The organism is Oceanisphaera ostreae, from assembly GCF_042676125.1.
GTDB classification, from domain to species: Bacteria; Pseudomonadota; Gammaproteobacteria; order Enterobacterales; family Aeromonadaceae; genus Oceanimonas; species Oceanimonas ostreae.
Genome location: NZ_JBHTJS010000063.1, coordinates 1 through 57,671 on the forward strand (window position 1 = coordinate 1; position 57,671 = coordinate 57,671).

A 57,671-nucleotide genomic window follows, 5' to 3' on the forward strand; every position below is an offset into this window, starting at 1 on the left:
ATATCTGATGAGGTGATGATATCACCTCTGAACAGGTGGCCACTTTAAGTGTGCCACTACACTCAGCCGACTATCACATGACAGGGATGTCATGTGCTGAGCGTTACAAGGATGTACTTGAAGCGAGTCGGAGGAGGCTACCCAGTTGCCTCTGAGCACTCATCTACCAATAAGCGCTTTTGGACCTTTTCGCACTTATCTCAGCTTAATTTTTCCGTGTTCTACCGTGGATTCCGTTGCAAAAAAATTATTGGTGTAAGGCTTTTAAGAGGTAGCAGTACCGTTACCCAGCAAAGATGGCTAGCCCAGTGGCTAGTGGTGACAGTGTTACCTCTAGAGCTCAAGCTTAAAAATAGGATAGTTATTTACTCCGCTTGGTATTACTTACTTTTTTGCTTGCGGGTGCGAACTTTGCAGGTCCTTCTGATAAACTTGCCTACTCAATTTAATTCACTGCCATACCGGAGTTTGCTGCATGACTCAGCCTGAAGATCTGCATCTTAATTTGCGCAACTTAAAACTGGATGATTACGACGAGCTGCAAGTACTAATGGACCGCGTTTATCACGATATCGGTGGAGCTTGGCCTAAAGATACGATAAAGGCGCTGATTGAACAGTTTCCGGATGGACAGATTTGTATTGAAGATAACGGTAAACTCGTTGCCGTTGCGCTTACCGTATCGGTTAAATATGAGCGGTTTAGCAACCCCCATACCTATGACGATCTGATCCTTCGTAACGAGCAGATTAGGCATAGCGCCAAAGGCGACTCTTTGTATGGCCTAGATGTATTTATTCAGCCTGAATACCGCGGTTTTCGATTGGGGCGTCGTTTGTATGAAGCTCGCAAAGAGCTGTGCCGTTCTATGAATTTGCGCGCCATTCTTGCCGGTGGGCGTATTCCCGGCTATTTCCAGCATTCGGAGCAATACTCTCCGGCTGAATATATTGATCGCGTCGACCGCAAAGAAATCTACGATCCTATTCTTAGTTTCCAGTTAGCCAATGATTTTCAGGTGACAAGGCTGATGCATAAATACCTCCCAGAGGATGAACAATCTTTGGGATATGCGACCTTGTTGGAATGGCGAAACATTCTTTATACGCCGCCTTCTTCGGTACTTAACGAAAAGAAGACTCAAGTGCGTATGGGAGCGGTACAGTGGCAAATGCGCGAATTTGCCTCGGTCGATGAGGTATTGGAGCAAGTAGAATACTTTGTAGATGCGCTGTCTGATTACAAGAGCGACTTTGCGCTGTTTCCGGAGTTTTTTAACGCGCCTTTAATGGGGTTGACCGATCAGGTTGATCAAACGCGTGCTATCCGTTTTCTGGCCGAGTATACCCCGCAGTTTCGAGATCGAATGTCGGAAATGGCGGTGAGTTACAACATCAATATTATTACCGGCTCTATGCCTATTTTGGACAACGATCGCGTTTATAACGTGTCTTATTTATGTCACCGAGATGGGCGAATAGACGAGCAACGCAAAATTCATATTACCCCCCATGAACGTCGTGATTGGGTAATAGAAGGCGGCGACAAGTTTGAAGTGTTTGAGACCGACTCCGGTCGAGTTGCTATTCTCATTTGTTACGATATTGAATTTCCTGAACTGGGGCGCATTGCTGCCAGCAAAGAGGTGGACATCATTTGTGTACCTTTTTGGACGGATACTAAAAATGGTTATCTGCGGGTTCGTCATTGTGCCCAAGCGCGTGCCATTGAAAACGAATGCTATGTGGTGATTACGGGCAGTGTCGGCAACTTGCCAAAAGTACAAAATCTTGACGTGCAGTATGCGCAGTCGTCGGTGTTTTCTCCGTCTGATTTTGCCTTCCCTCATGATGCGGTGATGGCTGAAACGACGCCCAATACCGAGATGATCATGTTCTCGGATATGGACCTAGAAAAGCTGACGCTGGTGCGTAACGAGGGGTCAGTGACCAATCTTAAAGACCGACGCACAGATTTATATGAAATTATTACCCGTTAACAGCGGCTAACCGTGCCGGCAGCGGTGCCGATTGTTGCATTGGAGTAGGCTAAGCCCTAAGCTAGCTGCCGTCCAAAATTTACATGCTATGCCCTAATTTTTAGGGCCTAATAAGGCCGCCTATCTAATGAAACAAGAAACTCTTAAACTGATTGCCGATAGCATTGTCTCTATTCCTGATTATCCGAAGCCTGGGGTTGTTTTTCGTGACATCACCAGCTTGGTAGAAAATGCTGAGGCGTTTAAAGCCACCATTGATGCCATTGTTGAGCTGTATCAGCATACGGGCATTAACAAGGTGCTGGGCACCGAAGCCCGAGGTTTTATTTTTGGTGCACCGGTGGCCGCCGCCTTGGGTGTGGGCTTTATTCCGGCGCGCAAGCCTAATAAGTTGCCGCGCGAAGTCATTGAAGTGGCTTACGACTTAGAATATGGGCAAGACAAACTGCAAATTCATGTTGACTCTATCGCCCCCGGCGAGAAAATATTGATTATTGATGATTTGTTGGCCACCGGCGGCACAGTAGAAGCTGCCGTTAAACTGGTGCGTCGCTGTGGTGGCGAAGTACAAGAGGCGGCTTTTGTTGTGGCTTTGCCGGCGTTAGGCGGCTTGCAACGTCTCAATAACATGGGTATTCGTGTGAATAGCCTTGTGCAATTTGATGGCCATTAATTAGCGATGAATTATCAGGTTCTTGCCAGAAAATGGCGTCCGCAGCGTTTCGCCGATGTAGTAGGGCAGCAACATGTGCTGACCGCGCTCATTAATGCCCTTTCGCAGGGTCGGCTGCATCATGCTTATTTATTTAGCGGCACCCGAGGCGTGGGCAAAACCTCCATTGCGCGGCTGCTGGCCAAGGCGCTTAACTGCGACAAAGGCATTACGTCCGATCCGTGTGGTGAGTGTGCCAGTTGCCAAGAAATTGAGCAGGGCCGCTTTGTTGATTTGCTTGAGATTGATGCGGCCAGTCGTACCAAGGTGGAAGACACGCGGGAATTGCTCGATAACGTGCAATATCAACCCGCCCGTGGCCGTTTTAAAGTCTATTTGATAGATGAAGTACACATGCTGTCGCGGCACAGCTTTAATGCGCTGTTAAAAACGCTAGAAGAGCCGCCGCCCCATGTGAAGTTTTTGCTGGCCACCACAGACCCGCAAAAACTGCCGATCACCATTTTATCGCGTTGCTTGCAGTTTCATCTAAAAAGCCTCGAACCCGAGCAGATAGATACTCAGTTGCAGCATATTCTGCAACAAGAGCATTTACCCTTTGAAGCGCAAGCTACGGCTGCCTTGGCTCGTGCCGCAGACGGCAGCCTGCGCGATGGCCTGAGCCTAACCGATCAGGCGCTGGCTTTTGGCAATGGTGAGGTTAAGCTGGCATTGGTTGAATCGATGCTGGGCAACCTGAATCGCAACCAATTATTGGCGTTAATTGAGGCCATTTTGGCCGGCGACGGCGAAGCCTTATTGGCACGCGTGGCAGAGCTTGCCAGTATGGGGCCAGATTACGATCAGGTGCACAAAGAGTTAATTGGTTTTTGGCATCAGCTGGCGCTAGCACAGGTGGTGGCGGCATCACCCCAGCAACCCTATGCCGGTGAGCTGAATCGGCTGGCACCGTTAGTCTCATCTGAGCAAATACAGATTTTTTATCAGATCTGTTTGCAAGGCCGTAAAGACCTGCCGTTTGCCCCCGATGGTCGCTCTGCGCTTGAGATGACGCTGTTGCGCACCTTGGCATTTCGCCCCGAGGCGCCTGTCGCTAGTGCCGCCGCGCCTAGGATAGCAACACCTGCGATAACGCCCCCCGCGGTAACTGCATCTGAGATAGCCAGAGAAGCAGCCCATCCGGTAAAAAAGCCTGAGCCGCCACCCGTTAATGAAGCGTCATTAGCGGCGGATCCCGATGAACAGATGGCGGCCACACTCGAACAAGAACAAAATGAAATATTGGCACAAGCAGGGCAGTTAGGGCACATTGCGCAACCGCAACCGCAACCGCAACCGCAACCGCAACCGCAACCGCAGCCGCAACCGCAGCCAGAACCAGAACCAGAACCAGAAAATTTTGACTCAAACGACGTCGTTCAACCAACGTTAGCACCTGCGGTAGATACACGGCCCATTACGCCGGCACCGTTACCGGTAGCAGCCCCTGCAGTGGATGATCCGGCCGCCGCGGATGTGACGCGTATTCGCCGTTTATTGCAAACACGCAATCGCTTGCGTAGCCAAGAGCCGGACAAAAATACCGCATCCAGTCAGCCTGTTGCTAAGCCAAGAACCAAACCCGTTGCGCCGGCTCCGCAGCATCACGAGCCTGAAGCCAAGACCGAGCCTGTTCAGGCTGCGGCGAGCACCGAGTTCCGTCAGCAGACAGATCCTCAGCGCCGAGCCGTGCCAGAAAGGCCGCCGGAAAAACCATCAGTAACATCAGGAACCGATGAGTTACCGCCGCTTGATGCCTATGCTGACGCCAGCTGGGATAATGACGAGGATGACTTGCCACCGTGGCAAACGGATGGCGCACCAAACCGGTCTGCGCCCAGTGCGCCGCCATTTCAGCCCCCCGTTGAGGTGACTCATTCGGCGGTAAAGCCACCGCTAAGTCAGCCTGTTCAACCGAGGCGTGCGGCGGCACCTACAATGAGTGCACCGGTGGCACCCATGGCTGGCGCGCAGCACAGTTCGATGGATCCCGAGCCTTTAAAGGCGGCGAGCTTATTATCGCAAGCAACCGATCATTGGGCTCGGTTAATGGCAGAGTTGCCATTGGGTGGTTTGTTACGCCAACTGGCCATGCACAGTAGTTTAGAAGTAAAAAGTGAACTGCAGTGGCAGTTGTGGTTACAGCCAGAGCATAAGCACTTATTGAATGAGAAGTCGCGCCATGACCTGGAGTTGGTGCTCCAACATCATCAGGCTCAGCCCGTTAGCGTGCAGGTTAATATTGGCCAGCAAGCGGGCCAACAAACCCCATTTGAAATAGAACAAGATTTGTTTCAAGCCGCCATTGCACAAGCAAAAGATGAAATTGAGCGCGATGATGCGGTACAATTTTTAATATCGCGCTTTGCGGCGGTGCTTGAATACGACAGTATCGAACCCATGGCACAGTAGCCTTGGGATTATTTCCATTAATAAAGAGTGAGCAGATATGTTTGGTAAAGGTGGAATGGGCAATATCATGAAACAGGCCCAGCAGATGCAAGAAAAAATGCAGAAGCTGCAAGAAGAGCTGGCCGAGCTAGAAGTGGTTGGCGAAGCTGGTGCTGGCTTAGTCAAAGTAACCATGGCAGGCAGCCATTCAGTGCGCCGTGTTGAACTGGACGACAGCTTGTTAGAAGACGACAAAGAGTTGTTAGAAGACTTATTAGCTGCAGCCGTTAACGATGCAGTACGTCGCGTAGAAGAGCAAAACAAGAGCCGCATGGGCGAGCTGACCGGTGGTATGAATTTACCTCCGGGCTTCAAAATGCCGTTCTAAGATAATTTTATGTATTTAAAGCCGGGAGTAAACGCCCGGCTTTGTAGTGAGTATTCCCCGCGTTTTCTGCTGTTATCTTCTGAGTGATCCCATGCGTTTTAGCCCCCTGTTGGATGAATTAATCAAGAGTTTGCAAGTGTTGCCCGGCGTAGGCCCTAAGTCGGCACAGCGCATGGCCTTTGCAATGCTAGAGCGACAGCGTGCCGGTGGTCGTCGCTTGGCTCATGTGCTGGATCAAGCGCTAGAAAAAATTGGCCACTGTCGACAGTGTCGTACTTTTACCGAAGAAGATACTTGCCCGCTGTGTGCCAATCCAAAGCGCGCGGTCAGTGGCCAGCTGTGCATTGTAGAAAGCCCAGCCGATGTGGTCGCTATTGAACAAACGGGTCAGTATCAGGGACGTTACTTCGTATTAATGGGGCACTTGTCGCCGTTAGATGGGGTAGGGCCCGAAGAGTTGGGGCTAGACAAGCTGGCCGACTGGCTGGCGAGTGAAGCATTTAAAGAGCTGATCTTGGCCACCAACCCGACGGTAGAGGGCGAAGCCACCGCCTATTATATTGCCGACATTGCCCGCAGCCACGGCGTAGGAGTGAGTCGTATTGCCCACGGCGTGCCTATTGGCGGCGAACTAGAGCTGGTAGACGGCAACACCTTAAGCCACTCATTTATGGGCCGAAAGCTATTTGCAGAATAAAAGACAGCTGGAAGCCGTAAGCTGTCAGCGATCAGCTAAAAATGGATTGCTTCGCTACGCTCGCAAAGACCGGAAAAGAAAGCGGTACGCTATACGTAAAAGACAAGCTTAACCTTCCTGCTTTGCCGCCGAAGTCCTCTTCGCTGAAGAGACGGGTGGGCTACAAAAGAGGTGTTGTTTTAACGTAAGGCGTACAGCGTAAGACTTATAGCAGCCTGTAGGCCCGTCATTGCGAGGAGCGTAGCGACGCGGCAATCTATGTTGCCCCTTGGGGGAGCGGTAAGCCATATGCTGTAAGTTAGAGACAGGCACCGTCTTTTGTAGCCGCTGCTTTAGCTGCGTAATTCTGCGCAGCAGGATGGTTTAAAATCCCGCTGAGACGGGAGTGCCAGCTAAAGCGGCACCCTACAGAAACCACCGCTCTTGGTTGGCCCTTATGCTGTCTTACCGGACTTGCTCCGGTATCTAAGCTCTTCACCCTTCACATTAGTATCGCCAAACTGCGCTGTTTCTAACTTAACGTCGCTGATTGACGCTAACAACTGCTTGGCGGCAGCGGCTTGTTGTACCTTGGCGGTGGCCTCCACAATAAAAGCACGCTCAATATCTTGGGGCTGATAACCGAGCAAAAACAGCTGGCTTAGCGCTAATTGCATCGGGCTTAGGCTGGGATTAAAGGCGGCATTTTCTAAATAACGGCCCCGACAAATTTGGCCGTCATTTAATTGCAGTGCTACGCCTGCGCGATTCTTACTATAAGGGGCGTAGCTGGCATTGGCTTCGTCTAAGGCGAGCAGCATTAATGCATCGTGGGGGTCCACTTCGGGGTTGTTAGCTGCCGCTAAGTTGCCTGCCGGACCGTTAAGCATGCCATAAGTCTGCTGTAAATCGGCTGGGCCAAAGGCATGGGGCAGTAACTCGCTCAAGGTGAAATGTTGGTCAGGCAGTACCAGCATCAGGTCGTCTTGATTAAGCTCGTGCATAAATTGGCGGCAATGACCGCAAGGGCTGACACTGACAATCACCTTTTCGATATAGCGCTCATCACACAAGGCGGCATGGCCAATGGCTGACTGCTCGGCATGCAACGCCGTGCTGAGCGGCTGGCCGGCCATTTCCATGTTCGCGCCTAAATACCAATAGCCCGAGCCACTGATGGCGATAGCCCCAACCGCAAAGCCAGAAACCGGTGTTTGGGATTTTTGTTGTGCCAACGGCAGTAAGGTGCGGGCGAGCGCTTCCTCTCCCTGTTGAGTGGCATGCGCTAAAATAGCAATTTGCTCTGGGCTAAAGCGTACCACATGAGTCAGCCGATGCTGGGCGAGTGTCTGCTTAAGTTCATCACTCATAAGATTCTGCCTCTTTGTTAAGGTTTGTGGACCTATTGCATAAACCAAAGGTAGAGATGAAATAACGGTGGTGCCAACACGGCGGTGGCAATACCAGACACCACCATGGCCAATGAAGCAAAGGCACCTTGCACCGGGCCCACCTCGGCCGCGGCACCGATACCAATGGCGTGAGCACCGGCGCCCATGGCCAAGCCTTGTGCTTCGGGGTGTACGACGCCTGCAATTTTTAGCAGCGGAAAGCCAATAATGGCTCCCATCATACCCACTATAATCACCAAACCTGCAGCAATGGCCGGAATGCCGCCCATTGTTTCGCTGACACTCATTGCCAGCGGCGTGGTAATGGATTTAGTGGCAATAGAGGCCAGTAGCTCGGGCTTGGCGTGTAGTATGCCGCCAATAATTAACGTGGTACCAACAGAAATCAGCGCCGATAAGCTGCAGCATAGTACGATGGGCCAAAGCTGTTCGCGGATCTTAGCCGCTTGCTGATATAGCGGCAAAGCAAAGGCCACCACGGCAAGTTCCAGCAGGCGGTTAAGGGGTTGGGTACCCGTTTGATAGGCGCTACTGTCTTGTCCGGTAAGCATTAACACGGCGATAATGATCAGAGCTGGTAACATGATGGTGTTAATCAGCGGACTTTTATAACGCCGCGCGAGCATTTTTACCCATAAGTAGAGTCCCGCTGTTAGCGGTAGAGCGAGCCAAACCATCATCCTTGCATCCTCTGATAAAGCCGACCGACCACCAGTAAGATAAGCACTAAACCACTAAAAGCAGAGCTAATAATGAGCCCAATGCCCTCACTAAGTACATCTACGTAACCCAATAATCCGGCGGCGACCGGAATAAACAATAATGCCATGTTGCGCAGTATGAGCTGGCCGCTGTTATACACCCAGTTTAGGGGAACCAGTTGGCTGCTGAGTAAAAAAAACAGCACAAACAGGCCAAGAATGCTGCCCGGAAAGTCGAAGGGCAGTACATAGGCAATGGCGTCGCCCATCAGCAAGCAGGCCAATAATACGACGACGCCGCGTATTAATATAAAGGCTGGAGACTTAAAGAGATTGAACATAACGCGCGACCGCATGCAGTAAGGCCAACTTGGTTTCATCTTCTTGATATTCAATCACTAATTGTTCTAATCGCTGCATATAGGGTTCCGCCAATTCTGAGAGTCGGTCTTGGCAATGCTGACGCCAGCGTTGCCATTCCTGCTCATTTAAAGTGTGTGGGTAATTGCGTGCTCGATAGCGAAATAGCAGCTCGGGTAGACGTTGGTCATTAAACTGCAACGGAAGTGCGGCGAGGGCGTCGGGGGTGCTGGTGCGGATCATGTCCATCACCGCCTTGTCTGCTGCCCCAAAAAAACCACCTTGATAGAGGGCTGCATCAACGTCAGTCACCGGTGCAAAGGTAGGCGCTAATTGATATAAGGCCACCACCTTTTCTCGGATTTCTGGGTGGCGGCGCAACATATCTAAACTCAGGCGGCACTGGGCTCTATTTATGCCTAGCTCATCGGCTCGCTGCTCAGTGAGCGCAGCGGCCTTGGCGAGTACAGGGCATTTATTAATTTGCACTAATTTTACCGGCACGGGTGCCAACTCGCCTAAGTCCGCATGCTTGGTATAGAGCCGTTGTTGTAACTGCTCTGGGGTTAGCTCTATTAAGGGGGTGAGATCCATGGCCAGATTTACACAAATCACCGCATTGGCGTTTTCTGGGTGCCATGCCAGCGGCGCAATCCAGCTGGCACAACCTTGCCAAGCAGAAAATCGGCCTGATACATGCACCAGCGGCTGGCTATTCACCACATCAATAAGAGCTTTTACCTTATGCTTGCTTCTTAGTTCAAATAAATAATCAAACAACTTAGGTTGAGATTGGCGCAGTAATTTAGCCACCGCAATGGTGGCCCTTACATCGGCCAAGGCGTCGTGGGCATTACCATGATCAATATCATTAGCTTGGGTTAACCGCTCAAGCTTAAAGCTGGGCTTGCCGTCATCGTCGGTGGGCCAGTTAATACCTTCGGGGCGCAAAGCATAGAAGGCGCGCACCACATCTAATAGATCCCATCGAGAATTCCCCTGCTGCCAACTGTATGCATAAGGGTCGTAAAAGTTTCGATATAGAGTGAAACGCGTCACTTCATCGTCAAATCGAATGTTGTTATAACCCAAAATACAGGTGTTGGGCTGGCTAAATTGGTCGTGAATACGAGCAATAAACTCTGCCTCGCACAGACCTTTTTGCTGAGCCATTTGCGGAGTAATACCGGTGATCAGGGTGGCTTCGGGCGAGGGCAAGTAGTCGGTCGGTAATTGGCAATAAAACATTACCGGCTCGCCAATTTCGTTTAACTCGGCATCGGTGCGAATGGCGGCAAACTGTACCGGCCGATCGGTTGTCGGATGAATGCCAGCGGTTTCATAGTCGTGAAACAAAAAACTCGGTGCTGCTGCAGGCTTGCTCATGATGATTGGGTCTTTAGTTACAGTGGGCCATCACTCACAGTATATAGCGGGCCAATAAAAGAGTATGGCCTAGAGTATCATTTTGAAAAAGCAGCGGTAAGAGGGAAGGGACAGCTATCAGCGGGGTTTTTTACCCTTATGACCCTTGGTAAGTCGGATATTCAAGGCAAGTTGCACCATTTATGTGTATCGCTTGTTTTCTAACCTATATTGAAAGAGTACATAAGTAATGCCGCTTAACAGGTGTGGTTCTGCCGTCATTCCCGAAGGAACGTCATCCTCGCGTAGGCGGGGACGGGAATCCAGGATTTGTGGCGCAGAGCTGTCAGCCAGAGAGCTGCCTGCAAAGGCACTGGACCCCCGCCTTCGCGAGGGTGACGGTAAAGGTAAGCTAGCCACATAGTCCATATAAATTATGCGTGATTACTTATGCAATTAATCATCGATTTATATTGCTCTTATTCTTATGTTGCCCATCCCGTTTTTTTAAAGAAAATATTGGCGAAAGAAGGATAAATCACCAGTTTGCATAACCATCAACGTAGAGAAGGATTTGACCATGAGCATGATGAAAGAATTCAAGGATTTCGCGGTGAAGGGGAATGTTGTCGACATGGCGGTGGGTATTATTATCGGTGCGGCCTTCGGTAAAATTGTGACCGCTCTGGTTTCTGGGGTGATCATGCCCCCGATAGGGTTAATGCTGGGTGGCGTCGATTTTTCCGATTTGCAGTTTGTCCTCAAAGAGGCGGTGGGCGAAGCGCCGGCTGTCGTGATCAGCTACGGCAGCTTTATTCAGACTCTGGTTGATTTCACCATTATCGCCCTTGCCATTTTCATGATGGTTAAAGGAATTAATTCACTGAAGAGAAAAGAAGAAGCTGCGCCCGAGGCACCGCCTAAGCCTACTGCAGAAGAGATTTTTCTAACGGAAATACGTGACTTGTTGAAGTCCAAATCCTGATGGGAACCTGAACCGGACTCGGCCTTTTCAGCAGAGTTATTTATAGGGTCAACAGCCTGAAGCTTTTCGAGCTTTGGCCATGCCAATCTAAGTAAGTATCTGATCTGTTTTGAAGTTGGCCGCTAGAGGTAGAAAGGTCAGCTTAAGCGCTAATATTTATCCAAGTAAAAGCACAAAACAAATGGTAAATACCAACCACCCCGAGCGTAGGGTCGCCTTATTTAGGCAAGGAGTATTCGACCTCTTTAGGCTGTGCTATGGTTTTTGGTCGATTGAAATCGACCCTACAGAAGACATGAAAATCTGATCAGTTAGTTTTCCAGATTGGTATCACATCCACTCAGACCCAGCGCCTCCAGCGAAATAATTGTGGACGTTTCATGTCAATTTACTCCCTGTAGACTCGGTTAACATCGGATGAAATACCGCTGGCATCAACGTCAGTTTAGGGCAAGGAGCAGGAGCGGGGATTGATGAGCAAAAATACACAGCGTGGAAGCAGGCTGAGCCCCATCTTTTCTCGAACGCGGGACTTTTGTGGTCGGTAGCGAACCATCGTTATACCAAGGTAAGTCTCAGCATAGCGATGGTTTGATATGAGATCTTTAGCTGACCGCTTAAAGCTGACGGCTTACCGCTATGTTTTCAGTTAATCGGCGCTGTCTTCTGCTGGCTCGTAGTCGTCGCTGTTGCCCGACGTCATGGGAGAGCACAGGCGGTGTACGCGCTTGGGGCCGATGACCTTCAAATATTTTAACCACACCTTGGCATGTTTGCTGTCTGAGGCGGTGCCTTGCTGTACTTGCTCAACAAAACGTTGCTCATCATCACAGTTAGGCGCGCGCTGCTGTGTACACAGCGCAAGCATAGCGTGACCGGATTCTTCAAGTAGCAATGCTTCAGCAACGGTAAACTCGCCACAGCGGCGTAGGCCGCGAGGAAAGTGGGCAAAATCTTGAAATGGCTTACCTGACTCAAAGCTCATATTCGTTCTCACTCTGTTTGGTGGCTCTTTGATTTGCGCAAAGTATGGCACTGGGTATCAGTATGCAAAATCAATTTTTTTCACGTGTCGTTAAATTATATTTTATGACATTTTTGTACCGTGATGATCGGCCTCGTCAGCGTTCTGATCGGTACCGTCACTCGTCAGTTCAATAAAGCGCGGATGTTGGCGTAGCGGTTCAAACTCTTCGTCCTCTGCGGCGACATCGCGCAGATGCACATTGTTTTGTACTGCGAGTTCAAGATCCGATAGGGCTTGTTCTTCGTGACCCACACCGGCATGTGCACAAGCGCGCTGGTACAAGGCATGGGCATTTTGCTGATCTACCTGCAATACCCGATTACACAAGCTTAATGCCCACTGGCGTTCGTTCATCATCAGTGCCGCATCGGCTTTGTGAGTCATTGCATCCAAATCCCCGGGTTTGATATCAAGAATTTGATCGTAAATATCAATTTTAGCCTGTGGGCTTTGTTCTTGACTGGCGCGTAGCCATAATCCATGAATCTCTTGGAATCGTTCTATTTCGCGGTAGTTTTCGGCAATAACTTTGGTTTTTCGCTGCAGTTCGCGCTCAATCTGTTTTAGCTTGTGCTCATAAGTACTGGTTATTTTCCGCATTTCTGTTTCGGCATAATCCCGCGCTGTTTTCTTAAGTTCGCGCAACGACTGCCAACCCACAATCGCGAGTACCGAGGCCGCTCCTGCGAGTAAATAGAAAAAGTAGGTGACAGTGACGCTCGCATAATTGATAGCTTTGTCAGCCACATTTAGCTCTTTTTCTACTATGTCGTTGGTGACCTTCACTTGAAATTTTGCCATTTCGGTGCGCAAAGCCTTGAGCTCATCCAGCATATAGCGCTCCATAAAGGGAGTCAGCGGGATGCGGGTTTCGACAGTGCCTTGTACCCGCTCATCTGCGGGCTTTTCTTGAGCAAGAGTAGGTAGGGAAAGGATTAATAAACAAAACGAGAGTAATAATTTGAGCATGGGATACCTAGTTGGAAGGTGATAAATGCAAAACCTGTTCCGCCGAGAGTAACCCGATGCTGCTGAGTGTACAAATTATGATAAGGCGGCACGCTAAGTGCCGCCTTGGTAAAGGTCAAGCCAGCTCCACTTCTTCTGCTTGGGGACCTTTTTGACCTTGGGTGACCACAAAAGTAACCGGCTGGCCCTCTTGTAAGGTTTTGAAACCATCACCCTGTATAGAAGAAAAATGCACAAATAGATCCGGCCCAGACGAGCGGGTGATGAATCCAAAGCCTTTTTCTTCGTTGAACCATTTAACGGTTCCTGCTTCTCGCGTACTCATAACGTGTATCCGATTTAGTGTGACAAGGTGGTGACAATACATCACCACTGTATTTATTGTAGCAGCTCCCTCGGAATGGGCTCTGCCGCCGTTTTAAACCGCCGCATAATGGTCAGTTAAGTACTGGGAAAGCGACATTAAAGTGTCACAAAAGCACGTTACAATTAGTCGTATATTAATGCAAAAATGCATGCAACTCTAATTAATAATATCGAGATAAACTTGCAATTGGCTGATAGTTTGGTAGGTTACTAGAGGAAATTTACTTAGCCCACTAACTAAATAAGGTTAGGACTATAAATGATTGATACGGATACCACGATAGATCTGCAACTGCTGTTGCGTCATCCCAAGTCGACGGATGGTTATGAAGTAAACCGCCTGATTGACCGCTGTAAACCCCTTGATACCAACTCTACCTACTGCAATTTGCTGCAGTGTTTGCACTTTGCCGATACGTGCATCTTGGCTGAAAACGAAGATGACGGCTCATTACTGGGGTTTATCTCTGCCTACCGCAAACCTGCCGAGCCAAACACCTTGTTTGTCTGGCAAGTAGCCATAGATAAACGCGCACGTGGTGAAGGCTTGGCTCGCACCTTGGTAGATACCTTGTTGGACTCAGATGCCTGCGCTGGTGTTACACACCTTGAAACCACCATAACCGCAGATAATGCGCCTTCATGGGGTTTATTTGAAAGTCTGGCTCGCAGTCAGGGAACAGGCCAAGGCGAACGCCATCTCCTGTTCGATCAGCAACGTCACTTCAATGGTGACAGCAGTAGCGAAATTCTCTTTCGCATTGCACTCAGCTAATCCCCTCTAGCTGAATACCCGCATTCTCTTTTTGTTTTTAGATTTGAACTCAAGACTTTCAAGGAGTCGAGATGAGTAATATTTTTGATGTAATGGAATCCACTGTACAAACGTATGCCCGTTCTTTTCCAGTGACTTTTAATAAGGCGCAGGGCGTTTGGTTATATGACGATAAAGGCAAGCGCTATTTAGACTTCCTTGCCGGTGCCGGTACGCTTAACTACGGCCATAACAACCCGATATTGAAAGAAGCACTCATTGAATATATTCAGCAAGATGGCATCGCCCATGGTCTGGATATGCACACTACCGCCAAGGCGGCGTTTTTAACCGCACTACAGCAAATTATTCTTAAGCCTCGCGACATGGACCACGTAGCTCAGTTTACAGGCCCAACCGGTACTAACGCAGTAGAAGCCGCCATGAAGTTGGCGCGTAAAGTGACGGGTCGTAGCAACATAGTCGCCTTTACTAATGGCTTTCACGGCGTGAGCTTAGGCGCACTGGCGGCCACTGGTAACCAGCATCACCGAGGTGGCGCTGGTACATCAATGGCCGACATTAGTCGTTTGCCGTATGACGGTTATCCAGGTGCCGGTGAAGACAGCTTATTGTTATTTGAAACCATGCTAAACGACAACTCCAGTGGCCTAGATAAGCCTGCTGCCGTGTTGTTTGAAGTAGTACAGGGTGAGGGTGGCTTAAATGCATCATCATTCAAGTGGTTACAGCGTTTAGAGAAAATCTGCCGTGCCCACGACATTTTGATGATTGCCGATGACATTCAGGCCGGTTGTGGCCGTACCGGTACGTTCTTCAGCTTTGAGCCTGCAGGCATTAAGCCCGATATTATTACTCTGTCTAAGTCACTCAGCGGCATGGGCTTGCCCTTCGCATTAGTGCTGCTGCGCCCTGAGTTAGACCAGTGGAGTCCAGGTGAGCATAACGGTACCTTCCGTGGTAATAACCACGCGTTTGTAACCGCTCGCAAGGCGTTGGAAACCTTTTGGAAAGACGATAATTTTGCCGCCGAGGTGCGTGCTAAAGGTGAGTTGCTTACTCAACGGATGCAAGCCATGGTTGACCGTTTTCCTAAGCTGTTTAGCAAGGTCAAGGGTCGCGGCATGATGCAGGGTATTGCTTGTCATGACGGTGAAATTGCCGATGCAATCACTTCTAAGTGTTTTGAGCGCGGCCTGATCATCGAAACTGCTGGCCCAAATGATGAAGTGGTGAAGTGTCTTTGCCCCTTGATCATTACCGAAGCCGAACTGACTCAAGGTTTAGACTGGTTAGAAGATTCTATTCTTGAGACGGAAGGCGAGCGTCTGCGTAAAGCGTCTTAACATTAGTACATAACAAAAAGGGGGTAATGAAAATTACCCCTTTTGCATAATAACGAATTGATCGTGTCCGCTTGGGCGGGCAAAACAGTATTAAAGAAAGGATATTTCATGATAGTACGTACTCTTGCCGAATGTGAAAAAACGGATCGCCGTGTTGAGTCTGAAACCGGTACCTGGGATAGCACTCGCATGTTGCTTAAAGACGACAACATGGGCTTTTCATTCCACATCACCACCATTTATGCCAACGGTGAAACGCACATTCATTACCAGAATCACCTTGAGTCTGTGTATTGCATGAGTGGTAACGGCGAAATTGAAGACTTGGCCGATGGCAAAATTTATCCCATCCAGCCTGGTACGCTTTATATTTTAGACAAGCACGATAACCACCTATTGCGTGGCGGCAGTGAAGATATGAAGTTGGCGTGCGTGTTTAATCCGCCGTTAACCGGTAAAGAAGTACACGACGCCGATGGCGTATATGCAGTTGATGCCGAATAAAAAGCCGAGAACGCTGTTTACGGGGGCTAAGCCCCCGCTTACGGACATTTTCACTGGGCAGGGTAATATGCCACTCGGCACCCAGGCCCAATGAAAATGTGCGATCACAGTTAAGACCTGTTTTATAGAAATTAAGGGAATTATAGTGTCACACACAGTAGAAAAGATTGGCGGTACCTCAATGAGTCAGTATGAGGCGGTACGCGATAATGTCGTGCTACATAACCGTACTCCCGAACAATATTATCAGCGTATGCTCGTGGTATCGGCCTTTGGTGGTGTTACCGATGGCCTGTTGGAATGCAAACGTACCGGTGCGCCAGGAGTATATGCCACCTATGCAGATGCCGAAGATGACAGTGCATGGGAGCAAACCCTAGATAACGTATGCAACCGCATGGCACAAATTAACGAAGATATGTTTGGCCGCACTCCTGAGCGAGCGTTGGCAGACTCATTTCTGCAAGACCGCATCGCCGGTATTCGTGATTGTTTGCATCACTTGCGCCAAGTGTGCGCTTTTGGTCAGTTTCAGTTGGCCGAACAGCTGCAAACTATCCGTGAACTGCTGGCCGCGATGGGGGAGGCCCACAGTGCCCACAACATGGTGCTGTATTTACGTCAAAGTGGCGTCAATGCGGTATTAATGGACTTAACGGGCTGGCGCACCGATGAGGCACTGCCGTTAGATGAAGTGCTAGAGCAAGCCATGGCACGCTTTGATTTATCAAGCCAGTTACCGGTAGTAACCGGTTATGCTCATTGTAAAGAAGGTCTAATGAGTCGTTTCGATCGTGGTTACAGCGAAATGACTTTTAGCCGATTAGCGGTGTTAAGTGGTGCACGCGAAGCGATTATCCACAAAGAATTTCACCTCAGTAGTGCCGATCCACGTTTAGCGGGTCAAGACCAAGTTATTCCTATTGGTCGTACTAACTACGATGTGACCGACCAACTGTCTAACTTAGGTATGGAAGCGATTCACCCTCAAGCGGCGAAGGGCTTGCGTCAGCAAGATATTCCACTGCGGGTACGTAACACCTTTGAGCCCAATCACGAAGGTACCTTGATTACGACCGATTATCGCAGCCCGTCACCTTGTGTAGAGATGGTCGCAGGGCGTCGTAATATTTTTGCGGTGGAGCTATTTGACCAAGACATGGTGGGCCGCGTGTCTCATTATGCCGAGTGCTTTACCGATGAGCTGGACGGCATGCGTTTGAACTTAGTGTCTAAAGACATGAATGCCAACACGCTGACTTATTATATTTCTGGCAACCGTAAAACCGTGCGTACCTTGGTAAGCGCCTTGCAGCGTCGCTTTGAAAATGCCGATATTAATACCCATAAAGTATCTGTGGTGTCGGCTGTGGGCAGCGACATGAGTATTCCTGGTTTGCTGGCGCGCTCTGTCGTCGCCCTCAATAAGGCTCAAGTGCCGGTACGCGCCGTGCATCAGTCATTGCGAGCAGTAGAAATGCAATTTATTGTTGATGATGAATACTATGAACAAGCCATAGTGTCGTTGCACGATGAATTAGTACAAACCAATGCCGAAACGGTCGCGCTCGCCGTCGCTTAAAAAAGCGAGGAGTGCATAAATTAACTACCGTACTCCCGCAGTATAAGGCACCGTAAGCATTTAAATCCCCCGCTATTAGCTAGCGGGGGATTTTTTATTCCCTTCACGCTTCACCCTTCACCCTTTACCCTTCACGGCTTGGTCTTTAACGTATAGCTTACTGCTTTCTCTTCTCCCTACTTTTTGGCACACTTACTGCTTGATTTCTAATAAGTGGATGTGTTTATGGCCAAGCGTGCCTGTGCCTTACATATTTTGGTAAAAACCGAAGCCGAATGTCTGGCGCTAAAAAAACAACTTGCCGATGGGGCTGACTTTCACAAGTTGGCAAAAAAGCACTCTACTTGCCCCTCAGGTAAGCGAGGCGGTGACTTGGGCGAGTTTAAGAAAGGCGATATGGTTGGATCGGTAGATAAAGCGGTGTTTTCTGGACCAGAACTGACAATTCAAGGTCCGGTTAAAAGCCGCTTTGGCTATCATTTGATTAAAGTGCTCTATCGTAATTAACAGTGAGTTAAGCACAGCGCGGTGAACGACTGGCCGTCTGTCGGCATGACAAACTTACCAAGGACTACCGATGTTTCTTGAGCATATTCAAATCCGTAACTTTATGGGCCTTAATCAGCTGTCGCTATCCCTAAACCAGAGCACGGCGCTGATGGGAGAAAATGCTTGGGGAAAAACCAGCTTATTTCGTGCCTTATGGCGTTTAATGGGGCAGGGCGGCTGTTGCTATCAGTTTGTGGACGAAGACTTTTATCGTACCGACTCAGATGAGCTGGTTGATGAACTGCAAATTGTGCTGACCTATCGCGAACATCGCCCCGGCATCAGCGAGCACTCTTCTCGATTAGCACGCCTCGAGCCGGTGTGGGTTAAGCATAAAGACGGCTTTCATCGAGTGTACTACCGGGCGCTGGCCCAGCGCCGCGGCCAAGATATTATCAGTGAGCACGGCTTTATTAATGGGGCCGGCGTACCGCTGGAGTTAGACGGTGCACAGCATTTAGTGCATCAGCTAATTGAAATGAACCCGGTGTTTCGCTTGCGTGACTCGCGAGGCACACCTCAAGATTTACCGATTGTTAATTTAAACGGCGATTATGATCAACTGTTAACCCAGCTGAGTGAACAATTAGCAGCAGAAGACGAGTTAACTAAACAAGACATTAAGGCGGGCCTTGATGCGGTACGCCAATTGCTTGAGCACTACTTTACGCCACAAGGCGCGACCAGCCGAGCCCCCAGACGCGCCCGTGATATTGCTATTCACCCCGTTACTCTAAGCCAGTTGGGTAAGTTCAATAGTTGGCAGCCCAAAGGGGAAGAAAGTGACTTGTCTGTGGCACTGTCTGCTATCGCACATACCATTTTGCAGGCGAGAGGGGGGCGACCAATAGAGAAGGGCGCGAGACCCTTGCTGCTGATAGAAGATCCCGAAAGCCGCCTGCATCCCACTATGCTGGCCATTACCTGGGGCATTTTAGACCGATTTCCGGGTCAAAAGCTGGTAACTACCAACTCGGGAGATTTACTGTCGGCGTTTCCTCTGCATCATTTACGTCGCTTAGTACGCCTAAAAGACGAGACTAAAAGCTTTCAAATCGGTAACGAAAAATACAATGGCGAAGACATGCGCCGCATCGCGTTTCATGTGCGCATTAACCGGCCCATGTCGTTGTTTGCTCGCTATTGGTTGCTGGTGGAAGGGGAAACCGAAATTTGGTTATTGAATGAACTGGCGCGAATTTGTGGTTATGTGCTGCCAGCAGAAGGGATCCGCATTATCGAGTTTGCTCAGTGTGGCCATAGCCCGTTGATTAAAGTGGCGCGCGATTTCGGTATTGGTTGGCATCTGCTAACTGACGGCGATGGCGCGGGGCAAAAATATGCGCAAGGGGTACGCAGCTTACTGCGAGGCGAGCGAGAGGAAGACCATCTTACGGTGTTGCCACGAATCGATATTGAACATTACTTATATGATAATGGCTTAGAGTCGGTGTTTCGCCAAGAAGCTCAAATTTATGACAAGCACACGCCACCCAGCCGTATTATAGAGCGCGCCCTTAGTCGACGGAGTAAACCGGGCATGGCCTTGGCGGTTATAGAAGCCATTGAGCTACAAGGTGTGAAAAGAGTGCCGATAGAGTTAAGGCGCATGTTTGCCCGCATGGTCGCTAACGCCCGCCGACAGCGCTAGGGCTTTTAATATACGCCCCCCGTGAAGAGTGAAGGGTGAGCGCTAAAGAGTGAAGAGGTCGATATAACAAAACACTTCACCCTTTACCCTTCACCGAAATCTACTTATTTTTGGAGAGAAAGAAATGACAGAACACATGGCGGCGCGACTGTTTGCGCCCCTCGTATTAACCGCAATTGCGGCCTTGGGATTATTGCTGTGGATATTACGCAATGGCGATTTATGCCCAGGTCAGCGACGACGCATTAGTGATGGCTTGATCTCGGTGTGGGCGGTATTTGGCTTGGCGTTAATGCTGTCGGTAGAAGCCAATGTGCCCAACTTTATGTTGTGGCTGGGTGGGGCGACCTTAATTGCAGGCTTAAGCGCGGCTCTATATCAGTCCCGCTTACAAGGTAAGCGCAGCCTGCCTCTAAGCTGGCATTGGCCTGCCTTGGGGCTGGCGCTGTGTTATGGCGTGGCTTTGTTGCTGCGCGAGGGTGCTGGCGCGCTATTGATGGCCGGTGCCGGAGGCTGCGTATTTACCCATTTAATTATGGTGCGTGCTAAGCATCGCCTGCAGGCGTTTAATCTCTTGTTGCCGTTGGTGGGCATTGGCTTTGCCATCGGCTGGCTGTTGCTTTTGTTGGCGCAGACGTTGTGGATACAAAGTGATCCGCACACCTTGCTTGATACGAGTCGCTTAATTACGCCGTTTGGTCAGATGTGCGCCGCCATTTTACTGGGGGGAATTATTTGGTTATTACCCCTGTTGCGAAAAGAACAAACTAAGCCGCCGGTTGTTGCCGTTGCGGCCTTGTTAATGCTGAGTGCTTTAACCGTGGGACAGGGCATTATCTGGCAGTTATCGGTTAACATTAGTTAAACAGCAAAAAAATTGCAGGCAGTGTTAAATTTTTCTCGTTGTACTTAACTCTGTCTCCTTCCTAGAATGCGCGCCTCAAAACTCGGAGGCGTCATGCACTTAATACCCCTTTATCTTCATCTAACATTGCTTACCTTGGGTAATGCTTTTTTGCTGACTCTGGTTGCCGTGTATTTGAATGCACAGGGAGCGCCTGCGGCACAAATTGGCCTGGTAGGCTCGGCTTTTTATCTGGGTATGCTGGGTGCGAGCTTTTTTGCTGATAAATTTATTCAGCGGTTAGGACATGTGCAGGCGCTGGTATTTTGCTGTCTTGCGCTAGCCCTCGCTGCTTTGGCGTTAACCTGGACCAGCCTGTTACCGGTATGGCTAGCGCTGCGGGTATTAGCGGGCATGGCGGCCGCTATTGGCTTTGTGGCAGTTGAAAGCTGGGTGTTGGGTGTGGCGCCTTTGCATCAACGTACTCGTTCAATGGCACGTTATATGCTGGTGTACTACTTCAGTTATGGCATTAGTCAGTTATTTATCGACTGGATACCGCTGTCGGGCATGCTAGGTTTTTGGTTGGCGAGCAGCTTATGTATTTTGTCTGTAGTGCCATTGCTTTGGGCCAAACGACCCGACTTGGAAAATGAAGCCGAGAGCAATGGTGCGAGCGGTAAGCCGCCTCGTTCCGAGCGGGCTTTGGGGTTGGTAGGGTGTCTGGTGGCGGGTATGTTGTTAGGTACCTTGTCTGCGTTGATGCCGATTCAACTTGAACAGTTGGCTCTGGGTGATGAAATAGGCCTTTATATGGCGTGGCTTATTTTATGTGGCATGGCATTTCAGCTGCCTAATGGTAGTTTGGCCGATAAAGTGGGCAAAAGAACCATGATGGCGGTGCAAACGGTAATGATAGGCGCCGGTTGCTTATTGCTTTGGGAATATGATGGCAAGGGCGTTATGTTGCTGGCCTTTGCATTGTTGGGTGCAGGTGGATTTACCCTATACCCGACGACCATGGCGTATGCCTGTGGCAAAATGAACGGACGTGCTTTGGTAAAAATGACGCAAAAGCTGATGTTTGTTTACAGTATTGGGTCTTTGACTGGCCCTATGGTAGCGGGCCTGATGTTGGAAAAATTCCAGTCAGGGCTGTTCTTGTTCGTTATTTTGCTGGTAGCGGGCTGGGGACTGTGGTTATTAATGATGCGTCTGTTGACCGACAAGCCAGTGGGCACCACTATTTAACTCCCCGTATCATTGTTTATTATCCTGCTTATTAACAACAAGGGCTGGCCTAGTGTCGGCCCTTGTTGATCCTGTCGCTTAGTTTCTTCTAATACCAACCCACCCCGAGCGTAGGGTCGCCTTATTTAGGCAAGGAGTATTCGACCTCTTGAGGCCGTGCTATGGTTTTTGGTCGATTGAAATCGGCCCTACGAAAGACATAAAAATCTGACCAGTTAGTTTCCAGATTGGTATAACAGATCCTAGGCGGCTATACTGCTCAGGCGCTAGGCTCATCGCTTTATGGTAGTATTAGTATTGTTCAATGACATCACAAGATAGCACCTGATGGGGATTACAATATGAAACTTAAACTATTATCAACAGTGACCATGGTGGCTGTATTGGGTCTGGCTGGCTGTGCTAATCCTGATGTTTACTCGGGTGATGTGTACGGCAGCGGTGCCGCCAAACAAGCACAAAGTGTTACTTACGGTACAGTGAGTACTGTGCGACCGGTACTCATCCAGGCCGGGGACGAAAACCCTAACTTAATAGGAACTCTGGGTGGCGGTGCCGTGGGCGGTATTTTGGGCCACCAGGTTGGTGGCGGCACAGGCCAAGTATTAGCGACAGCGGTGGGCGCCATTGCCGGCTCGATGATTGGCTCTAGAACCGAAGATAAGGTGAACCAAGTTAAAGCCGTTGAGATTGAAGTACGCACCGACAGCGGTGAAAACTTAATTGTGGTGCAAAAGGCCGATCGTGACTGGCAGCCAGGACAGCGAGTACGTTTAGTCGGCTCGGGTAGCAACCTGAGCGTAGCGCCTTATTAACGGGTAGATACATAAGCTACAACACAAAAAGGCGCCCTAGGGCGCCTTTTTGTTGTGAAACTGTTTTTATCTTCACTTTACGATTTTTTATTATCGTTATTATTTTCTTTGTTACAGTCCTGTCTTCCCGGGCTCATTTACATCTGTGCCAAGGAAGGTGCAGATATGGCGACTAAAGTGGCGCCGACTGTAAAAATGATAGTAATAATTAATTCTTTCATTTTTAACCTTCCTCAACAATGGTCTGTGTTCATAATATACGTCACCACTGGTCCCTTTTCAATCTCTATTTGTAATTTAAGTGCGTTAGGGTGCTTTTTTTGTCTGTAACGCTTATTTTTGTCAATGATGCTTTCCGTTACCGTGCTATTTCGCTGTTATATTATTGATATTTTCACTTTGGTGTTTTTATTTTCACTTTAAAATCAATGTCTTGATGTGTTAGTGATGGGCTGTGAGATGCTTGGGGTTGAAAGGAGCTGTTTAAGGGAGGTTGAGTCACATTTGGTCGCTTAATGACGGTTGTAACTATAAGCTGTACTTGGAGTCAGTTTTATTGGTGGTAAAAGCACCTCCAATATGAAGATTACAACGGATTTAAGGCTTAACTTGAGGCGAGCACGGTCGCTGCGTCAGTTTCCTAGGAAATAAAGGTGAGATAAACAAAAAAGCGGTGGTCAGTGTATAAAGCAAGCCTCAACTGCATCGCCTTGCGGCTCCCATTGTGGTGCATTTCTGATAAAAACCGGTCGCCAGTTTATAAAGCAAGCCTCAACGGAATCGCCTTGTGGATCCCATTGTGATGCATTTCTGATAGAAACCGGTCGCCAGTTTATAAAGCAAGCCTCAACAGAATCGCCTTGTGGCTCCTATTGTGGAGCATTTCTGATAAACTGCGCGCCAGTTTTTATCGAATAGGTGGGGTTGGGTTTGGCGCAGTCGGTTGAACAGTTGCAGACAAGGCTGAAGGAATGCCGGAGAGCCGAACGTGGGCGTTTTCGTCGGCGTTTGCAAGGCGTGGCAAAATTGCCCGCAGCCAAACAACAAGCAGTGCTAGAGAAGATAGCGCTGCAAATGGCCACGTCCATGGCCGAGCGCAGTCGCCGCCAAGCGCTGCTGGCTCATCCTATTCATTATCCGCCGCAATTGCCGGTAAGCGACAAACGCGACGTTATTAAAGCCGCCATTCGTGATCATCAGGTGGTGATTATTGCCGGCGAAACGGGTTCGGGTAAGACCACGCAGATCCCAAAAATGTGTTTAGAGCTGGGATTTGGTATTGATGGCACTATCGGCCACACTCAGCCGCGGCGGCTGGCGGCACGCAGCGTAGCGGCCCGGCTGGCACAAGAGCTTGAATGTGAGCTTGGCCAGCGCGTAGGTTACAAAATACGTTTTAACGACCAGATCAGTGACTACACTCAAGTTAAGCTGATGACCGATGGCATGCTGCTGGCCGAAATTCAGCAAGACCGCATGCTACGCCAATACGACATCATTATTATTGATGAAGCCCATGAGCGAAGCCTGAATATCGACTTCATTATGGGATATCTAAAGCAGTTACTGCCGAAGCGGCCCGATCTTAAAATTATTATTACCTCGGCTACTATCGATCCCGAGCGTTTTTCTCAGCACTTTAATCAGGCCCCTATTATTACGGTGTCGGGCCGAACCTATCCGGTAGAGCTGCGCTATCGCCCTTTAGTAGACGATAATCGTGACCGTGATCAGCTGCAGGGCATTTTTGATGCGGTTACCGAGCTGACTCATGAAGGGCCGGGCGACATTCTTATTTTTATGAATGGTGAGCGAGAAATTCGCGATACTGCCGATGCGCTCAATAAATTAGAGCTGCGCCACACCGAAGTGGTGCCCCTGTATTCTCGGCTGTCTAATGCCGAGCAAAACCGTATTTTTCAATCCCACACCGGGCGGCGCATTGTGTTGGCCACCAACGTGGCGGAAACGTCGCTGACCGTACCCGGCATTCGCTATGTAATTGATCCCGGCACCGCCCGCATTAGCCGTTATTCTTATCGCACCAAGGTGCAACGATTGCCCATTGAGCCTATTTCTCAGGCTAGCGCCAACCAGCGAATGGGCCGTTGTGGTCGAGTAGAGGCGGGTATTTGTATTCGTCTGTATGGTGAAGACGATTTTATGAATCGTCCGGAATTTACCGATCCAGAAATATTACGCACCAACTTGGCCTCGGTTATTTTGCAGATGCTGTCATTGGGTTTGGGTGACATTTCTGGCTTTCCTTTTGTGGAAGCTCCCGAGCGCAAGCACATCAGTGACGGTATTCGCCTGCTTGAAGAATTAGACGCCGTGTTGGGCGATCAGGGTGATTTAACCTTAACGCCGCTTGGCCAAGATTTAGCGCGCTTGCCCGTCGACCCAAGGCTGGCCCGTATGGTGCTGGCGGCGCGAGATCACGGTTGTGTGACCGAGGTGATGGTGATTGCCGCCGCCCTCAGTATTCAAGACCCGCGAGAACGCCCCCAAGATAAACAACAAGCGGCGGGCGAGATGCATCGTCGTTTTGCTGATACAGATTCAGATTTTATGGCCTACATCAATTTGTGGGACTATTTAAAAGAGCAACAGAAAGCCCTAAGCGGCAATCAGTTTCGCAAGCAGTGCATGAAGGAGTTTTTAAACTACCTAAGAGTGCGCGAGTGGCAGGATATTTATAGCCAATTGAGGCTTGTGGTGCGTGAGCTGGGTTTTGCTCTTAATAGCGAGCCTGCGGATTATAATAGTCTGCACCAGGCACTGCTCAGTGGCATGTTAAGCCAAGTGGGTACGCGCGATGGCGATAAAAAAGACATTTTAGGTGCCCGTAATGCGCGTTTCGTATTAGTGCCGGGTTCATCATTGGCGAAAAAGCCGCCGCGCTGGCTGATGGTGGCCGAGCTCACCGAAACTCATCGTCTTTATGGGCGTACCGCCGCGCGCGTAGAGCTGGACTGGATAGAGCGCGCTGCCGCGCATTTGTTAAAGTCCAGCTACAGCGAGCCGTATTGGTCTAAGCGCCAAGGCGCGGTCATGGGCTATTTAAGTCAGAGCTTATTTGGCTTGCCGGTAGTGGTGCGCCGCCGCGTTAATTACAGCGAAGTAGACCCGACACTATGTCGTGAGTTGTTTATTCGCCAAGCACTGGTGGAAGGGGAGCTGCAAACCCGCCATGAGTTTTTCCACCATAATCGCGCCTTGCTCGATCAAGCCGAAGCCCTAGAGCATAAATCGCGCCGACGTGACTTAGTGATTGACGACGAAACCCTGTTTAGCTTTTATGACGAGCGCTTGCCCGCCGATATCGTCTCTATTCGCCATTTTGACAACTGGTGGCAGCTAGCACACGCCGAACGGCCCGAACGGTTGCACTTTACGCAAGAAATGCTGCTTAACGAGCGGGCCGATAAAGTGACTACGCAAGACTACCCCGACGCCTGGCAGCACGACGGTTTGAACTTGGTGCTGGATTATCAATTTGAGCCCGGGTTAGAAGAAGACGGGGTGACGGTACAGATCCCGCTGCCGTTATTAAATCAGGTAACGGCCGCGCCATTTGCATGGCAGGTGCCGGGGTTGCGCCGCGAGCTGGTTATTAGCCTTATCAAGTCGTTACCTAAACCCCTGCGCAAGCACTTTGTGCCAGCGCCTAACTTTGCCGAAGCGGTGTTGGCCGCGGCCACCCCGCTTGACGGTGAGCTGTTGGAGCAAGTTGAAAAACACCTGCGCCGTATGACGGGTGTGACCGTACCGCGGGAAGAGTGGAACTGGCAGGCGCTGCCCATTCACTTGCTGATGCGCTTTTGTGTGCTAGACGCTAACGGCAAAACATTGGCGGCCGGGCGAGACTTGGACGCGATCAAGCTATCACTACAGGGTCAAGTGCAAACCGCACTTACTCAAGCGGTAGATGACGACCGGTTTGAACAAGAAGAGTTACAGCATTTCCCTGAGCGAACCATTCCTAAAACCTACGCCGCCAAGCGAGCCGGTTTTGAAGTAAAGGCCTATCCAGCCATTGCCGATAAGGGTAATAGTGTGGCACTTACTTTATGTGAAGATGAAGTGAGCCAGGCGCAGACCATGTGGCAAGGACAAAGTCGATTATTGTTGTTGCAGTTACCGTCACCCATTAAGTATTTGCACGAAAAGCTGCCCAACAAGGCCAAGCTGGGGCTGTATTTTAATCCCTACGGTAAGGTGCTGGACTTGGTGGATGACTGTATTCAAGCCGGTGTGCATACCTTGATGCGCAAACACGGTGCGCCAGCGTGGACACCTGCCGACTTTGAGCAGCTTAAAGACCAGGTAGCCGGTGAGCTGAATCAAACCGTGGCCACCATTGCTCTACAGGTAGAAGAAGTGCTCAGCCAAGCACATGCGGTAAAGAAACGACTGAAGGGCAAAATAGATTTGTCGCAGGCCATGGCAATGTCGGATATTCAGGCGCAACTGGATAGTTTGGTGTTTCGAGGGTTTGTTACGGCCACGGGCGGCGAACGATTGCTCGACATGAGTCGCTACTTAGTCGCCTTGTCACGGCGGTTAGATAAATTGCCTATCGATCCGCAGCGCGATCGCGTTCATCTGTTAAAAATTCAGCAGGTGCAACAAAATTATAAACAGTTGCTGAACAAGCAGCCTAAGGGTAAGCCTCTGCAGCCAGAGGTGGCTGATATCCGCTGGATGATAGAAGAGCTGCGGGTATCCTATTTTGCTCAAACATTAGGCACACCTTATCCGATATCGGATAAACGTATTTTGCAGCAGATAAGTGGCCTATAAGAGCCGAGGCGCTAGGGACATCGTCGCTTTATCTTGTTGTCACCTTGGGTGCGTGTTATTATCCGCGCGATTTTTACAGGCAAATGCCGGTCGCATCGTTTGCCACTAACCTTATAGAGAGAAAATTATGTCATTCGTATTCGAAACTGAAGTTCGTTCAGACCTGGGGAAAGGTGCGAGCCGCCGCCTGCGTCATGAAGACAAAACACCTGCTATTGTTTACGGTGCAGGCCAAGAGCCAGTTGCCATTGCTCTGGATCATAAAAAATTAATCATCGCTCAAGCTGATGATGCTTTTTACAGCGAAGTGCTGACTCTGGTCATTGATGGCAAAGAAGTGAGCGTAAAAGTAAAAGACGTACAGCGTCACCCGTTCAAGCCTAAACTGGCTCACCTGGATTTTGTTCGCGTTTAATAGCGAAAAAATGCAGAAAAAAAACCGCCTTCGGGCGGTTTTTTTGTATCTAACTTCCAGCTTAAGTAATACGACTAAAGGCCTCTCGCAACGGAATCCACGGAATCCACGGAAAAATTAAGCTGAGATAAGAGCGAAAAGTGGCAAAATATTTTTATTGGTAATACCAATCTAAGTAAGTATGTGATCTGTTTTGAAGTTGAGCGCTAGAGGTACAAAGGTCAGCTTTAAGAGCTAATATTTATCCAAGTAAAAGCACAAAACAAATGGTAAATACCAACCGACCCCGAGCGTAGGGTCGCCTTATTTAGGCAAGGAGTATTCGACCTCTTTAGGCCGTGCTATGGTTTTTGGTCGATTGAAATCGACCCTACGATCAGAATGGCTCCTTGTTTTTTGTAGGGGCGAATTCATTCGCACAATAATGCTGGCACGGCCTAAAAGAGACCAACCTACAAAACTAACGTGAGACCTTGACACCCAACAGAGTATCTACGATCAGGATGGCTCCTTGTTTTTTGTAGGGGCGAATTCATTCGCACAATAATGCTGGCACGGCCTAAAAGAGACCAACCTATAAAACTAACGTACCCAACAGAGTATCTACAGAAGACATAAAAATCTGATCAGTTAGTTTTCCGGATTGGTAAGAACCAAATCTAGCGCTAAGGGCGGCTTGGCTGCTATTTTTAGTAAGGCCTTATAAATAAAACGTTTTTCGACTCTATCTTTATTTTCCTTCACTCCTCACTGAAATTTAACGTCTCACGACCTTAGAGTAACAGCTGGCTATCGATGGCGATAAAGTCGCTGGCGGCATCCATTAGAGCTTTGGCGGTAAGGGCAGGGGCGCCATATACTTCTACACGTTTAGCGTAATGCTGGCGAAGCTTGTCGGCTAAAATAGCAAAGTCTCCGTCGCCAGAAACCAGTATCAAGGTATCGGCAATGGCCGCGCACTCTAGCATATCGATGGTGATCCCCACGTCCCAGTCGCCTTTGGCCGAGCCATCTCCACGCTGAATAAACGGTTTTAGCTTTATATCAAAGCCGATAGCCCGCAAAATATTCTGAAACTGCCGCTGTTTTTCGTCTCCGCGATCAATGGCATAGGCGTAAGCGGCAACGACTTCGCGATTGGCCGTCGTCTGAGCCCAAAAAGCGTTATAGTCAAAATTACGGCCCAGTGCTTGCCGACACGTGTAATACACATTTTGCACATCAACAAAAATGGCAACCTTTTCTTGTTCCGCCTCATTTTGCACTACTTTTTCTTGAGCCATAGAGAAAATTCGCTTGATAAGATACTGAGTAACACCAACTTTAACAGAACTGCCCACCGACTTTTAGCAGTGAATGGTCAGTTTATCATCATTACAAATACATGGTGGCAAGAGGCCATTTCAGTTATAATGACAATTATTTTATCCGTAAAGTGTGCTATGAAGTTAATAGAAATAGATAAAACGCGTTATCGTAAACATTTTAACAGGGTGCTTATAGGTTGTGCTTTATCTTTGGCAATATGCAGTTTATTACTTTCGCGATTATTAATTACATTATTCCCTGATCCCAGTGGTAGTCATTTCCATTGGAATGCAATAGGCGTATTGGTGAGTGCAGCATTAGTTGGTTTTTTATTAAACAAAAATCGCCACCACCCCTATTTAACAGAAGTGTATTATGTATGGTTGTTAAAGCAGTCGCTTAATAAAATTACGCGTAAAATGCGTAAGCTAGAAGCCGCCGCTAAACAAGGTAATGCAGATGCTATTCTTGCCTTGCACTATAGCTACTCTGGCTCTCGTTTATTATGGAAGCTAGACGATAACACTATTATTATGGATGAATTAGCAGTAAAGGAAGCCGAGTTAAGTAACTTGGCTGAGCAACATAACGTTATCTTAAACGTTAATGATTATAACGAACAGCTATTAAAGCAATTTTAACCCTATTGAGAAGTGTCATTTGCGAAGAGCAAGACACCAATCATTGAGCCAGTGGCCAGCTTGTTGCTGAGTGCAGCCCTGTCCTTTTAAGCCGTAAGGATAAACCAATGTCAGACAAGTTCTTCTTCAAGGGCCGCAAGCCCTTGCGCCAAAGCCACATTAGCTATGGCTATCAAACGAAAGCGATACATAAACTCGGTAGTCAAAAAAATCCGCTTAGTTTAGTTGTTACCAATGAAGAACGACGCCAAGAAATCGCTGCGGTGGTAAAAGAAGCAAATATTTATGCCAACATACAAGTTAATGCTGAGCCTGATGCAATGGAGTCAATTGCCGAGCTCACGACATTACTGAATAAAAATACTCCTTTGCAGGTAGAGAAAAAACCTGAGCGTAATGACCCTTGCCCTTGTGGTAGCGGTATTAAATATAAGAAGTGCTGCGCTTAAGTAGATTGTGAGCCTGAATGTTAATTTCATTCGGGCTTATTATTAATTGTTGTTATAATAATATATTTTTAATCGGCTGTTTTAAGTGGTGAGCGGTGTCAGCGTGTAAAGCTAAAGCTAGCCGTGTAGAGTTATTAACTTTAAATTAAAATTCCGCGTTAAGGTTTTTAGTCTTATGCTGGCGGCTAGTGCTGTTAATTGTCCAGTTTAGATATTTACGTATTTTTAGTTGGCTTGTTTGCTCAGGATTATTTTCAAGTGCCACTGTGATTATAAGTTATTAGTTTTAAACTCGATGTCATGTTGTTGAGCGCCACAGGATTAATGTTCTGTGGCGCTTTTTTAATTTAAAACTCCGTTGCTTAGCAAAAGTAGCTAACAGACTGCATTATTAAGCCTATGCGCAAACTCGACAGAATAGCGAGCAGGTGCAACTATACTAGGGTCTGTTGACCTTTCATGTTTAACTCGAACCAAACTTAACCGCGAAAGGTCAACAGGCCCTAGAGACTGGATCAGTCTTACCTTGTTACAGCAAGGCTAATATAGGCATTGATAAGGAGATGGGATGACCGACAAAAACCACTGGCAATTGATGCTAGCCGAAGAGTACCAGTGTCCATCACCTCCCACCCTGACTCGCATTCAGCTACTTTGGCGTCGAATATTGCGTACCTTTAATATCGACGATGGTGATGAAGTAGAAAAAGATGTGAATATTGAGCTTGCCGATTATCTCAACTTTGACCGTAGTGCTGCGGTATGCGCTTTGCAGCATCAACTGGCAGACTGGGTGACGGACGCAAAGCCAGATGTTACTTTTTTGCTTGATCCGCCGTTCAGCGGCACCGCGGTTATTGCTCGAGACTGGACTTGGCAACAAGGGTGGGCGTTACTGACGCCACCTAGCATGGCTCAAATACGAGAGGTGTCAGTTGATGAATGGTGGCAACAACAAGAGCTTCATCACTCACCCTGGTTGATTGAAGATCTGGCGCGCTTTCTACTACGCAGTGTCGATGGCTTGCGTTTTATTCGCGTGCTGCTACCAAGATTGCTGCAAGGGGACTTTGGGCAAGGGCTGATCGTGTGCAACAGTTGGACCTTTGCCTTTTTACGCCGTACTTGGCCGCTTAACTTGCCCAGAGTATACAGCTTTGCCCCAGCAGAGCCTGACTTGTTAATGCAGTTGGGTATCAAAGGGGCTAATAAACAGCTGGAACAATTAGCTGGAGAATCCAGAGGTAATATCGGTACGGCCTTGGCACTATGGGCATGCAAAAAAAGCAAAGAACAGCTGCAGCCCTCACTGCCGATTGAAGCCGACGATAACACCGCATTTATTCTATATACCTTGTTATTACATCGCGGCCTAAGTGGCGAACTCATTCAAGAAGTGCTGTCGTCCATGGCTCCTGACGAGCTAAACGTACAGTTATTGCGATTAGAGCAATTTGGTGTGGTTGAACGAGAAGGGGAGTTTTGGCGTTTGAATGTGCTTGGGTATTTGATCACACGCGACTTTCTTGCTAGTCGAGATTATTTATTGGACGACTTTTAACGGGCGGTGAGTATGGAGCCAAAACGTTTTATTAACTTGTTTAGGGACATTACCACCGGGATAGTGCTTGAAGCCATCGCAGTGGTGCTAATAGCGATATTATTAGTGTGGCTGAGCCAGAAGCTCTTGCCTTGGGTAGCTAATCGGCTGCACAGTAGTCGTCGATTATTTGTGCTGGCCCTGATCCCTACCATTCGTATAGTGGTGATTATTAGCGCCATCATATGGATAGTACCGCTGTTTATTGAGCTGACCGTACAAAACACCGTGGCTATATTGAGTGTGACGGGGTTGGCGATTGGCTTTGCGCTAAAAGACTACGTGAGTAGCCTTATCGCCGGCATAGTGGCCGCCTACGAAATGCCCTATCGGCCAGGAGACTGGATAGAGGTGGAAGGGCAATATGGTGAAGTGCGGCGTATTGGCATGCGGGTGGTAGAAATAGTCACTCCGAATGACACCGTTATTTTTATTCCGCACCTTAAGCTGTGGACCGGCCTTATTCATAATGCCAATAATGGTGGCGCCAGCTTGATGTGCGTGGTCAGCTTTTATCTGACGCCTGATCACGATGCATCCGCAGTACGCCGCGTGCTGGAAGACGTTGCCTTATCTAGCCCCTACCTTAAGCTTAGCCGCCCAGTGGTGGTGTTATTAGAAGAACAACCCTGGGGCACTCATTATCGGATTAAAGCCTACCCCATGGATCCGCGGCAGCAATTTCATTTTATGTCTGATTTAACCGCTCGCGGCAAAGACAGCTTACGCAAGATGCCGGTCAGCTTCGCCCGCATTCCCCCAGAGCAGTCTATGGATCTGGGTGCCGATTCTCGACCATAATCGGTCGCGACAGCACCAGCCACAAAACGAGTCTAAACACCAAGCCGCCTCTTTAACCAAGGCGGCTTGGTGTTTTAGTTAACTGCTATGGGCTCTAAATTAGTCCCTATGGTTAAGTTTGACGTTATCATAGGGCGAGTGGGGCAATAATAAGGGATATACATGCACGATAATACTGCGCTAACGCCGGGACTAATGGTGGTACACGGAAACCATTTAGAAGAACTCAGAGAGTTGGCGGTGGCTTGGATGCGCCGCAACCCACTGGCACCATTAGAGAATGAAGTAATACTAGTACAAAGCAACGGTATTGCTCAGTGGGTGAAACTGGCGTTGGCCGAGCATCGTAGCGGCGGCATTGCGGCGGCCATGCAAGTTGATTTACCGGCACGATTTTTGTGGCAAACCTATCGTGGCGTATTGGGCAGTGACAGTATTCCTAAGCTTTCACCGCTGGATAAAGCACCACTAACCTGGCGTTTAATGCGTTTATTACCTAATTTGCTGGCAGATGAGCGTTTTGCCCCATTAAGTCGTTTCTTGCAACAGGATGAAGATTGTCGCAAGCGGTATCAGTTGGCCGAACGACTAGCCGATTTGTTCGACCAATATCAGGTGTATCGCGCCGACTGGCTGGCGGAATGGGCTGCTGGGCGAGATCGTATCATCAGTACCCGACGGGGGGCTGTGGCGCTGGATCCCGCTGTCTTGTGGCAGCCGGCGTTATGGCGTGCCTTGCTGGATGACGTGGGACATGATCAATTAGCCGGCAGCCGCGCGGGCGTGCATCCGCGTTTTGTGGCGCACCTGCGTGAAGCCGACTCTGTGCCCGCAGGCTTGCCTCGGCGGGTGATTATCTTTGGCATTTCGTCTTTACCGGCGCAAACCCTAGAAGCCTTGGCGGCCTTGGCGCGATTTAGCCAGGTGCTATTGTGTGTACACAACCCTTGCCAACACCATTGGGGCGACATAGTGCCGGATCAGGATTTGCTGCGGCATCAATATCGTCGCCATGCCCGCAAATCCGGTCAGCCTCAAGTATTAACCGACAATGATCTGCATCAGCACGCGCATCCCTTATTAGCGGCGTGGGGTAAGCAAGGCCGAGATTACATTAACTTACTCGACAGCATTGATGAGCCCGAGCATTATCGCGACCGCTTCGCTGCCATGGGCAGTCGCATTGATATTTTTGGCGAAGGCGACATCCAGCATTTATTGGGGCAATTGCAAGATGACATGCTCAATTTGCGCCCGTTAGATGAAACCCGCGCCTTGTGGCCCGCGCTCAATGATGATTCGGCTTCTATACGCTTTCATATTGCCCACAGTGCCCAGCGAGAAGTTGAAGTTTTGCACGATCAACTGCTGGAATATTTCAGCACCGATCCTACTCTGCGCCCGCGCGATATTATCGTGATGGTACCCGACGTTAATGTGTATGCCCCGCATATAGAAGCGGTATTCGGCCAGTATCATCGAGAAGACGATCGCTATATTCCCTTTACTTTGGCCGATCAGGGCAGTCGCGGCACCGATCCCTTATTAATCGCCCTCGAGCAATTACTGCGCTTGCCGGATAATCGGCAAACCGTGAGTGAAGTGTTGGATCTGCTAGAAGTGCCGGCCCTGCGCGATCGCTTTGGTATTAATGAGACCGATGTGCCCACCCTGCACCGTTGGATAGAAGGTGCAGGAATTCGCTGGGGGCTGGATGCCAAACGCCGTGCGGCGTTAGGGCTGCCCGCCGATATGGAACAAAACACCTGGCGCTTTGGCCTGCGCCGTATGCTGCTGGGTTACGTCGTAGGCAGTGGCGATGCGTTTTTTGGCATTGAGCCTTATGATGAAATTGGCGGTTTAGATGCCGCTTTAATTGGCCCGCTAGTGCGGTTACTTGACGCGCTAGATACCTGGCATGAGCAATTATCACAACTTAAATTGCCCGCAGGCTGGGGGCAGGCTCTGCATGGCTTGCTGAATGATTTTTTCTTACCCAGTAGTGACCGTGACCAGACCCTACTGACAAACATCATAGAGGCGCTAGAAGAGTGGCAGCAGCTATGTAGCGGTGTCGAGCTTGAAGAAGAATTGCCGCTTAATGTGGTGCGCGAAGCGTGGCTCGGAGCGCTCGATCAGGGCAATCTAAGTCAGCGCTTTATGGCCGGTGCGGTCAATTTTTGTACCCTAATGCCGATGCGCGCTATTCCGTTTCGCTTGGTGTGTTTGCTTGGCATGAATGACGGTGATTATCCGCGTACCGTCACCGCCCTCGACTTTGACTTAATGGCCAATGACTATCGGCCAGGAGACCGCTCGCGCCGCGAGGATGACCGTTACTTATTGTTAGAAGCGTTGTTATCAGCACGCGATCGGCTGTATATCAGCTGGGTAGGGCGCAGTATTCGTGATAACAGCGAACGCCCGCCGTCGGTATTGGTGGGCCAACTTCGAGATCACCTCGCTGCCGGTTGGCGCTGGCATACGGATGATGCCGAAAGCAATGAAGGCGGTTATCGTGAAAGCAGCGTGTTGCAGGCTATTACCACCGAGCATCCGCTGCAGCCTTTTAGTCGACAATACTTTATCGACCAAGGGCCACTGTACAGCTATGCCCGAGAGTGGGCAGGACTGCACAGTCACGTTAATGTGCAACAAGAGGCTGCTTTACCTCCTTTAGTGAGCGATGACGGCCCCCCATTAGAGCGCTCTTTGGAGCAGCTGCAAAACTTCTTGCGCGATCCGGTAGGGCACTTCTTTACCCAACGACTCAAGGTGTATTTGGGGGAAGATGCCTCGCCTCAATTGGACGAAGAGCCGTTCAGTCTAGACGGTTTACAAATCTATCAACTAAAGCAACAACTGCTGGAGCGCGCTAGTGGCTCGCTTGATGATGCCGACACCCTGCTGGCACAGGCCGCCACTCAACAAAGCGGCCAAGGATTGTTGCCTTTAGCCGGTTTTGGCACACAACAGCAAGCCAAGCTACTAGCACCGCTCCCCGAGCAATTGCAGCGCTATCACCTGTTATGCGCGCTGTGGCCAACGCCATTAACGTCTCCCTTGCCGCTGCGCTTCTCCCATGGCGGAATTGAGCTGCAAGGCTGGCTGGGAGGGCTGCATCAGCACCAGACACTGCTGGCCCGTCTCGAACTGCAACCGGGCAACTTACTGAATAAAAAAGTCTTTAAGTGGCACCGCTTATTGCGGCCTTTTGTCGCGCAGGTGGTGGCGGCGGCATCGGGCATTGAGCTGAGCACTTGGTTAGTGGGTGAAGATGCCACCTTGGAATTTGGCCCGCTTGAGCAAGATGAGGCGCGTGACATTTTGCGTGAGTGGCTGAGTGCTTGGCGTGCGGGTTTAGAGTCACCGCTGCCGGTGGCCTTAAATACCGCTATGGTCTGGTTAGATAAAGCAGATGAAGGCAAGGCGCGCACCAAATACGAGGGTGATGACTATTTTGGCGTGGGAGAGTGCCTGCAAAATGCCGCTTTATCTCGCCAATACCCCACCTTTAGCTGTCTAACGGCCAGTGGCGAATTTGCCAGCTGGAGCGAGCGGCTGTATCGGCCGTTATTTAAGCACCAGCCCACCATTCTTGCTGCGGAGAAAAAAGCATGAGCGCCTCATTTCCTTGCCCCCAGGTATCTTCTCGCCCGCTGGCGCTGCGTTTTATACTGAGTGGCAGCCGTCTGATAGAAGCCAGTGCCGGCACCGGTAAAACCTTTACCATTTCGGCACTGTATTTGCGCTTAGTGCTCGGCCATGGTGGTGATGCGGCCTTTGGCCGTGAGCTATTACCACCGGAAATACTAGTAGTGACCTTTACCGATGCCGCAACCCGGGAGCTAAGAGACCGCATTCGAGCGCGATTAGTGGAGGCGGCGCAAGTATTTCGTAATGAAGCCAAAGGCGATAGCTTGCTCACCGAATTTAAGGCCGACTTTGCTGAAGATCTGTGGCCCGCCTGTGCTCGCCGACTCGATATTGCCGCTCAGTGGATGGATGAGGCGGCGGTGTCGACCATTCATGGCTGGTGCCAGCGCATGCTGCGTGAGCACGCCTTTGATAGTGGCAGCTTGTTTACCCAAACCCTGCAAACGGATCACAACGAGCTGAAAGCGCTGGTAGTGCGAGATTATTGGCGTCAGCAATGCTATCCGCTTAACGGAGAGGCGCTGGCGTGGGTTATCGAACACTGGAAAACGCCCGACCACTTGCTTAAGGCCATACAGCCGTTACTGCAAGAAACCGGTAAAGTAGAGCAGCCGTTAGCCGAGCTATTGGCCGACAGCCTACAGCAAAAAGAGCAAGATTTAGCCGCACTAAAAGCGCCTTGGCATGGCTGGTTGGATGAGATTGCTGGCATTTTGCATACCGGCATCGCCAAAAAACAGGTGCATGGCAAATGGTTGCAAGCCAAGCGCACCGACGGTTGGCTGGCCGTGATCCGCGCTTGGCTTAACAGTGATGAGGTAGAACTTGCGCTCACCGATGCGGCCAAGACTCGCCTCACCAGCGAGGGCATTATAGAAGCTTGGAAAGAGGGTACTGCGCCTTCGCACCCCGCTTTTATTGCCATGGAGTCCTTACCCGCCGAGCTGGCGGCATTGGCCGTGCCGTTTGAGACGGCTCGTCGTCATGCCGCGGCTTGGGTGAGCCAGCGTTTCGATGAAGAAAAACGCCGCCGCGCCGAAATGGGTTTCGATGACATGCTATCGCGCCTCGACGATGCGCTGCAAGGCGATAACGGCGATCGTTTAGCCGAGGTAATTCGCCATCAATTTCCGGTGGCGATGATAGATGAGTTTCAAGATACGGACCCGCTGCAGTACCGCATTTTTGACCGCATTTATCGACTGGCTGATAACTCACCCGACACGGGTCTGTTTTTAATCGGCGATCCCAAGCAGGCTATTTATGCGTTTCGCGGTGCCGATATTCATACCTACTTGAGCGCGCGTCAGGCCACCAGTGGCCGCCATGAAAGCTTAGACACTAACTTTCGCTCCGCCACCGCTATGGTGAATGCCGTTAACCGACTTTTTTTGCTGGCCGAACAACGAGAGCAAGGGCACGGCGCCTTTTTGTTTCGCGAAGAGGACGACAACCCGCTGCCTTTTATGCCGGTGAATGCCCAAGGCCGCAAAGAACAATGGGTGGTCAGCAGAACACCTGACAGCGAGAGCCGCACAGAACATCCACCTTTAGCGGCACAACCCGCGCTCACACTTTGGCAATTAGCGCAGGATGAGCCGGTCTCAGGAAAAGAGTATCGGGCGCAAATGGCCGCCAGTGCCGCCAGCGAAATTACCGAGCTGCTTAATTTGGGGCAGCAAAGGCGGGCCGGTTTTAGCGAGGCAAAAACCGGTACTTTTACGCCATTGCAACCCAGCGATATTGCGGTATTAGTGCGTAACTTTACTGAGGCGCAGGCTATACGCAGTGAGTTGGCGGCACTCGGTGTGCGCAGCGTCTATTTATCCGATAAAGACTCTATTTTTAGTAGCCAAGAAGCGCAGGATTTACTGTTGTGGCTGCGCGCGTGTGCAGAGCCGGAGCAAGACCGATTACTGCGCGCAGCATTAGCGAGCCGCACGCTGGGTTTAACCTTGTATGAGCTAGAGCAGCTTAATCAGGATGAACGCAGCTGGGAGCGCCGCGTGATGCAATTTCGCGATTATCGTGGCCGCTGGCGTCGGCAAGGGGTGCTGCCCATGGTGCACCAGTTGTTACACGACTTTCGCCTTCCCGGTCGGCTGATGCAACGCACCGATGGCGAGCGTGCGCTCACCAATATCTTGCATTTAGCCGAGCTAATGCAGCAAGCCGCCGTCAACCTTGATGGTGAGCAGGCGCTAACTCGTTATCTATCTGAACGGTTAGTCGGCAATAATGACACCGCTGATGAACAGGTATTACGGCTAGAAAGTGATGCCGCATTAGTACGAGTCGTGACCATTCACAAGTCTAAGGGGCTGGAATATCCGCTGGTATTCTTACCCTTTATTTGCTCGTATCGTGCGCTTAGTAAAAACGAGCCGGTTAGGGTGCACATAGCAGGGCAACGCCGTTTAGTACTTTCCCCCGATGACAGTCAGTTTGAGCAAGCCGAGCAAGAACGGTTGGCGGAAGACATGCGGTTGCTGTATGTGGCGCTAACACGGGCGCGTCACGCTTGCTGGCTGGGCATGGCCGACACCAAGAGCCGAGGCAAAGAGTCAATATTGCATCACTCGGCCATCGGTCAATTACTGGGTGGTGGGGCGGCGTTGCCCAACAGCGAGGCATTAAAAGACTGGTTAATGCCACTGGCAATATCGGGTGAGACGGCCATTACTCCCGCCCCCACACCCAAGGGACAGGTGTTGCAAGATTTAACGCCAGCGCAAGCGGAACCTAGCTGGCGCACGCCTAAGCGTCGCGCCGCCGAACATTGGTGGATTGCCTCATATAGTGCGTTGCGCACCGGGGCCTTGAGTTCGCCAGAGCGGGTGCCAGCGCGTTATGAAGATAGCGCACCAGAAAGTGCGGCAGCCGCTACGGTATCGGATGATGATCAAGAGTCGGTGTTAATGCCAGTACTCACGAATAGCGGGGTTAACGACATGCCCACGCTGCACCGTTTTCCGCGAGGGCCTAATCCGGGTACCTTCTTGCACGGCCTGCTCGAGCTGGCTGCGGCAGAAGGCTTTAATATTGAGTCTCAAGCATTAACCGAGCAACTGGCGCGCCGTTGTCAGCTGCGCGGTTTGACGGAATGGACCGAGCCGTTAACCCAGTGGCTTGGGCAGTTACTGCATACGCCGCTGTTGGCCACGGGCACTGCTTCGGCCCTAGATAGTGATATTGAGGTTGAGGGAGAGAGTGCCGACGAAACGATCACGCCGGTGAGCCTATCCGAGCTGACCACCTATCAGCCCGAGCTGGAATTTTGGCTAGAAGTGACTAAGGTCGATGTGCGCAAACTCGACGGTTTGGTGCAGGCTGCGATATTGCCAGGGCACCCGAGGGCCGAGTTACTTCCAGATACCTTAAACGGTATGTTCAAAGGTTTTATCGATTTAGTGTTTGAACACCAAGGCCGTTATTTTGTGGTGGATTACAAGTCTAATTGGTTAGGTGCCGACGACGCAGACTATACCCAAGCCGCCATGATTGAGCAGATAATCAAGCACCGTTACGATCTGCAATATGTGCTTTATTTACTGGCACTGCATCGCCAGCTTAAGCTGCGTTTACCCGATTATGACTACGACACCCACATGGGAGGCGCGCTGTATTTATTTGTACGCCACCCTCAAGCTATGTATCACGAACGGCCACCCAGAAAACTGATTGAAACCCTGGATGCTCTTTTTAGTGGCGAGTCTTATAAGGAGGCACCAGATGCTTGAGCCTGAAGTTGTTATTGCTGAGCCGCAGCACGGCACCACGCAGATGTTTACACTACTCGATGCTTGGGTAGAAAAAGGCTGGCTGCGGGCGCTTGATAGTGCCTTAGCCGGATTTTTTGCCGAGTTAGACCCCCATGCCGAGCCGCTATTATTATTGGCCACCGCCTTGGCCAGCCATCAACTGGGCCATGGCCATGTGTGTTTAGATTTAGAGGCTACCTTAGCGAGCCCTGACTTTGCGTTATCACTGCCGCCAGAGGGTGACGAAGCCGGTATTACCGTGCTGCCGTCCCAGCTATTAGCCCAAGTCACGTTGGCTGACTGGTGCCAACAGTTGCAAGCCAGCCCGTTAGTTGCCACGGCACAGGGTGACCAAACCACGCCTTTAGTGCTGGATGAGCAACGGCTGTATTTACGCCGCTACTGGCGTTATGAACAGTCGGTGGCGCAGGCGTTAAGCAGCCGAATGGTGCTGGTACCCGACTTACCCGCACAGCTTAGCGAGCAATTAGAGCAGCTATTTCCTGAGCCGTTAGTGGTGGATGGTGTGCGGCAAACCGATTGGCAAAAGCTGGCGTGTGCGCTGGCGGTGCGCGGCAATTTCAGCTTGATTACCGGCGGGCCGGGTACCGGTAAAACCACCACAGTGGTACGTTTGCTGGCGCTGTTGCAGCAGTCGGCGGGGGCACAGACGCTGCGCATTCGGCTGGCGGCCCCCACCGGCAAGGCGGCGGCGCGACTCACCGAATCCATTGGTGCACAGGTGGCCTCGCTTCCGGTGAGTGACGCGGTGCGCGCGACCATTCCTAGCGAAGTGACTACCTTGCATCGGTTGTTAGGCAGCTTGCCCAATAGTCGGCATTTTCGTCATCACGCGGGTAATTTATTGCCACTGGATGTGCTGGTGGTGGATGAAGCCTCGATGATCGATCTAGAAATGATGGCGTCTTTGTTAGCGGCCTTGCCGGTACATGCACGCTTGATTTTGCTGGGTGATAAAGATCAATTAGCCTCGGTTGAGGCGGGCGCTTTATTGGGTGATTTATGTCGCGATGCCGAAATAGGGCGCTACGATCCGGCGCTACGCGAGTGGTTAGAGCAGGTGAGTGGCGAAGCCTTGGCGCATCCGGCCTTGCAACCGGGCACCAGTGCCGAGCATCCCTTAGCGCAGCGCACCCTGATGCTGCGCTATTCTCGTCGTTTTGGCAGTCATTCTGGCATCGGCCAGCTGGCATTGGCGGTTAATGATCAAGATGCGGCGCTGGCGCGGCGTATTCTTACCGAAGGCCGCACCGACTTGCATCGGCTAAAGCTGCGTAATGAGCAATATAAGGCGCTAGACAAGCTGCTGTTAAAAGGCTGGGGCGAAGCGCAGGGCTACGGCCATTACCTCGAGCTGTTGCAACAAGCACGCCCACCAGTCCGCTGTGAAGCGGACGATCCGGCTTGGAGCCTGTGGGCGGGGCAAGTGCTGGCCGCCTTTGATGAATTTCGTTTACTGTGCGCGGTACGCAAAGGACCGTGGGGGGTGGAGGGGCTGAATGAGCGCATTGCGACCTTGCTGCATAAGCGTGGCTTATTGCCTGCAGACCAAGGCTGGTATGAAGGCCGACCGGTACTGGTGACGCGTAATGATTACAGCTTAGGGCTGATGAATGGGGATATCGGTATCGCGCTGCGCTTGCCAGATGAACCAGGGCGCAGCGTGTTACGGGTTGCTTTTGCGCGTAACGATGGCTCCGGTGAGCTGAAATTTGTGCTGCCCAGTCGATTAAGCGCCATAGAAACCGTGTTTGCCATGACGGTACACAAGTCTCAGGGCTCGGAGTTTGCCCACACCGCTCTTATCTTGCCCGATAGTTTGAATCCGGTGCTCACCAAAGAGCTGCTCTATACCGGTATTACTCGTGCTCGGCATTATTTTAGCGTGATTGAAAGCCGAGATCAGGTATTTGAACAAGCCATACAAAAGCGGGTAGAACGGCGCAGTGGCCTATTGGCAGGCTTACAGGGTGAGCCGTGACAATAGTGTTAGGGTTGCGGCAGTGGCTGTGCCCAAAAAAGTAGACGAACAAATTTATTTTGTTATTTCTGCATCCGTTTGCTGTTCTCGCGGGTAATACAAGAGTGGCACCCGTTGCCGCTCTTGATATTACCGTCATAAGGAGACGTGACATGCAAAATATTCATCTTAAATTAACCCCAATGCTGGCCTCGACGTTACTGCTTGGCCTTTCTTCCTTTGCCCACGCCATGGTGCCCGAGAGTATGCAGGTACCAGAAGGTAACAAAGTGGCTTTAGAAACCGTGGGTGTAGGTAAAATCACCTACGAATGCCGTGATAAGCCAGATGCTGCTGGCGAATTAGCCTGGGTATTTGCAGGGCCTGATGCGGCGCTTAACGACAGTGACGGTAAGCAAGTGGGGCGTTATTTTGGACCGCCGGCTACTTGGGAGGCAACCGATGGTTCTAAAGTTACGGGTACGCAGCTAGCCGTGGCTTCGGGTGGCGATGGCAATATTCCATATCAATTGGTTCAGGCCAATCCCGCCATGGGGGAGGGCGCTATGACCGGCGTGACCTATATTCAGCGATTAGATACCCAAGGCGGAGTGGCGCCAGCCATGACCTGCGATGAGACGAATAAGGGTGAGCGTCAAGTCGTCGTATACCAAGCCGATTATATTTTTTGGAAAGCCAGCTGAAAAGGATAACGGCGCCACCCTATGGACAACGGCCTGTACTTGAGCCTATATTAAGTAGGCTTCGTTTGGCTTCCATATGGGTGGTGCTTTGTTTATGACAGAACACAGTCAGGATTTTGATTATCAGGCCGCGTTAGCGGCCTGTGCCAGCAAAGAACGTCATGGCTTGCACGCCTTGTATGAACAAGAAGGTGGGCGATTGTTAGGGGTGGTGATGCGTATTGTACGTGACCATGCTCTAGCGGAAGACATAGTGCACGACGCCCTCATTAACATCTGGCTGCGTGCCGACAGCTTTGACCCGGCTCGGGGCTCTGCCCGAGGCTGGATTTACACTGTGGCCCGCAATCTAGCCCTTAATACGGTGCGTAACCGAGGGCGAGAGTTGGGGCTGGATCAAGGCGGCGTCGAGGCTCTGGATGCCCGCCTGTCATATGAACACTGGCAGCAAAACAGAGCTGAATCGTCTTGGGCTGACCATGGTCAGCGGGTTGAGCATTGTTTGGATCAGCTAGAGCCCGAACGGCGCAGTTGCATTTTGCATGCTTATATAGATGGGTGCACTCATCATGAAATTGCCGAACGAATGGACGCGCCGTTAGGCACTGTCAAAGCCTGGATCCGGCGCAGCCTGCTTGCGCTGAGGGAGTGCATGACATGAATGATGAACATCTGCACGACTTCGAATTGCATGCGTTGGCCGGAGAATATGTACTGGGAACGTTGATTGGCGAAGAGCGGCGGCAGCTGGAACAACGGTTAGTGTTCGATAAACCACTGCAAGCGGCGGTAGCGGAGTGGGAAGCGCGGTTGCACCCCTTGACCGAGCTGGTGACACCGCAGACACCTTCTCCTCAGCTATGGCCTAGGGTTGGACGCAGCCTAGACGCCCTTACTCAGACTCAGGTAGTGGCTGAGCCTGCCCGCTGGTGGCAACAGCTGGGTCTATGGCGGGGCTTAACCGCCGCCAGCCTGGCCATGAGTCTGCTCTTGGCTGCCGTGGTGGTGTATCGGCCCTTGCCAGAGCCAAGCTACATAGTGGTGCTAGTGGGCCCAGAGGATCGGGATCCGGGTTGGCTGGTTCAGGCCAGTGACCTTAATGAAGTGCAACTGATCCCCTTGGCTTCGGTCGAGGTGCCGGCGGATCAAGTGCTGGAGTTCTGGACTAAAGGGGAAGATTGGAGTCGGCCTGTGTCTCTCGGGCTGGTCGAGCCGGGCAAGCGTCTGCGGATAGGGCTGGATACACTGCCGCCATTAGCACCCAATCAGCTATTTGAGCTAACCCTCGAACAGGCAGGAGGCTCGTCCACCGGTTTGCCCACCGGGCCCATCCAGTTTATCGGTCGAGCGGTAAAAATCTAATTAATATGTGTCACTGCCGAGACGTCTCGGCAGTCTCCCCTTTCCATTGTTACCTCTTTGCTTTAGCGCCGTTATTTTATTAAATACAGTGCAGCAAAGTCATCTGCAGGTGTGGGGCGGCCGGTTAAGTACCCTTGGATCAAGTCCACGTGATGTTTTTGCAGTGCTTCAAGCTGCGCTTGAGTTTCTACTCCTTCGGCCACCACCGTGAGTTTAAGACCGTTAGCCATGCCCGTAATGGCGGCTAAAATAGCTTCGCTGCCTTCATTTTCACCTAGCTGCTGAATAAAAGACCGATCAATTTTAAGTGTGGTGATCGGCAACTGGTGCAAATAGCTTAAAGAAGAATAACCGGTGCCAAAGTCATCCATGGCAACTTGGCAACCGAGTTGGCGCAATTCTTGTAAGACTTTGATGGCTTGTTGCTGTTTATCGAGCAACATACTTTCGGTTAGTTCAAAACTTAACAGGCCAGCAGGCAGTTGATATTTTTCATACAGGGTGCGAATTTGCACAATCAAGTCGTGCTGCCAAAACTGCTGCGCCGATAGGTTTACCGCCACCGGCACTGGAGACAGCCCTGCATCTATCCAGTGACGAAGCTGAGCGGCAACCATGGTCATCAGGCACTGACTGAGTGGCAGTATCAGCCCCGAACGTTCAGCAAGCGCAATAAAGTCTACCGGAGAAACGTGGCCAAGTTCAGGGTGATGCCAGCGGGCAAGCGCTTCCATGCTGATCAGTTGCTGTGTCGATCCACAGGCAAATAATGGCTGATAATGCAGGCTTAAGCCTTCACCGCTATCAATCGCATTACGCAGTGCGGTTTCCATGGCCAGCCAGCGGTGTTCATGTGCATCCAGCTGCATGCTGTAAAGCCGATAGGTGTTGCGTCCTTCCTGCTTGGCGCGATACATAGCGGCATCTGCATGATGCAATAACTGTTCGGGCTCGGTGGCGTCGTCGGGGTAAAAACTGATCCCCATACTGCAGCCAATACGAAAGCTCTGATTTTTCAGCTGAAAGGGCTCACCGATTGCCTCAATGAGTCTCCGAGCTACTCGGGTTACTTCATCAGGGTCAGTTAAATCGGGCAACACGGCAATAAACTCATCCCCCCCTAAACGGGCCAGGGTATCGTCCTCTCGTAGTCGTGCGTTCATTCTGCGTGAGACCCCTAGCAATAGCTCATCGCCAGCGGCATGCCCTAGGCTGTCATTCACCTGTTTAAAATGATCTAGGTCGATAAACAGCACCGCCAACCGTTCTTTATGGCGGTGGGCATGCTTAATGGCTTGCTCTAGTCTGTCTCCAAGCAAGCGGCGGTTAGGTAATTGAGTAAGGGCATCGTAATAGGCGAGCTTGCGAATTTGATCTTCATTTTCCCGAATGTGAGTAATGTCGGTAAATAAGGCGGCAAAGTGAGTAATATCGCCTGTGTTATTGCGAATAGCCGTGATAGTGAGTAATTCTAGGTAGAGCTGCCCACTTTTATGCCTATTCCAAATTTCACCACGCCAATAGCCATTTTTCAGTATGGTACGCCACATTTCTTGATAAAAAGCGCTGTCGTGACGGCCCGAAGATAATAGGGCCGGTTTTTTACCCAACACTTCATCGGCACTATAGCCGGTCGTGTGCGTGAATGCCGGATTAACAAACTCTATTTCGCTATTCGCATTGGTAATCATCACGCCTTCTAATGAGGCCTCAATGACGCGCTCAGCCAGTTGCAAATTAAGCCGAGAGTGTTGCATGGCATTATCGCGCTGGGCGATGGCTTGGTGCAGCTCTAACTGATAACGCTGCTCGGCACCATCCAGAATATTGCGAAATCCCAATAATCCCACAATGCGACGGTTGTCTTTATCTTTTACGGCTAAATGGCGCAGTTGATGGTCTATCAACATGTCTCTGGCGCGCAGTAAAGAGTCTTGCGGAGCAACGGTTAATAGCGGGCGGCTGGCAAGCGCGCTGAGCGGCGTGTTACCTGGATGGTGCGCCACAAAGCGCACCATGTCTCGCTCGGTAATAATACCAAACTCACCGCCACCACAACTCACGATGGCGGCATCTTGTTGTTGTTCAAGCATAAAGGCCGCGGTTTGCCCCAGTGTTAAGGTTCCGGGCAGCAGCAGAGGGTCTTTGTGCATGGTCTCTTCGACGGTACGCAAACTTAAGTAAAGCTCTAGCCCTTGCTTTAAGGCTACATCGGTTTGCGAGATAATACCCTGTGGTTGGCCATGGTCATCAGTCACTAAAAAGTGACGGCGCCCTTCATGAGTAAAGCGTTGAGCTACCTCAGAAATAGGGGCGGCAAGATTCACGCAGCTTACGGGGCTGCTCATCACTTGGCTGATGGGTATTTGCAGCGAGGTGGGATCATTAAAGTCTAACCGCAAGCTATCGTGCTCGGTCCATATTCCTACCGCGATCCCCTTGTTTATCACCAGCATAGAACTGAATTGGCGAGTGGCCATGCGTTGTGCTACTTCATAGAGGGGCGTGTTCGGGCTGCAGGTGAGTAAGCCTTTGTGCATCAAACGCTCAACAGGCATGTCTGCGGGAGTAGAATCGAAATGGTTCACGTTAACTCATTTAAAACTGATTTGCCGACAACATTAGCATATTCAGCTGCCAGAACCGATATAAATACCGTAAAAATAGTAGGGATTAAAAACAATGGTTCCCGTTGCTTATTAAAGCAGCAGCTATGACCCTGTTCGTATCAGAAATAGGCGGATACCCATCGCCAGAAGGCTATCCGCGTCCGTAATGATTATCATATTAATAAGACTGACTGTGCACCCCTTTAATGGCTCGGCCAGAGGGGTCTGCCATGAGTTTCCATTGCTCATCCCACTCGATGGCCGTAGGCGTCGAGCACGCAACGGAAGGGCCGCAGGGCACGCAGCGAGCGGCAGATTCCTGAGGGAAATGGTCTTCAAAAATAGCGCGATAATAATAGGCTTCTTTGTTGATGGGCGTATTCAGTGGAAAGCGAAAACCTGCTGCCGCCATCATCTGGTCGGTGACTTCTTGTTCCACCATGGCTTTGAGGCTGTCGATCCACGAATAGCCAACCCCGTCCGAAAACTGCTCTTTCTGGCGCCACACCACTTCATCGGGCAGCATGTCGCTGAAAGCCTCGCGCAGTATGTGTTTTTCCATTTTTCCTTGGCCGCACATTTTGTCGGTTGGATTAAGGCGCATTGCCACATCCATAAACTCTTTGTCGAGAAAAGGTACTCGGGCTTCCACTCCCCATGCCGCCATCGATTTATTGGCGCGCAAGCAGTCGAACATGTGCAAAGCTTGTAGCTTACGTACGGTTTCTTCGTGAAACTCTTTGGCGTTGGGCGCCTTGTGAAAATACAGGTAACCGCCAAACAACTCGTCTGAGCCTTCGCCAGACAGCACCATCTTGATGCCCATGGCCTTAATGCGCCGCGCCATCAAATACATGGGGGTTGATGCTCGAATGGTGGTGACATCATAGGTTTCTAGGTGATAAATAACTTCACGCAACGCATCCAGGCCTTCTTGTACCGTGTAGAGCAGTTCGTGATGTACTGTGCCTAGGTGATCGGCAACCTTGCGTGCGGCAATCAGATCGGGAGCATTTTCTAGGCCTACGGCAAATGAGTGTAACTGCGGCCACCAAGCTTTGCTGTTATCTTGATCTTCTACTCGTCGGTCAGCATATATTTTGGCAATGGCAGAAATAACCGAGGAATCAAGCCCACCGGACAAGAGCACGCCATAGGGGACATCGCACATTAGCTGTCGCTTAACGGCTGCCATTAGTGCTTCGCGTAACTCATCCACACTCGAGGTTTGATGTTCGACATTGGCGTAACTTTCCCAGTCACGCTGATAATATCGACGTAACTCGCCTTCTTTGCTGTATAAAAAATGGCCGGGTGGAAACTCGTTAATGGTTTTGCACACCGGGGTAAGGGCTTTCATCTCGGAGGCGACATAAAAATTGCCTTGTTCGTCGTGGCCGGTATAAAGCGGAATAATTCCCATGTGATCCCGACCAATCAAATAGGCATCCTGTTCCTCGTCGTAAAGCACGAAGGCAAATATGCCATTGAGTTCATCCAGAAAATCAGGCCCTTTTTCCTGATACAAGGCGAGAATTATTTCACAGTCCGATTGGGTCTGAAATTCAAAGTCCCCCTCAAGACCGGCTTGCAGCGCCTTGTGATTATAAATTTCGCCATTCACTGCTAGGGCATGGGTTTTGGCTGGGTTAAGCAGCGGTTGAGCACCGCTGTCTAGGCCGACAATAGCTAAGCGCTCGTGTACCAAAATCGCCTGATCACAGCTGTAAATACCAGACCAGTCTGGGCCGCGGTGGCGAAGTAGCTTGGACAGCTCGAGTGCGCGTGCGCGCAGAGGCGTGACATCAGACTTAAGTTCGAGAATACCGAAGATAGAACACATATCATCATCCTTAATTTGTGGCTCTGTACCGTAAATTTAGGTTGGCAGAGTCACAGTAGGATGGAAAGTTGAAATGTATAAAAACCAAAAATAAAGCCACTATGGTTTTATTTTCTTATTAATAGTGGCTTAAAAAGCTTAATCGGCAAAATTAAAGCTTGTTTTTTAAGTGATCGACAATTTCGGATCAGTCAGTTATAGCCGTCGAGCTGGTGCAATAGGGTCATCAATGCGAAACCATCCGGCAATACTGCATCTGTCTCTGGTTGCAGGTAGTACTTCATGGGGAAAGTCTTCGGATAAAAAGCACACTAATGTGCCCGCGTGGGGCTGTACCCGATGCAACACTGTTTTACTTTGAAAAGGGTAAACCAGTAGCTCACCGCCATCTTCTTCTTGCCAATCATCATTGAGATATAACACGGTTGTTAACCGTCGATTGCCTCGCCCGCGAAACGCATCTAAGTGTTTTTTATAAAAGTCACCGGCCTGATACAGCGCGTAATGACATTCATAATCTTTTAACCCCATAAACAGTTGACGATTCAGTGTCTCTCTTAGACTGGTCATTATCGCTAAGTAATAGCGTTGGGCAGGAGTGTCACCTTCTATCCAGCGGGTTTTATCGCTGCGGATTTGTTCATTGGTCTGCTGATGTTGCTCACGGCCAATGGCTGCGGGGGTTAGCTCCCAAGGGGGAAGACTGGCTAGATCGTGGCGTAAAGCTGCTACTAACTCACTATCAATAAAGTGGGGAAAAACACCAATACCAGGGCCGATAATGGCGTCGATTACGTTGCTAAAATCTTGTTCAAGCCGTACAACTGCATTCACGTCGAACCCTCCATTAGGAGTGCTTATTAACACTTATTGTGACTCAGGTTGCCAGAAAGAAAAATTGCATGTGACAGGAGAGAGTACTGCTTAAGTCACACATTGTCATATTTAACGGTGAGCGGTCATCTTATTTTGGCAGTAATACCAATCGACCCTACGATCAGGATGGCTCCTTGTTTTTGTAGGGGCGAATTTATTCGCACAATAATGGTGGCACGGCCTAAAAGAGACCAACCTACAAAACTAACGTGAACCCAACAGAGTATCTACGATCAGGATGGCTCCTTGTTTTTTGTAGGGGCGAATTTATTCGCACAATAATGGTGGCACGGCCTAAAAGAGTCCAACCTACAAAACTCACGTGAACCCAACAGAGTATCTACAGAAGACATAAAAATCTGATCAGTTAGTTTTTCAGATTGGTATAATATCAATCACATTAAGGATTTGGTCAGGTGTTGGGTCGGAGCGCCAGAGCTAACACCGAGTTGCCTGAAGACAGTGCCAACAGGCGACTCTGCAGTATCAAGGAGGAGCGGGCCCTTTGTTCGGAGCTGATATGACCATTGAATAGAACGTTTGTTTTAATGTTATGGGTATAAAATATAAGTGTTTATCAAGAATTGCAGGTACAAAAAAGCCCTTGTTTATCAGCAATAGCTGAACAAGGGCTTAATCGACAATGTGGCGGTGAGAGAGGGGTTCGAACCCTCGATACGTTACCGTATACACGCTTTCCAGGCGTGCTCCTTCAGCCACTCGGACACCTCACCAGATTTTGTATTGGATTTTATTATGGATGTTACCTTCACCCATGATGCTACTTGATGATTCATGTCCTCGGACTGACGGAGCACGCTCCGTGGCTTTTTACCGTTAACAGGCTTCGCCGAGAACGGAAGCTAATCTAGCGACAAGCTGCGGCTTGTTCAAGGCTTTTCGCTTACAAGGGGCTTAAGCGGCTGAAGCCTGAACAAATTGATGGCTTAATGCACGGCCGCCGTGGTTTTTTCTGGCTCGTCTTCTAGCATTAAAAAGCCCAACTCAGTAATTTCTGACAATAACTGCTGAGTCGCCATCATGGTTTGTTGCATTATCCACAAAAACTGCGCTTGATCTATGCCTGCTTGAGTGTGTAGATAGTCTGCCACAATTAAACGCGGCAAATTATCGTCTACAATGTCGACAAACACTTTAAGGCTAGGATAATTCATATTCAAGCGGCTAAGATCAGCGATAAGAGACAATAACGCGGTTGGCCTAACTTCAATTTCGGTAGTGACCATGGCGCCTTCATGCTCAACAAACAGCCGACTTTCTAGTACGCCATCTAGTTCCTGCAACTCGGATAAATGAATGCCGTGACAATTTTCACATACATAATGGTCGATATAACCGGCGGTTAGCCAGCGCATGGCCGTTTCTGCTGTTAACACTAAGACTCCTGACACCTAATAATGAATGAGGGGGCTATTAAGGGGCGCTAGTGTAAACTAAAGGGCGAGTTAGGAAAATCAAAAGCCAAGGAAATAAAAAGCCGAAAGCGCCTTTTTGCACGCCATACACGGACGAAATATAAGAAGCTGTAAGGGAGAGACGTAAGGTGCTAGGTTTAACTCTTCCCCTTTATGCCTCACATTGGTTTTACGACACAGGGTCTGTTGGCTTTTCAGCCCCTCGCTTCACGACGTTAATACAAGGAAGAATGATTTGAAAACGCTACTTGCAGCAATCGACTTGGAACCCGGTTCCTTACACGTAGTAAAAAGGGCGGCTGAGCTTGCAGATAAGCTCAAGGCGAAGCTACATATAGTGCATGTAGTGGATGACGTCTTGACCTTATATGAGCCCATGGTTGAGATTTCGGTACGTCATCGACTAAAACAGGCGGCAGAAGAAGCCCTGCAAGCATTTTTTGACCAGCTGCCCAATTCGATTAAACCGCACGCTCGCTGTCATGTGCTGTTAGGTAAGCCCTATCAAGTATTAGGCAAACAGGTTCGCCAACTAGAAGCCGATGTATTAATTGTCGGGCGTCATCATATCGAGCCACTGCGGGATTTATTCGTCGGCACCACCGCCGAACGCTTGCTGCGCCATTGCGATACACCGTTATTAATGGTGAGCACCGACTCTATCGAGCCGTATCAAAATATATTGGCGGCGACAGACTTTTCCCGCAGCTCGCACCATGCTTTGCAGGCAAGTTTGAAGCTGGCTCCACAAGCGGAGATTCAATTAGTGCACGTATGTGACCCGCCTTTTATGGGCTTTGTGCGCTATGACCAGCAAGATCTCGATGAGATGTTAGAACAAAAAAGAGAGCGCTTACGCCAAGAAGTGGCAACCGAAATGGCACATTTTTTGGCAGAAGATGATCTCAGTCGTATTCACACCGACATTTTAACGGGGGATGTGCAAGTGCGCCTCACAGAGGCGGTGGAGTTACACCGGCCTCAGCTGTTGGTATTGGGCACCCATGGCCGTCAAGGTATCAGCCGGTTGTTAATTGGCAGCGTGGCCACCAGCTTCTTAAGCACGCTACCCTGTGACGTACTCGTAGCACGGTAAGGAGCTTGCTTTAATGTTTTGTAGGCGAACGCTTGCTTGCGCATTGTGCCGCAGGCGTAATGGTTGAAAACATGACACCAAAACCTATTTTTGCCACGGAAGAACACGCTTTTTTATTTATGAGCAGCACGGAAAAATAGAGATCAGATCTGAAAGAGATCTTGATGGTAAGGGCTAAGACACGGGGAATAGGGAATAGATAGAGATGCGTTTGTGTTGTTTTTGGTTAGACCTCAACCATTCCCTGATCGCCATTCCCAAGTACTTTAAAGCAGATACCGGAGAGCCGTCATGCCAGGCTAGACCCGGTACCGGCATGACGGCATAGGGCGGTTTTAGCTTTGCTGACCGCTTAACGCTGACGGCTTATAGCTGTCTGTTAGCCCCTTATTTATCTACAAACAAGCTCGGCCAATGTTGCTGATTATGACCCAACACTAAAAAGTAGGGATTGAGTAATTGTTGGGTATTGCCGTAATCAAGGGGCTGGCCGTTTAACTGCACGACGGTGCCACCGGCTTGTTCAACCACACAGTGGGCGGCGGCGGTATCCCATAATGAAGTGGGGCCGAGGCGTGGATAGACATCGGCGCTGCCTTCTGCCACCAAGCACAGTTTAAGGGAGCTGCCCATGGCGACTAATTTATGGTTGCCTAGTTGTGCCAGTAGCTGCGGCATTGCGGCGCCCGCATGAGAGCGACTGCCGACGACGCGCCACGGGTTATTGGCATTATGTGTCGCCACCGCAAGAGGGCTAATATGGCCTTGTGCGTCTACTTTGTGTGCCCCCAAGTCCTGGGCTGCGGTGTAACATACCTCCAATGCCGGAGCATAGACCACGCCCAGCACCGGTTTGCCTTGTTCAATGAGCGCGATATTGACGGTAAACTCGCCATTGCGCTTGATAAATTCTTTAGTGCCGTCCAACGGGTCGATTAACCAATATCGACCTTGGGTATCGGGGCCCGCAAACTGAGCGGTGTCTTCTTCGGAGAGTACTGGCAGTAGCGGAGTGAGTTGTTTAAGGCGTTGGTCAATAAAGTGGTGTGCCGCGGCATCGGCTTCAGTTAAAGGGGAGCTGTCGGCTTTTTCGGTGACGCTGAATGGGCGACTGTAAATATCCATAATAACGGCGCCGGCCTCGCGGGCAATAGCTTCTACTTCTGCAACCAAGCTGGCGGTAAGATAATGTTCGCGCATCGTGCTCTCCATAAGATGACTTTACATAAGCCGATATGATATAAAAAAAATCTGCTTATTCCTATTTTACTCGTCACAACCCTATTAACGGCAGAACAGGCGATAAATTCGCACACTCTTTGAACTTTCCCCCCACAGTCGGTATCCTATGCGCCTTCGGCTAACGCCTGTTTCTTTTCATTTCGTTAATTTGTGAGTCCGCTTCTTGATTTCCACTAACAACATCACCATGCAGTTCGGCGCCAAGCCGCTATTCGAAAATATTTCCGTGAAATTCGGTGACGGCAACCGCTATGGCCTGATTGGTGCCAACGGTTGTGGTAAGTCCACCTTTATGAAAATTATGGGCGGCGATCTGGATCCCAGCTCAGGCAACGTGAGTCTCGATGTTAACGAGCGACTGGGTAAGTTGCGCCAAGATCAGTTTGCCTACGAAGATCACCGAGTGTTGGACGTGGTGATGATGGGACACAGTGAATTGTGGGCTGCGATTCACGAGCGTGATGCTATTTATGCAAACCTAGAAGCCAGCGACGATGAGTACATGAGAGCTGCCGAGCTAGAGGGCGTGGTAGCTGAATTTGATGGTTACACCGCAGAAGCTCGTGCCGGTGAATTGCTGCTGGGTGTAGGCATTGGCGTTGAACAGCACTCTGGACCTATGGCCGAAGTCGCACCGGGTTTAAAGCTGCGCGTGCTGCTGGCTCAAGCGTTGTTCTCTAACCCAGACGTATTGCTGCTGGACGAGCCAACCAACAACTTGGATATCGACACCATTCGTTGGTTAGAAAATGCGTTAAACGAGCGTAACAGTACCATGGTCATCATTTCTCACGATCGCCACTTTTTGAACAGTGTCTGCACGCACATGGCGGATCTGGATTATGGTGAGCTGCGAGTGTATCCGGGTAACTACGACAATTACATGCAAGCGTCCAATCAGGCCCGCGAGCGTTTAATGTCTGATAACGCGAAAAAGAAAACGCAAATTGCCGAGCTGCAATCTTTTGTGGCGCGCTTTAGTGCCAACGCTTCTAAGGCGAAACAGGCGACGTCTCGTGCCAAACAGATTGATAAAATCAAACTGGATGAGGTTAAAGTCTCTAGTCGTCAACATCCGTTTATGCGCTTCGAGCAAAATAAAAAGCTCTATCGTAACGTACTCGAAGTAGAGCAAATGGCTCAGGGCTACGATGACAATATCTTGTTTAAAAATCTGGATATGCGAGTAGAAGTAGGGGAGCGTATTGCCATCCTCGGTGCAAACGGTGTCGGTAAAACGACCTTAGTAAAAACTCTGGTCAATGAGCTTTCTCCTAAAAGCGGTCACTATAAGTGGTCTGAAAATGCCAGCATTAGCTATTATGCGCAGGATCATGCGTCCGATTTTGATACCAACCTTAACGTGTTTGACTGGATGAGCCAGTGGCAGCAGCCTGGTGACGATGAGCAAACCGTGCGCAGTGTGTTGGGCCGGTTGCTGTTTAGCCAGGATGACATCGCAAAGAAAGTAGGTGTGTTGTCCGGTGGTGAACAAGGACGTATGCTGTTTGGTAAGTTAATGATGGAAAAGCCAAACATCTTGATTATGGATGAGCCTACCAACCACTTGGATATGGAATCTATCGAGTCGTTGAACATGGCGTTAGAGATGTATGAAGGCACGCTGATTTTTGTGTCTCACGACCGCGAGTTTGTATCTTCGCTGGCCACGCGTATTTTAGAGTTGAGCGAAAATGGCGTTCGTAACTTTAGCGGTAGCTATGAAGAGTACCTGCGCGAGAAAGGCATCGCTTAAAACAACGTGCAGAGTGAATGGTGAGGAGAGAGGTGTCAAACACCGTAGGCAAACGCCATCGCACTGCGGTGGATAGTACCTTTGCTCAACCGTTATTGAGTCGCTAAATAGACCTATTATTTAATGTATTTGATATACCGCTTCACGATTTTAGTAAGCTATAAAAAAGCCCTTGCAGGCCATGCCTGCAAGGGCTTTTGCTTGTGCAAAAATAACGGTTAGCGCAAAATCAGCATCGGCTGAGTCGACTCTTTCAGCATTAAGTTAGTAATACTGCCCAGTAGCCACTGGCGAATGCGAGAGTGACCGTAAGCGCCCATCACAAGTAAGTCGATGCCTTGCTTTTCTTGATAGGCCAGTAAATTCTGTTTCACTTCCCCCTGCAATAACGCCGAGACCGCTTTTAAACCCGCGTCTTCTAGCTGCAAGCGAACAACTTCTAGCTGCTCTAGATTTTGTGGGTCGGGGCCTGCTACCATAACAATATGGCACTCCAGACCACGAAACAAAGGAGAAGAGGCCAGCATATCGATGCCTTTGCGGGTGGTCTTACTGCCGTCAAACGCCAACATCACCTTGGTCGGTTGCTGAAAAGTCCCCAAAGTAAGTAGCAAAGGCCTATCAGTGGTGCGAATAACCTGTTCAACATGGCTACCCAAGCGGCTGACCGCATCATCTTCATTAGCGCCTTGGCGGCCTAACACCAGTAGTTGACAGTAATCGTCATACTGCTCTAATTCATGAACCAAGCGGCCCTGTCGCTGAATGGTGCGGGGCGCAGGAAATCCTGACTCGGTGACATGGTTACTGGCTCGCTCTAGCACTTGTTTACTGTGCTCTTTGGCTAATGCGGCGCGCTTTGCGTCTAAATCCGCCAACTCTTTGGTAATGTCATCTTGCGAGCTTAAACTAGCGGCGCCGCTTACATTATATAATAACGTAGGTTCAGGTTTGGGTAATACGTGCAATAACACCAGAGAGGCATCCAGCTGTCGGCTGGCCCATGCGGCATAATCGCAAACGGTGGTGGTGTGTTTGGAGCCATCAATACAGGCTAATACATTTGTTTTCATATGCTTGATCCCGATGATAAATTATTGACTTTAAAATAAAAGAATCGCTGGGGGCTCCGACTCAAAATCAATGTAGCATACATCTTTGGCATTAGGGTTTGATGTCCATCAACTTTCACACCATTGTCACAAAGCAAAAAACAGAGCCGTTAGGCTCTGTTTTTGTTTAGCGGCTATTCATCAGCAGTATTAACGTAAGATAAGTAAGGGTACCTTAGCGTTGCGGATCATCGCTGCGGTCGTACTGCCCAATATCAACTGGCGAATACGCGAATGGCCATATGCACCCATCACCATCAAGTCTATTTGTTGCTGCTCTTGATAATGCGCTAATGTTTGTTCTACATGACCAGATAGAATATGGCTAGACGTCGAGATATCAGCTGATTCTAGCAACGTGCTTGCCCAGTTTAACTGTTCTCGGTGTGCGTCGTTATTTTCGCCCACCAGCACTAAGTGTAACTCGAGTCCGACCAGCAAACGGCTGTTAGCCAGCACAGTTACGGCGTGGCGGGTGCTGGCGCTACCATCAAAGGCCAGCAGTACTTTTTTAGGCGCTTTAAAATAATCTTTAGTCAGCAACATAGGGCAGCGTAAGGTGCGAGTGACTTGCTCTACATGACGACCCAAATGAGGGGCATCTATGGCAGAGTTTGCGCCGTGACGACCGAGCACCAGCAATCGCGTGCTGGGTTCAAATTCAACCAAGGTCTCAATCAGCTCGCCGTGCCTTTGCAATAACGTGGCTAGCACGCCGTTTCTTAGCACGCGTGATTGAGCCGCTTCTAGTAACTGTTGGCCACGCTCTGCCGACAGCTTGTTTTGCTTGGCATCTAACTCGCTTAAATGCGTTAAAAGTTGTTCTTGGCTGCCGAAACCAATGCTACCGCTTAAATCTGGCGACACTGGGGGGGCTAGTTTGTTTGGTACATGTAGTAAATTCAGTGGTGCATCCAGCCGCAAGCTAGCCCAAGTGGCGGCGTCGGCCACGGCACTGGCATAACGTGAGCCATCTATACAGGCCATTACATTAATTGTCATGGTGTGTTCTCCCTTAGAGGCTCTTAGTGTGAATTGCCCATTAGTTTAGCAACCGCTTTTGGATCATTGTGTACCGCAAAGCGGTCAACCAAGGTGGCACTGGCTTCATTAAGGCCAATGACCTCTACCTCGGCACCCTCTCGCGTAAAGCTTAACACGACTTTGTCTAGGGCGGCGATGGCACTAATATCCCAAAAGTGGGCCCGAGAGACGTCAATGCGCACCTGTTTAATTACTTCCTTCAGGTCAAAGGCGGCCACAAATTGCTCAGTAGAGGTAAAAAAGACTTGGCCAGTTACCTGATATTCACGGGTGTTTTTATCGGGTAGAGAGGATCCAACATACAAAATTTGGCCCACTTTATTGGCAAAAAACAGCGCACTAAGCAATACACCTACTAATACGCCATACGCCAAGTTATGGCTATATACCACGGTGGCGACGGTGGCGACCATTACAATGCTTGAACTGACAGGGTTGGCTTTAAGGCTAACGATGGAGCTCCAGCTAAAGGTACCAATAGACACCATGATCATCACCGCGACT

At 50.0% G+C, this 57,671-nt stretch carries 45 protein-coding genes and 1 tRNA gene (1 of these 46 running past the window's edge); 29 read left to right on the plus strand and 17 right to left on the minus strand.

All coding sequences use genetic code 11. The features are described 5' to 3' along the window. The first annotated feature begins 475 nt into the window (after positions 1-475). The 5 genes from ACFQ1C_RS15525 to recR all read left to right on the plus strand — a co-directional run bounded on the left by ACFQ1C_RS15525 (position 476) and on the right by recR (position 6,187). Positions 476-1,999: a GNAT family N-acetyltransferase gene (locus ACFQ1C_RS15525; protein ID WP_379559584.1), complete on the plus strand. Its 1,524-nt coding sequence runs from the start codon at positions 476-478 to the stop codon at positions 1,997-1,999. 127 nt (positions 2,000-2,126) lie between these two features. Continuing rightward, positions 2,127-2,672 (plus strand): adenine phosphoribosyltransferase, encoded by a 546-nt coding sequence (gene apt, locus ACFQ1C_RS15530; protein ID WP_379559585.1) that lies wholly within the window; start codon positions 2,127-2,129, stop codon positions 2,670-2,672. Positions 2,673-2,678: 6 nt separating this feature from the next. Continuing rightward, on the plus strand, positions 2,679-5,123 hold the full coding sequence (dnaX, locus tag ACFQ1C_RS15535; protein WP_379559586.1) for a DNA polymerase III subunit gamma/tau: 2,445 nt from the start codon (positions 2,679-2,681) through the stop codon (positions 5,121-5,123). 37 nt (positions 5,124-5,160) lie between these two features. Beyond that, on the plus strand, positions 5,161-5,490 hold the full coding sequence (locus ACFQ1C_RS15540) for a YbaB/EbfC family nucleoid-associated protein (protein ID WP_379559587.1): 330 nt from the start codon (positions 5,161-5,163) through the stop codon (positions 5,488-5,490). Positions 5,491-5,581: 91 nt separating this feature from the next. Continuing rightward, positions 5,582-6,187 (plus strand): recombination mediator RecR, encoded by a 606-nt coding sequence (recR, locus tag ACFQ1C_RS15545; RefSeq protein ID WP_379559588.1) that lies wholly within the window; start codon positions 5,582-5,584, stop codon positions 6,185-6,187. Positions 6,188-6,621: 434 nt separating this feature from the next. Here recR and cdd read toward each other — a convergent pair whose 3' ends face one another. Genes cdd through sbcB form a run of 4 tightly spaced genes read right to left on the minus strand, consistent with a single transcriptional unit; the run spans position 6,622 to position 10,025 of the window. Next, entirely contained in the window at positions 6,622-7,584 is a 963-nt protein-coding gene (cdd, locus tag ACFQ1C_RS15550; protein WP_379559589.1) for a cytidine deaminase, read from the minus strand. Continuing rightward, the gene (locus ACFQ1C_RS15555) at positions 7,569-8,258 is read right to left on the minus strand and encodes an LrgB family protein (protein WP_379559590.1); all 690 of its coding nucleotides are present in this window, start codon (positions 8,256-8,258) and stop codon (positions 7,569-7,571) included. Before ACFQ1C_RS15555 ends, cdd begins: the two co-directional genes overlap by 16 nt. Continuing rightward, positions 8,255-8,620 (minus strand): CidA/LrgA family protein, encoded by a 366-nt coding sequence (locus ACFQ1C_RS15560; RefSeq protein ID WP_379559591.1) that lies wholly within the window; start codon positions 8,618-8,620, stop codon positions 8,255-8,257. The genes ACFQ1C_RS15555 and ACFQ1C_RS15560 overlap by 4 nt, the downstream gene beginning before the upstream one ends. Beyond that, on the minus strand, positions 8,604-10,025 hold the full coding sequence (sbcB, locus tag ACFQ1C_RS15565; protein WP_379559592.1) for an exodeoxyribonuclease I: 1,422 nt from the start codon (positions 10,023-10,025) through the stop codon (positions 8,604-8,606). The genes ACFQ1C_RS15560 and sbcB overlap by 17 nt, the downstream gene beginning before the upstream one ends. A gap of 559 nt (positions 10,026-10,584) precedes the next feature. On the opposite strand from sbcB, the gene mscL reads away from it, so the two are divergent. Then, positions 10,585-10,989: a large-conductance mechanosensitive channel protein MscL gene (gene mscL / locus ACFQ1C_RS15570; protein WP_379559593.1), complete on the plus strand. Its 405-nt coding sequence runs from the start codon at positions 10,585-10,587 to the stop codon at positions 10,987-10,989. Positions 10,990-11,638: 649 nt separating this feature from the next. Here the strand turns inward: mscL and maoP are convergent. From maoP to ACFQ1C_RS15585, 3 genes are all read right to left on the minus strand, one after another. Further along, positions 11,639-11,974: a DUF413 domain-containing protein gene (maoP, locus tag ACFQ1C_RS15575; RefSeq protein ID WP_379559594.1), complete on the minus strand. Its 336-nt coding sequence runs from the start codon at positions 11,972-11,974 to the stop codon at positions 11,639-11,641. Positions 11,975-12,076: 102 nt separating this feature from the next. After that, positions 12,077-12,985, minus strand: a complete 909-nt coding sequence (locus ACFQ1C_RS15580) for a tetratricopeptide repeat protein (protein ID WP_379559595.1) — start codon at positions 12,983-12,985, stop codon at positions 12,077-12,079. A 115-nt stretch (positions 12,986-13,100) separates the two neighbouring features. After that, positions 13,101-13,310, minus strand: a complete 210-nt coding sequence (locus ACFQ1C_RS15585; RefSeq protein ID WP_379559596.1) for a cold-shock protein — start codon at positions 13,308-13,310, stop codon at positions 13,101-13,103. A 300-nt stretch (positions 13,311-13,610) separates the two neighbouring features. Between ACFQ1C_RS15585 and ectA the strand changes: the two genes are divergently transcribed. The 11 genes from ectA (at position 13,611) to rplY (ending at position 27,889) form a co-directional block, all read left to right on the plus strand. Further along, positions 13,611-14,126: a diaminobutyrate acetyltransferase gene (gene ectA / locus ACFQ1C_RS15590; protein WP_379559597.1), complete on the plus strand. Its 516-nt coding sequence runs from the start codon at positions 13,611-13,613 to the stop codon at positions 14,124-14,126. Positions 14,127-14,197: 71 nt separating this feature from the next. After that, positions 14,198-15,472: a diaminobutyrate--2-oxoglutarate transaminase gene (gene ectB, locus ACFQ1C_RS15595; protein ID WP_379559598.1), complete on the plus strand. Its 1,275-nt coding sequence runs from the start codon at positions 14,198-14,200 to the stop codon at positions 15,470-15,472. 108 nt (positions 15,473-15,580) lie between these two features. Then, the gene (locus ACFQ1C_RS15600) at positions 15,581-15,976 is read left to right on the plus strand and encodes an ectoine synthase (RefSeq protein ID WP_379559599.1); all 396 of its coding nucleotides are present in this window, start codon (positions 15,581-15,583) and stop codon (positions 15,974-15,976) included. A 145-nt stretch (positions 15,977-16,121) separates the two neighbouring features. Then, positions 16,122-17,558: an aspartate kinase gene (locus ACFQ1C_RS15605; RefSeq protein WP_379559600.1), complete on the plus strand. Its 1,437-nt coding sequence runs from the start codon at positions 16,122-16,124 to the stop codon at positions 17,556-17,558. A 225-nt stretch (positions 17,559-17,783) separates the two neighbouring features. After that, positions 17,784-18,065, plus strand: coding sequence for a peptidylprolyl isomerase PpiC (gene ppiC / locus ACFQ1C_RS15610; protein ID WP_379559601.1), 282 nt, complete (start codon positions 17,784-17,786; stop codon positions 18,063-18,065). Positions 18,066-18,135: 70 nt separating this feature from the next. Beyond that, entirely contained in the window at positions 18,136-19,758 is a 1,623-nt protein-coding gene (locus ACFQ1C_RS15615; protein WP_379559602.1) for a DUF2813 domain-containing protein, read from the plus strand. Between the two features lie 124 nt (positions 19,759-19,882). After that, a complete protein-coding gene (locus tag ACFQ1C_RS15620) occupies positions 19,883-20,623 on the plus strand; it encodes a hypothetical protein (protein ID WP_379559603.1) in 741 nt (246 codons plus the stop codon). 93 nt (positions 20,624-20,716) lie between these two features. Further along, entirely contained in the window at positions 20,717-21,853 is a 1,137-nt protein-coding gene (locus ACFQ1C_RS15625; protein ID WP_379559604.1) for an MFS transporter, read from the plus strand. A 341-nt stretch (positions 21,854-22,194) separates the two neighbouring features. Beyond that, a complete protein-coding gene (locus ACFQ1C_RS15630) occupies positions 22,195-22,668 on the plus strand; it encodes an outer membrane lipoprotein (RefSeq protein ID WP_379559605.1) in 474 nt (157 codons plus the stop codon). A gap of 930 nt (positions 22,669-23,598) precedes the next feature. Then, positions 23,599-27,474, plus strand: a complete 3,876-nt coding sequence (gene hrpA, locus ACFQ1C_RS15635) for an ATP-dependent RNA helicase HrpA (RefSeq protein WP_379559606.1) — start codon at positions 23,599-23,601, stop codon at positions 27,472-27,474. Positions 27,475-27,601: 127 nt separating this feature from the next. Then, on the plus strand, positions 27,602-27,889 hold the full coding sequence (gene rplY / locus ACFQ1C_RS15640; RefSeq protein ID WP_379559607.1) for a 50S ribosomal protein L25: 288 nt from the start codon (positions 27,602-27,604) through the stop codon (positions 27,887-27,889). 773 nt (positions 27,890-28,662) lie between these two features. Here rplY and ACFQ1C_RS15645 read toward each other — a convergent pair. Then, positions 28,663-29,172 carry a LabA-like NYN domain-containing protein gene (locus ACFQ1C_RS15645; protein ID WP_379559608.1) on the minus strand — a complete coding sequence of 170 codons (510 nt, stop codon included), beginning with the start codon at positions 29,170-29,172 and terminating at the stop codon, positions 28,663-28,665. Positions 29,173-29,331: 159 nt separating this feature from the next. On the opposite strand from ACFQ1C_RS15645, the gene ACFQ1C_RS15650 reads away from it, so the two are divergent. The 10 genes from ACFQ1C_RS15650 to ACFQ1C_RS15695 all read left to right on the plus strand — a co-directional run bounded on the left by ACFQ1C_RS15650 (position 29,332) and on the right by ACFQ1C_RS15695 (position 44,153). Then, positions 29,332-29,838 carry a DUF3087 domain-containing protein gene (locus ACFQ1C_RS15650; RefSeq protein ID WP_379559609.1) on the plus strand — a complete coding sequence of 169 codons (507 nt, stop codon included), beginning with the start codon at positions 29,332-29,334 and terminating at the stop codon, positions 29,836-29,838. Between the two features lie 107 nt (positions 29,839-29,945). Next, positions 29,946-30,287 (plus strand): PBPRA1643 family SWIM/SEC-C metal-binding motif protein, encoded by a 342-nt coding sequence (locus tag ACFQ1C_RS15655; protein WP_379559610.1) that lies wholly within the window; start codon positions 29,946-29,948, stop codon positions 30,285-30,287. Positions 30,288-30,855: 568 nt separating this feature from the next. Further along, positions 30,856-31,848, plus strand: a complete 993-nt coding sequence (locus tag ACFQ1C_RS15660) for a hypothetical protein (RefSeq protein WP_379559611.1) — start codon at positions 30,856-30,858, stop codon at positions 31,846-31,848. A 12-nt stretch (positions 31,849-31,860) separates the two neighbouring features. Then, entirely contained in the window at positions 31,861-32,688 is an 828-nt protein-coding gene (locus ACFQ1C_RS15665) for a mechanosensitive ion channel family protein (protein WP_379559612.1), read from the plus strand. A 162-nt stretch (positions 32,689-32,850) separates the two neighbouring features. After that, on the plus strand, positions 32,851-36,309 hold the full coding sequence (gene recC / locus ACFQ1C_RS15670; protein ID WP_379559613.1) for an exodeoxyribonuclease V subunit gamma: 3,459 nt from the start codon (positions 32,851-32,853) through the stop codon (positions 36,307-36,309). Further along, entirely contained in the window at positions 36,306-40,085 is a 3,780-nt protein-coding gene (recB, locus tag ACFQ1C_RS15675; protein WP_379559614.1) for an exodeoxyribonuclease V subunit beta, read from the plus strand. The genes recC and recB overlap by 4 nt, the downstream gene beginning before the upstream one ends. Beyond that, positions 40,078-42,108 carry an exodeoxyribonuclease V subunit alpha gene (recD, locus tag ACFQ1C_RS15680; protein WP_379559615.1) on the plus strand — a complete coding sequence of 677 codons (2,031 nt, stop codon included), beginning with the start codon at positions 40,078-40,080 and terminating at the stop codon, positions 42,106-42,108. Before recB ends, recD begins: the two co-directional genes overlap by 8 nt. 152 nt (positions 42,109-42,260) lie before the next feature. Then, positions 42,261-42,791 (plus strand): DUF3455 domain-containing protein, encoded by a 531-nt coding sequence (locus ACFQ1C_RS15685; protein ID WP_379559616.1) that lies wholly within the window; start codon positions 42,261-42,263, stop codon positions 42,789-42,791. 94 nt (positions 42,792-42,885) lie between these two features. Then, a complete protein-coding gene (locus tag ACFQ1C_RS15690) occupies positions 42,886-43,452 on the plus strand; it encodes a sigma-70 family RNA polymerase sigma factor (protein ID WP_379559617.1) in 567 nt (188 codons plus the stop codon). Continuing rightward, positions 43,449-44,153, plus strand: a complete 705-nt coding sequence (locus ACFQ1C_RS15695; RefSeq protein WP_379559618.1) for an anti-sigma factor — start codon at positions 43,449-43,451, stop codon at positions 44,151-44,153. Before ACFQ1C_RS15690 ends, ACFQ1C_RS15695 begins: the two co-directional genes overlap by 4 nt. Before the next feature lie 71 nt (positions 44,154-44,224). Here ACFQ1C_RS15695 and ACFQ1C_RS15700 read toward each other — a convergent pair whose 3' ends face one another. The 5 genes from ACFQ1C_RS15700 to ACFQ1C_RS15720 form a co-directional block, all read right to left on the minus strand. Then, complete coding sequence (locus tag ACFQ1C_RS15700; RefSeq protein ID WP_379559619.1) at positions 44,225-46,741, minus strand: EAL domain-containing protein; 2,517 nt, start codon at positions 46,739-46,741, stop codon at positions 44,225-44,227. Between the two features lie 199 nt (positions 46,742-46,940). Next, the gene (gene asnB, locus ACFQ1C_RS15705) at positions 46,941-48,605 is read right to left on the minus strand and encodes an asparagine synthase B (RefSeq protein WP_379559620.1); all 1,665 of its coding nucleotides are present in this window, start codon (positions 48,603-48,605) and stop codon (positions 46,941-46,943) included. Positions 48,606-48,800: 195 nt separating this feature from the next. After that, the gene (locus tag ACFQ1C_RS15710; RefSeq protein WP_379559621.1) at positions 48,801-49,439 is read right to left on the minus strand and encodes a 2OG-Fe(II) oxygenase; all 639 of its coding nucleotides are present in this window, start codon (positions 49,437-49,439) and stop codon (positions 48,801-48,803) included. A 688-nt stretch (positions 49,440-50,127) separates the two neighbouring features. Then, positions 50,128-50,215: transfer RNA gene (locus ACFQ1C_RS15715), tRNA-Ser, on the minus strand. Between the two features lie 213 nt (positions 50,216-50,428). Continuing rightward, a complete protein-coding gene (locus ACFQ1C_RS15720) occupies positions 50,429-50,857 on the minus strand; it encodes a YbjN domain-containing protein (RefSeq protein WP_379559699.1) in 429 nt (142 codons plus the stop codon). A 295-nt stretch (positions 50,858-51,152) separates the two neighbouring features. Here ACFQ1C_RS15720 and ACFQ1C_RS15725 point away from each other — a divergent pair, with 295 nt between their 5' ends. Beyond that, complete coding sequence (locus tag ACFQ1C_RS15725) at positions 51,153-52,013, plus strand: universal stress protein (RefSeq protein ID WP_379559622.1); 861 nt, start codon at positions 51,153-51,155, stop codon at positions 52,011-52,013. Positions 52,014-52,400: 387 nt separating this feature from the next. On the opposite strand, the gene cysQ is transcribed toward ACFQ1C_RS15725, so the two are convergent. Then, positions 52,401-53,213: a 3'(2'),5'-bisphosphate nucleotidase CysQ gene (gene cysQ / locus ACFQ1C_RS15730; protein WP_379559623.1), complete on the minus strand. Its 813-nt coding sequence runs from the start codon at positions 53,211-53,213 to the stop codon at positions 52,401-52,403. Positions 53,214-53,418: 205 nt separating this feature from the next. On the opposite strand from cysQ, the gene ACFQ1C_RS15735 reads away from it, so the two are divergent. Next, positions 53,419-55,011 (plus strand): ABC-F family ATPase, encoded by a 1,593-nt coding sequence (locus tag ACFQ1C_RS15735; RefSeq protein ID WP_379559624.1) that lies wholly within the window; start codon positions 53,419-53,421, stop codon positions 55,009-55,011. Between the two features lie 218 nt (positions 55,012-55,229). On the opposite strand, the gene ACFQ1C_RS15740 is transcribed toward ACFQ1C_RS15735, so the two are convergent. From ACFQ1C_RS15740 to ACFQ1C_RS15750, 3 genes are all read right to left on the minus strand, one after another. Next, the gene (locus ACFQ1C_RS15740; protein WP_379559625.1) at positions 55,230-56,084 is read right to left on the minus strand and encodes a universal stress protein; all 855 of its coding nucleotides are present in this window, start codon (positions 56,082-56,084) and stop codon (positions 55,230-55,232) included. Positions 56,085-56,273: 189 nt separating this feature from the next. After that, the gene (locus tag ACFQ1C_RS15745; protein ID WP_379559626.1) at positions 56,274-57,125 is read right to left on the minus strand and encodes a universal stress protein; all 852 of its coding nucleotides are present in this window, start codon (positions 57,123-57,125) and stop codon (positions 56,274-56,276) included. A 23-nt stretch (positions 57,126-57,148) separates the two neighbouring features. After that, positions 57,149-57,671: the final stretch of a SulP family inorganic anion transporter gene (locus tag ACFQ1C_RS15750; protein WP_379559627.1), read on the minus strand. It continues 968 nt past the right edge of the window; the window shows 523 of its 1,491 coding nt (coding positions 969-1,491); the start codon falls outside the window, past its right edge — the gene reads right to left on this strand; the stop codon is at positions 57,149-57,151.

Bases quoted from the DNA above. Each gene is read 5' to 3' on its own strand.
- ACFQ1C_RS15525 (WP_379559584.1), top strand. From the start codon at position 476: ATGACTCAGCCTGAAGATCTGCATCTTAATTTGCGCAACTTAAAACTG.
- apt (WP_379559585.1), top strand. From the start codon at position 2,127: ATGAAACAAGAAACTCTTAAACTGATTGCCGATAGCATTGTCTCTATT.
- dnaX (WP_379559586.1), top strand. From the start codon at position 2,679: ATGAATTATCAGGTTCTTGCCAGAAAATGGCGTCCGCAGCGTTTCGCC.
- ACFQ1C_RS15540 (WP_379559587.1), top strand. From the start codon at position 5,161: ATGTTTGGTAAAGGTGGAATGGGCAATATCATGAAACAGGCCCAGCAG.
- recR (WP_379559588.1), top strand. From the start codon at position 5,582: ATGCGTTTTAGCCCCCTGTTGGATGAATTAATCAAGAGTTTGCAAGTG.
- ACFQ1C_RS15555 (WP_379559590.1), bottom strand. From the start codon at position 8,258: ATGATGGTTTGGCTCGCTCTACCGCTAACAGCGGGACTCTACTTATGG.
- ACFQ1C_RS15560 (WP_379559591.1), bottom strand. From the start codon at position 8,620: ATGTTCAATCTCTTTAAGTCTCCAGCCTTTATATTAATACGCGGCGTC.
- sbcB (WP_379559592.1), bottom strand. From the start codon at position 10,025: ATGAGCAAGCCTGCAGCAGCACCGAGTTTTTTGTTTCACGACTATGAA.
- mscL (WP_379559593.1), top strand. From the start codon at position 10,585: ATGAGCATGATGAAAGAATTCAAGGATTTCGCGGTGAAGGGGAATGTT.
- maoP (WP_379559594.1), bottom strand. From the start codon at position 11,974: ATGAGCTTTGAGTCAGGTAAGCCATTTCAAGATTTTGCCCACTTTCCT.
- ACFQ1C_RS15580 (WP_379559595.1), bottom strand. From the start codon at position 12,985: ATGCTCAAATTATTACTCTCGTTTTGTTTATTAATCCTTTCCCTACCT.
- ACFQ1C_RS15585 (WP_379559596.1), bottom strand. From the start codon at position 13,310: ATGAGTACGCGAGAAGCAGGAACCGTTAAATGGTTCAACGAAGAAAAA.
- ectA (WP_379559597.1), top strand. From the start codon at position 13,611: ATGATTGATACGGATACCACGATAGATCTGCAACTGCTGTTGCGTCAT.
- ectB (WP_379559598.1), top strand. From the start codon at position 14,198: ATGAGTAATATTTTTGATGTAATGGAATCCACTGTACAAACGTATGCC.
- ACFQ1C_RS15600 (WP_379559599.1), top strand. From the start codon at position 15,581: ATGATAGTACGTACTCTTGCCGAATGTGAAAAAACGGATCGCCGTGTT.
- ppiC (WP_379559601.1), top strand. From the start codon at position 17,784: ATGGCCAAGCGTGCCTGTGCCTTACATATTTTGGTAAAAACCGAAGCC.
- ACFQ1C_RS15615 (WP_379559602.1), top strand. From the start codon at position 18,136: ATGTTTCTTGAGCATATTCAAATCCGTAACTTTATGGGCCTTAATCAG.
- ACFQ1C_RS15620 (WP_379559603.1), top strand. From the start codon at position 19,883: ATGACAGAACACATGGCGGCGCGACTGTTTGCGCCCCTCGTATTAACC.
- ACFQ1C_RS15625 (WP_379559604.1), top strand. From the start codon at position 20,717: ATGCACTTAATACCCCTTTATCTTCATCTAACATTGCTTACCTTGGGT.
- ACFQ1C_RS15630 (WP_379559605.1), top strand. From the start codon at position 22,195: ATGAAACTTAAACTATTATCAACAGTGACCATGGTGGCTGTATTGGGT.
- rplY (WP_379559607.1), top strand. From the start codon at position 27,602: ATGTCATTCGTATTCGAAACTGAAGTTCGTTCAGACCTGGGGAAAGGT.
- ACFQ1C_RS15645 (WP_379559608.1), bottom strand. From the start codon at position 29,172: ATGGCTCAAGAAAAAGTAGTGCAAAATGAGGCGGAACAAGAAAAGGTT.
- ACFQ1C_RS15650 (WP_379559609.1), top strand. From the start codon at position 29,332: ATGAAGTTAATAGAAATAGATAAAACGCGTTATCGTAAACATTTTAAC.
- ACFQ1C_RS15655 (WP_379559610.1), top strand. From the start codon at position 29,946: ATGTCAGACAAGTTCTTCTTCAAGGGCCGCAAGCCCTTGCGCCAAAGC.
- ACFQ1C_RS15660 (WP_379559611.1), top strand. From the start codon at position 30,856: ATGACCGACAAAAACCACTGGCAATTGATGCTAGCCGAAGAGTACCAG.
- ACFQ1C_RS15665 (WP_379559612.1), top strand. From the start codon at position 31,861: ATGGAGCCAAAACGTTTTATTAACTTGTTTAGGGACATTACCACCGGG.
- recC (WP_379559613.1), top strand. From the start codon at position 32,851: ATGCACGATAATACTGCGCTAACGCCGGGACTAATGGTGGTACACGGA.
- recB (WP_379559614.1), top strand. From the start codon at position 36,306: ATGAGCGCCTCATTTCCTTGCCCCCAGGTATCTTCTCGCCCGCTGGCG.
- recD (WP_379559615.1), top strand. From the start codon at position 40,078: ATGCTTGAGCCTGAAGTTGTTATTGCTGAGCCGCAGCACGGCACCACG.
- ACFQ1C_RS15685 (WP_379559616.1), top strand. From the start codon at position 42,261: ATGCAAAATATTCATCTTAAATTAACCCCAATGCTGGCCTCGACGTTA.
- ACFQ1C_RS15690 (WP_379559617.1), top strand. From the start codon at position 42,886: ATGACAGAACACAGTCAGGATTTTGATTATCAGGCCGCGTTAGCGGCC.
- ACFQ1C_RS15695 (WP_379559618.1), top strand. From the start codon at position 43,449: ATGAATGATGAACATCTGCACGACTTCGAATTGCATGCGTTGGCCGGA.
- asnB (WP_379559620.1), bottom strand. From the start codon at position 48,605: ATGTGTTCTATCTTCGGTATTCTCGAACTTAAGTCTGATGTCACGCCT.
- ACFQ1C_RS15720 (WP_379559699.1), bottom strand. From the start codon at position 50,857: ATGCGCTGGCTAACCGCCGGTTATATCGACCATTATGTATGTGAAAAT.
- cysQ (WP_379559623.1), bottom strand. From the start codon at position 53,213: ATGCGCGAACATTATCTTACCGCCAGCTTGGTTGCAGAAGTAGAAGCT.
- ACFQ1C_RS15740 (WP_379559625.1), bottom strand. From the start codon at position 56,084: ATGAAAACAAATGTATTAGCCTGTATTGATGGCTCCAAACACACCACC.
- ACFQ1C_RS15745 (WP_379559626.1), bottom strand. From the start codon at position 57,125: ATGACAATTAATGTAATGGCCTGTATAGATGGCTCACGTTATGCCAGT.